This window comes from Bacillus sp. NH11B (assembly GCF_001884205.1).
Taxonomy (GTDB): Bacteria; Bacillota; Bacilli; order Bacillales; family Bacillaceae_G; genus Bacillus_A; species Bacillus_A proteolyticus.
In genome coordinates this window covers 1-57,671 of record NZ_MAOG01000020.1, presented here as the reverse complement: position 1 = coordinate 57,671, position 57,671 = coordinate 1, and the positions used below count along the sequence as shown (strand labels likewise).

Below are 57,671 nucleotides of genomic sequence, written 5' to 3'. Positions count from 1 at the left end.
GTGAAATCCAAGGGATAACTTCCTTTTTCGGAAGTAAAGAATTTGCCGAGCGAAATGGTGTAGATATAAGTGCGTATGAGCTGGAAGTGAAGAGACTTGAAAAAGAAGGTTTTCAAGTGCAGTTCGTCGCTAAAAATAAAAAATGCCTCGGTCTATTAGTTGGATCGAAGGTTACTATTATTCCTGAATTCAAAGAAGTAGTAAATGGATTACGTGAAAATAAGTGGAGTATAGGCGTTTTGCAAAATAGTTTACATGTAAATCGTAACATTCTTTCTCATTATGGCGTGGATGATAGCTGGCAGCAGGGGGATGCGGCCAAACGGGTGAAATTGCTTCGCTCAAGTGGAGAAGAGGTATTATTTGCATCGGATCATAATAATGATTTTCCGTCTATACCGTTTGAAGAAATAAAAAATATCCCACAATCTACAGCGTATGCAAACCGAATCAATAAGTTGGTGAATGAGCATTTCCGCGCAGCGAAAGTGTGGAATGTGGTGGGAGAGATGTTAGCAGTTTGGTCTATATTCACAGCACCTGTAATCGCCTTATTTGCAAATGCTTTATCGTTAACGTTCTTATCTAGGGCGAAAAGAATGAGTGAGAAGATATTTTCCTATGGAGAATTGTCGAAAATGGATTCTTCTCAGCCAAAAGTGATGCCTGCTAAACAAGATCAAATTCCGTGGTATACATTTAATCAGGAAAAAGTGATGAATAGATTACAAGTCGAGAAGCAATATGGATTAAGTGATGCACAAGTGAATATGCGAAAAGAAGAATATGGGATGAACCAAATTGAACCGAAACCGTCAGTTCCTTGGATTGTATCGTTTATGGGTCAATTTAAAGAATTTACATCGCTTATTTTACTCGGAGCAGCCGGATTATCTGTTATATCTGGTGGTTGGTTCGATGGATTAGCGATGGGGACAATTCTCGTTGTAAATGCAATAATTGGGACGCTTCAAGGGCGGAAGGCGGAAAAGGTAGTTGAGGCTTTAAATCAATTCCGAGCTCCTGTTTGTAAAGTAATACGAGAAGAAGCAGAAATAGAAATATCAAGTAGTGAACTCGTTCCTGGAGATATTGTCTGCCTGGAAGCGGGAGACCGCGTACCTGCTGATCTTCGCGTTGTTAACTCTTGGAACTTAGAAATTAACGAAGCGATGTTAACGGGAGAGTCACTTCCAGTTGAAAAGAAAGCGGACGCTATGCTAGAAGAATGTTCGTTAGCAGAACGAAACAATATGCTCTTTATGGGGACGTCTGTAACGCGCGGTAAAGCGGTAGCGATTGTAGTAGAAACAGGTATGCGTACAGAGATGGGCTATATGATTTCCTTAATGAAAGGGGAGGAAACAGAGCCCACGCCATTGCAGCAAAAGGTGACATCTATTAGTAAAACATTTATTAAAGGAGCATTTGTAGCTGGTGGTCTTGTACTTATGGCGGGGCTACTAAGGGGACTGCCAATTACGCAAATGATCACGACGTCGGTTGCTCTTACTGCCTCTGCTGTTCCAGAAGGGTTGCCAATTATGATCACAATTGCTTTAAGTGCGGGTATATTCCGTATGCAAAAGCAAAATGCACTCGTTCGAAAGCTTTCGAGTTTAGAAACGCTCGGTAGAACGACGGTAATTTGTTCTGATAAAACGGGAACTCTTACGAAAAATGAAATGACGGTTAAAGTAATTGCTACGCCGAATCGTTTATGGAGTGTAACGGGTGATGGGTATGAACCAGTAGGGGCGATTGCTGATGTAACTTCATCTAAAGTTGCTGCTGCTGTAGATGCGGATATAGAAGAGGATACTTATTATGAAACGGAAAGTATGCCACTAGAAAATCCGGATTTATCTCGTATTCTTCAAATTGGTGTCCTTTGTAACAATAGTAAATTAGAGCAGGAAGATGACCTATGGATTGTGAAAGGTGATCCGACTGAGGGAGCTTTATTAAGTTTAGCTTTTAAAGCGGGTGCATTACATGAAGATATGGCGTCATTTGAACGCCATCATGAAGAACCCTTTGATTCAGAGACAAAAATTATGAGTGTTGTTTGTAAAGAGAGTAACGCTGAAGGGTTATATAAGTTCTCGAAAGGTTCTGTAGAGGCAATTCTTACTCGTTGTAAATGGTATCAAGATAACGGTCAAATATATCCGTTATGTGATAAGCAAAAAGAAGTTATTTTACAACAAAATGAAGAGTTTGCGAAACAGGCATTACGAGTATTAGGTTTCGCATACAGCAATGGCGAAAGTGATGATCTTACTTTTGTTGGATTAGTCGGTATGATTGATCCGCCAAAACCTGAAGTGGAAGAGAGTATTCGTGAAGCGATTGAGTTAGGTGTGAAGCCAGTAATGATTACGGGAGATCATCCGACTACGGCGATTTCGATTGCGAAACAAACTGGAATTTGGAACCGTGAAGATCGTGTTTTAACGGGATTAGAAATTGATAACATGGCAGATGAGGAATTAAAAGAAGTTGTGAAAAGTACATCTGTTTTTGCTCGTGTGACTCCGGCTCATAAATTACGAATTGTAACTGCCTTCCAAGCTGATGGTCAAATTGTCGCGATGACTGGAGATGGTGTAAATGATACACCGGCTATAAAAAAGGCGAATATCGGTATTGCGATGGGGCAAACCGGAACAGAAGTTACGAAAGAAGCTGCTGATTTGATTTTGAAGAAGGATCACTTCGGTTCAATTGTTGAAGGGGTAAAAGAAGGTAGAACGATCATCGGAAATATTCGTAAAGCAGTTGGTTGTTTGTTAACGGGGAATTTAGCGGAAGTGTTAGTGACTAGTGCTGCTGTTATTGCAGGAATGCCGATTCCGTTAGTGCCAATTCAAATTTTATTAATGAATCTTATTACCGATGCTTTACCAGCAATGATTTTAGCTGTAAACCCTGGAAACAAAACGAAGCAAACGAAACGCCAGGATATTGTTGATAAAGATTTGTACAAAAAAGTTGTGACAAGAGGAGTATTGCTTGGGGTAGGCTCGCTCGCTGTATTTGGTATTAGTTTAGCGGCTGGAGTGCCACTTCCAGTAGCACAAACATCAGCATTTGCGGCTTTAGTTGCCGGACAGCTCATTCAAACTTTCTCTTGGAGACAAGAGGGATCAGAAGAAACAATGCGTGATTGGTCAAAAGATCGTTTCTTTATTACAGCGTTAGGAACGTCTTGGCTCGTATTACTATCAGCTATATATGTACCGCCGTTAGCTCGTATATTCCATACCGTTCCGTTAACACTCACGCAATGGATACCTGTTCTTCTTGTGGCGGGCACAGTGTCTCAAATCTCGAAACCTATTATTAATTTAGTTTCATATAAGAATACTGATTTAGTAAAACCGGTAGTTTCTGAATCTGCATTATTAAAAACAGTGTAAAGGAGCAATGAAAATGATACGAAAAGTTGTTATTGGATCTACTTTAGCATTAGCGAGTGCCGCTTTATTACCTGTCGTAAGAAATACACTTCGTCCGCTTGTTGAATCAGGTGCAAGAGGTGTGAAGTCTACTTTTGAAACAATTAAAGAAGAAGTGGAAGATATTATTGTGGAAGCGAAAATGGATAGAATGCAGAAGCAGTTTGAGAAAGAGCTTTCTTATATGGAAGATGACATTACAGATGAGCAAGAAGTGATAGAAGCAGCAGCTGAACAAGCGCAAGATGAAGTGGAGGAGATTAAATATGATGCATAAAGCTGTAGAAAAAGATGTAGATTATCATTTGGAAAAAGCGTTAGAGCACTTTGAACAGGCATTAGATTTAAGTGTAAAAGCAGCATCGGAAAATAAAGCGATGCAAAAAGAAGTTGCTACGAAAATGGGTTCATTCACTTGTGAAATTTTCCACTCGGTTCGTGAAAAAGGAAAAGAAAACCGTATGAATATTATGAAATGGTTCACGCTTCCTCGCTTTTAAGAGAGGGGCGCGAAATGGAAGGGATATAGGGAGTTTTATCTCCCTTATTCATATTCCTATGTGTGTCAGAATAGTTTTCGGAATGTTCAGTAATATAAAAGTTCATGAAGGAGTGAAAGAATTAAATGGCGGCATGGATGATGATATTAGCACTAACGTTTTCATCAAGTATCGATAACTTAGGGGTAGGAATTTCTTATGGAATTCGCAACATACGAATTAGCCATTTTTCTAATCTTATCATTTCGGTTATTTGCTTTTTGTTTAGTGTAGCCGGGATTTATTTTGGATTATGGCTTTCAAAAATTTTGCCTGGGATTATGCCAGTAGTCATTGGTTCTTTCTTATTAGTTGTCATTGGTCTTCGGATTGTATTATTAGCAATTCCTCGTAAGGTGGAAGCTGAAGGAGTGGAAGGGAAAATAGCATCCACGGAAATAAATGGTTTAACGAAAAATATAGGTGAATCTGGAGGGATTGGATTTGTAGAATCTATCTTTCTTGGTATTGGCCTGTCTGCTAATGCATTAACGAACGGATTAGGTGCTGGTTTATTCGGTTTGAATCCGATAGCAATGTGTGTTGCTGCGGCGATTGGTAGTTTCATAACAGTTTGGGGCGGAGTTGCATTAGGGAGAAAGATAGCTCACGTTCGCATTGGAAAATTTACTTTAGGGCAATTTGGAACATTGATCAGTGGAACATTACTATTAATTATTGCATTTGCTGCATTTCTTGATTGATTTATCCCGCTATTTGCGGGCTGATAATCAGCGGGGATGAACAAAACCCAACTGATTAAAGCTGCACTTTATAGAAAGAGAAAGGGATGATAGTTTTAACATCAGATGAATAGAAGGTGAGAGAAAGTGAGATTGCTTTATAAAAGATTGAAGTACTCTGAGCTTGAGGCTGAATTACAATTAGTAGAAAGTGTTTTAAGTTCAGGATATTTTATTTTATTAGATATATTCTTTTTGTCTTCGTTATTAACAGTACTAACTTTTTCCTTGCACCATTCATTTCTAGTTGCGTTTTTCATTTTTATTAGTTCTTATATTGTTTGTAGTTGCATATTTTTTTTATTGAGAAAATTGTTGCAATAAGTTGTGCTATTAAAATTTGCAGAAGAAGCTGTCTTGAAAAATTTCGATTTTTTGAGATGGCTTTATTGTATGAGTTCGTAATATGTGTTTGCAAAATGTAAACATATATTACGAACTCATACCTTGTAACTCGGCAAAAAAATTTGTTAATATGATTGTATAGAAGTTGTAGTTATCTTGCATGTGTCAACTATGATTATTCTCATGAATAGAGGGGAATGGAATATGTCTGAAGGAACTGAAAGAAGTAAACTTGGGTTGTTATTAAAAGAATTACTGAAGGAAAAGTCTTTGTCAATGCGAAAACTGAGTGCGCTTACTGGAATTGATACTGCTACTATTTCAATGATTATAAATGGGAAGCGAAAAGCAAATCCGAAGCATTTGCAAAAGTTTGCAGATTGCCTTGGTATTCCGATTGCAGATTTATTTGTGGCGGCAGGTTATTCTATTGAAACAAAGCAGGAAGAACAATCCGATATTCAAGTATCCATTAATAACATTGAACATTTACTTGAATCTTCACAGTTATATGATCAAAAGTTTAGTATCGCGAATGTAGAGCAACAATTGGCTAATTACGAACAATATTCGCAAACAGAAGAAGGAAAAGAAACGATTGAAAAGGGATTTACTGAGAAGATTCAAAAGGTAAGCAGTATTGGCCCGTTTATTAATGATTTGAAGGAATTGTACGAGAGATTTACGAAGAAGAAGGGAACGACTGCAGAACTTGCTTTAATGGGAAGTGCGCTGATTTACTTTATATTATCGGTCGATGTAATTCCAGATTATATATTTCCAATCGGCTATTTAGATGATGCGGTTGCGGTACAACTCGTTTTAAATGCACTAATGAAAAGGTAAGATGTTTATATGAATAGATAGATAAATATATTTATATACCAATAGTTTGGGATAATTGTATCGTTATGAATATACGAAAAAGGTGTACCCCGTGTTAGAACGGAGTACACCTTTTTCGTTTTAATTTGCGGATTTTTCTACATACTCATAAGCTTTCTCCCCATGCATCGAAATATCAAGCCCCATTTGTTCTTCGTGCTCATCGACGCGAACAGGAAGGAAGAAGTTAATAGCCTTAATAATGGCGTACGTCATTATGATCGTGAATGCATATGTTGCTCCGATTGCTATAAGTTGTTTGAAAAGGAGAGCTGCGTTTCCGTAAAATAATCCGTTAGCGCCATCGCTATTTATAGAAGTTGTTGCGAAAAGTCCGGTTGCAATACCGCCCCAAGTTCCTCCGATGCCGTGGCATCCAAATGCATCAAGTGTATCGTCGTACCCGAATTTGTTTTTTAAGAAGAAGACAGCACCGAAACATAATATGCCGCCAATTGCTCCGATAAGAAGAGCGGAGGAAGGTGTAACAAATCCGCAAGCTGGCGTAATTGCGACTAAACCAGAAACAACCCCGCAAGCAGCTCCCATCGCAGTCGGTTTTGATTGGAAGAACCATTCAGAAAGCATCCAAGTTAGAGCTGAAGCAGCAGCGGCTATATTTGTATTAATAAATGCAGTTAAAGCTACGTCATTTAAAGATAATGCACTACCGACGTTAAAACCGAACCAGCCGAACCAGAGTAAGCCTGCGCCTAGCATTGTAAATGGTAAATGATGGGGAGAGGTACCGCTTATGTTTTTTCGTTTTCCTAGGAAAATAGCTAATACAAGACCGGCAACACCAGATGTGATATGAACGACATTACCACCAGCGAAGTCTAACGCACCAAGTTCTCTTAGCCACCCACCAACGCCCCACACCCAATGAGCGACAGGATTGTAAACGATTGTTGTCCAAAGAAGGATAAAAATAAGAAAGGCGGAAAATCGCATTCTTTCGGCGAATGCACCTGAAATTAAAGCGGGAGTTAAAATAGCGAACATAAGTTGGAACATCATAAATAAATTGTGAGGAATAGTAGATGAGTAGTCTGGATTTGGTGCGTAGGTAACTCCATTTAGACCGAACCAATCGAGATTGCCAATAAGCCCGTGCCAATCTGGTCCGAATGATAAAGAATAACCGATAACAATCCATTGAATCGAAACGATAGCCATTGCGCTATAACTGTGCATTGTCGTACTGAGTACGTTTTTACTGCGAACCATGCCCCCGTAAAAAAGTGCTAATCCTGGTGTCATCAACATGACCATTACTGTCGTTACAAAAATAAAAACTGTATCTCCCGTATTCATTCTCTCTCCTCCTATGATGTTAGAAAAAATAACATCGACTTGTTATGTTTCATATCATATTCGAAATAAAAAGAAAAATCAACTAAAAATTCAGAAAACTTTTTGGTTGATGTTAGAAAATCTAACATTAGGTATTTTGGAGGGATAAAATCAACGTATGCGATTTGTTCTAATAATTGGTATAATATTCTTACAATTAGAAGTTTGGGGGATGCGTGTGAAAAAAATATGGACTAAGGAACTATTCATTTGTTTTTGTTTAGCTGTCGTTTTGTTTGTACCAATACATACTTTTGCAGACGAAAAAAGAGAGTGGCGAGATGAAGTCATATATTCCATTATGATTGATCGCTTCAATAATGGAGAACCGAAAAATGACAAACAGTTAGACGTTGGAAATTTAGAGGGGTATCAGGGTGGAGATATACGAGGGATTATAAAAAGACTGGATTACATAAAAGAAATGGGTTTTACTACTATTATGCTTTCGCCGCTTTTTGAAAGTGAAAAGTATGATGGATTAGGTGTTCAAAACTTTCAAAAAGTAAATGAACATTTCGGAACAGAAAATGATGTGAAAGAACTTGTAAATGAGGCTCACCAAAAAGGAATGAAAGTTGTATTTCAATTTCCGCTTGGAGAAAACGAACAACAAGTCATCGACTCGATGAAATGGTGGATCAAAGAAGTTGATTTAGATGGAAGTTATGTAATACATAGTGAAAAAAAGTCGCGTTCTTTCTGGGATGACGTGCAAAAAGATATGCAAGCGATAAAGAAAGATTTTCATATTATGAAAAAAGAAGATAGTGAATACAACGAAAAAATAGTAGAATCGTTTTCCAAAGCTGATGTATCGGTGAAAGCTTTATATGATGTGAGTAAAAAAGACGGGGAATCCGTTACATTTTTAGATAATCAAGATACAAAAAGATTTGCCCGGATTGCAAAAGAGAATATGAATTATCCACCATCTCGTTTGAAACTAGCTCTTACATATTTATTAACATCACCAGGTATACCGAATTTTTATTACGGAACTGAAATCGCATTAGATGGAGGGGGTGCTCCAGATAATAGACGATTAATGGATTTTAAATCGGATGAAAAGTTTATGCAGCACATAACGAAGTTAGGTGAACTTAGACAAACGAGACCATCTTTACGACGTGGTACGTTTGAACTTCTATATGATAAAGATGGAATGAGTATATTAAAACGAAAGTATAAAGGCGAAGTAACACTAGTAGCGATTAATAATACGAAAGAAACACAAAAAGTTTCCTTGCCTGTAAGTACAATTGGTGAAAAACAAGAGCTAAGAGGATTGTTAGAAGACGAAATTATAAGAGAAGAAAACGGGAATTTTTATCTCGTTTTAAAGCGAGAAGAATCCAATGTATATAAAGTTAGCGAAGAAACAGGTGTGAATTGGTTATTTATCTCCTTAATAGTTGGTGTGAATGTATTATTTATTGCTTTTTTAATCGCGGTTAAAAAGAAACGGAAATGAGTAACTCTTCTTTTTAGTAGTCCGTTTGCAGTTTAAGATGAGGTGAGATATTTGGGGAGAAAGAAGTTGTTCGCTCTATGTTCTTGTCTTCTTATCGTATTCGTAAGTTTGTATTTTTGGGCCAACGGTGACGATGGGGAATTTGTTCAGTGGGGCGATAGTGTTCATTCTGTTGATACAGCGGTTCTTAAGAGAAATAATATTAAATACAAAATTGAAAATGATAAAGTGTATATTCCAGAAAAATCATTTGATAAAGCAATATATTGTTGCTCGTAATAAGTATAAAACCTCCTCTGAATAGAGGAGGTTTCTTTTTAGCGGTAGTTAATGAACTGTACGTCGATTGGTAAGTCAACGCTGCGAACGGCTGCGATTACTGCTTGTAAGTCATCACGGCTTTTCGCTGTTACGCGTACTTGGTCATCTTGAACTTGTGTTTTCACTTTTAATTTCATTTCTTTAATGATGTTGTTGATTTTTTTCGCGTTATCTTTATCGATACCTTGTTGCAGAGTTGCACGTTGGCGAACAGTGTTACCAGATGCAGCTTCAACTTTTCCGTAGTCCAAGTTTTTGATTGGAACGTTACGTTTTACAAGTTTAGCAATTAGAACGTCTTTTACTTGGTCTAATTTGAACTCGTCATCAGAAGTTAAAACAAGTACTTCTTTTTCTAATTTAATATCACTTTTACTACCTTTAAAGTCATATCGGTTTTGGATTTCCTTTAATGCGATGTTAATTGCGTTTGTTACTTCAGGTAATTCTACTTTCGAAACGATGTCAAAAGAACTCTCTTTTGCCATAGTTAGCACCTCCAAATAAATTTCTATCTTTTCATGCACCTAAATAGGCTATGTAATATACATATTAAAGTATAGCGGAAAATACATCGATTAGATAGAGTGTTGCAAATTAAGTGTTTTGACGGATCATCCGTAGGGTAATATAGTCCTATAGATAAAGTCTTTATTTAATTATAGTGAATTTTGGGCAGTTGGACAAATAAAGGAAAAATCGTGTTATAATTAACTTTTGTTTGGAATGATAAAAAAGATAACTTTATATATAGAGAAGGGAATTAAAAAATATGTATTTGCAATTAGGATCGATTGAACAGGTAACTGTTTTACGCGAAACGGAAATCGGATATATGGTTGGAAACGAAGAGGAAGAAATCTTCCTGCATAAAAACGAATTAGCTGGAGAAATTGCAGAAGGCGATACAATTGATGTATTCTTATACCTTGATCACCAAAATCGTATTTCAGCAACAATGAAGGAACCAATTATTACAACGCATGATTGGAATTGGGTAAAGGTTGTAGAAGTTATTCCTAGTTTAGGTGTGTTTGTTGATATTGGTGTATCAAAAGATATACTAATTCCACTTGATGAGTTTCCGATTTATATGCCAGTATGGCCTCAAGAAGGCGACGAATTATATTGCACATTAAAATTAACGAATCGTGATCGTTTAATTGCTCTTCCGGCAAGAGACAGTGATATGCAAGAAATTATCGTAGATGCAACGCCATCTATGCGTAATAAAAACGTAAATGGACGTGTGTATCGCTCACTTCAAGTTGGTTCATTCATACTAACTGATGAACATTTCCGTGCTTTCTTACACCATACTGAAAGAAAAGAGCAAGTGCGAATTGGTGAGCGTGTAACAGGTCGTATTATTGATGTGAAAGATGACGGTACAATCAACATTTCACTGCTTCCTCGTAAAGAAGAAGGAATGGAAGATGATGCTGCAGTAGTTTATGAATATATGGAAGAACGAGGCGGAGCAATGCCGTTTTGGGATAAGAGCCACCCAGAAGACATTAAAGAACGTTTCAACATGAGTAAAGCTGCATTTAAGCGTGCACTTGGTAAGTTGATGAAAGAAGAAAAAGTTTACCAAGAAGAAGGTTGGACTTACTTTAAGAAATAAAGTGAATAAAAAAGAACTATCTTTTCTCTAAAATTATTAGGGAAGAGATAGTTCTTTTTGCGTTTAGCAAAAATTGAGAGGGGGAGTAAGAGAATCGTTGGAAGAGGGATATTTTAAAGAATATAGAAAGGATAGATAGTTATATCTATATGAAAGAGAATTTGAATTTATTTTTAATGGAAAAGAAAAGAGGTGTGTAAATGAAATATTATAACGCTGGATACCTCATAATTTCCTATGATAGGGAACTTATCTATGAAGATTGTATTATTGAGGGACTATCACAAACGATTTTAACGATATGTAATGGGATTCGGCCTACCTTTCCGGATTATTGGTTTTTCCCTTGGTGTAATTCAAATGGAAATGACCCTATTGCTCAGATGATAAATGCAAGATTGAAGATTGGTAAAGAGGAACATGAAAGTGGACAATCTTTTTTAGATACATTAATACGAGAAAAAAAGTTTGCATGGCCGAATACTTTTAAATCTTTAAAGGATGCCCGATTTTTTAAGCGAAATTATTTAAAGGGGATAGAAAATCTGGAGATTATTAGTTTGTATCTTTCAGAAGAGTATCGGACGGATTTCTTAATGAATGAGCGAGACGAAAATGATTTTGAAGCTTCGATATATGATTTTCTCGAAAGTGCATTACCTGCGGATGTTGAAAACGATGAAATATTAGGATTTGATATATGTGGCTTTAGTAACAATGATTTTTATTCTTTTATTCATAACAATCTACAAGTGGATTTTGGTAAGAAATTAAATGATTTATCACTTGTTGATAAGTATGAAGATGCGAAGCAGATTATCCATTTAATTGATGATGGGGAAATTGAGGCAGAAGAGGTGTTGTGGTATCCGTGGTTAGTTTTGAAATGTTGAAGAAATCTGCATAAGTATCGGCTGAAAAGGGAGGTATGATAGTGCAAGAGAATGTACTAGAACAATTAATAAAACGTCTTTCCGTATTATCTCCTGAAAAAGAAAGTGAAATAGCAGCGGTAGATCTATATGATATATATGAGAGTAGTGAAAGCTTTCAAAAAATGCTTGAAAATATGATACACTCTCAGCAATCTAAAGAAGACTTAATAGATGCGTTAATTGAAGTAGAGATAGAGTTAGACCATATCAATTGGCATTATAAAAGCTTGAAGAAAAAATTGAAAAAATTGAAAAAATTGATGGAAGATTAAAAAGCACAATCTTATTTTTTTAATAAGATTGTGCTTTATTTTAGTTCTCTTTCCCAAAAAGATGAGAAAATGTATCTTTCAAATCACTATCGTTTATTTTAATATCCGCCTTTTTTAACTCATCTTGTAATAACTTTTGACCGAAGGAAGGATCAGCAATACGCTCTTCCTCTAAGTCTTTACGTATAGAGTCTTTCACTTCATCGTAAGGTTGTAAATCTTTTTTATCAGTTAGTTTAATAATGTGATAGCCGTTTGGTGATTTAACGGGATTGCTAATTTGGCCGGGTTTTAACTTATAGGCAGCTTTTTCGAATTCAGGTGTCATTTTGCCTGGTCCGAAGTATCCGAGGTCTCCACCATTATCTTTTGATAATGAATCTTGAGATTCTTGTTTTGCTAACTCTTCAAATGAAGCGCCGGTATCTAATTTTTTCTTTATTTCTTTTGCTTCATTTTCGTCACTTACTAAAATGTGACTAGCTTTAATTTCTGGTTTATAGCGGTCTTTTACATCTTTTTCTGTAACGCTTTGTTTAATCGCTTCATTCAATGCGAGTTTGAATCTAATTTGATCTTGGAAATCTTTTTCATCTTTTAAACGATTATTTTCTAGTGCTGCTTTAAATTGGTCTCCATATTGATTTTTTGCTTTTTCTACTTCTTTATCTACCGCATCATCAGATACTTTATATTTTTTAGTGATAACATCTTGTGCTACCATTTCATATAGCATGTCTTTTCCGTAGCGATCTTTTAATTGCTTTTCGAAATCGCTCTTTGTAATGGTTGAGTTTGTTGTTGTGGCGATTGTGGCCGAGTCATTTTTTTGTCCGCAAGCAGATAGCATTATTATACTTATTAGTGCCGTGATAATGAATATACTTTTTCCTTTCATGCTAACACCTCATCCGAATATGTTATCGCTATTGTAGAATATAGAAGTGAACATGAAGTGAATTTTTAATGTTTTTTTCCTGTGAAATGTAAAAAAAGTACATCAACATTAATGTTGATGTACGATGTAATCAAAGGTGATCGGTTTTTTTTGAATATGCACGTTTTCCTTGCTGAATATTTTTTTGTTCTTGTTCATTTTTTTGAGTGCGCTTTGCATTATTATCGCGTGCTTTTTTGTCGTTATCGCTCGTATGTGGCATATGTATCAACTCCATTTCTAAACGTTGTACGTTTATCATTTCCTTTTTCGTAAAGACTATGTATAGCGGTGCATTCATGAATACTAAAGGTGGATTAGAAAATGGATTTGAAGCTGAATTATACCGAACTTATTAAGAAGTTAGTCGTTGTAATCATTGCGGGTTTATTAAATGCGATTGGGATGAATTTATTTTTAACACCAGCGAAAGTGTACGCGAGTGGTTTTGCTGGATTGTCTCAATTATTATCACAAATATTAGGTGACTTTTTATCTATTCATATATCTACAGGAGTATTGTTTAGTTTGTTTAATATTCCTGTCGTTATTTTAGCGTGGAAAAAGGTTGGGAAGGCGTTTACGTTTTTTAGTTTTTTATGCGTTGTATTTATGACATTGTTTTTGGAAATCATCCCAGTTCGAGCGGTTTCGAATGATATTATATTGAATGCGATTTTTGGTGGGATTATTTCTGCAATTGGAGTAGGAATTGCGTTAAAATGGGGTGCTTCTACAGGTGGTTTAGATATTATCGCTATGATTTTATCTAAGATAAAAGATAAACCTGTTGGCACATATTTTTTCTTTTTTAATGCAATTATCATTATTGCTGCGGGTTATGTATATGGGTGGGAGAAAGCGTTATATACGTTGGTGACTTTATATGTGTCAACGAGAATTATCGATGCGATTCATACTCGTCATGTGAAGATTACAGCGTTAATTGTTACGAAGAATGGGGCAGATGTAAGAAAGGCGATTCACTCGCGCTTGGTGAGAGGGATTACAACTATACCGGCAACAGGTGCTTATACAAATGAAAATAAAGAAATGTTAATGATTGTTATTACTCGTTATGAGTTGTACGAATTAGAGAGGGTTATTAAACAAGTAGACCCAGGTGCATTTACAAATATACTGCAAACGGTCGGTGTGTTTGGATTGTTTAGAAAAGATTAAAGAGGACCAAAGCTGGTCCTCCTTTTTTAATGCGAATTCGTAATGTTTTGCAATTGCTCCTGCATTTCACGTAGCTGAACTTTTTCAGCAGTTGAAGAGTTTGCATAAGCAGAGTGCAAAGAGTTTTTTGCTCTATAAACGAGTTCCTGTTGTTCAGCGCCACTTGAACAAGAAACGGCACTTGCAACAGCGTCTCTAGCTTGTTGGAATAGTAAGTTCCCCATTTAAACCCCTCCAAATGAAGAGTTACTTCTTGCTTTTTCTGCCTCAGCTAATGTACCTCTGTACGGGAATCTTGCATCATGCTTCATAATAGAATCGGCTCCTTGCTGGATAAAACGTTTTGATTTGTTCTTTTTACCCATTCGAAAAACCCCCTTTATTTAGCTGAAAACAATTGACGCGCTGACTTTTGCGTCTAATTATAGTATGAGCGTTTGGCGAGAAACTATAAGCAGGGAATTTTTAGATTACAACCCAAGAACCTCTTCTAAATATAGAGCGATCCCATCTTCTTCATTCGTTAATGTCGTATGATTTGCGAGTGATTTTAATTCAGGAATTGCATTCCCCATTGCGATGCCATGACCAGCAAATTCGATCATTTCAAAGTCGTTATCTTCATCACCAAAAGCGATAATTCGCTCTTTAGGAATATTGTAATGACCTGAAATTTTTTGTAATCCGACAGCTTTATTTAATCCGCTTTTTACAATTTCAATAATTGGCCAAGGCGCACCCCATTTTCTATGATCGATGACTTCAGCGTGCATATCTGTTAAATGCTGACGAATTGCAGCGGAATGCTCGTCATGTGCGTCGATTAATAAGCAAGTTGGATGGTCGTTTAAAATATTTAATAAATCTCCTGTGAAAATCTTTGGAGAACCGAATTCAAAAATATGTTTTTTATCTTCATCAATTTCACGGACATACACATCATCCATGACTTCGGCATATACATTTTTTACGCCGAAATCAAAGCAAGCTCGGACGATTTCTTGCGCCGTTGAAAGTTCAAGAGGAGAGTGATGTGTTCCCCAACTTGAATCAAGTGGGTGATGCACGTAAGCGCCATTAAAGTTTACGATTGGTGTGTTAAGGCTAAGTTCTTTATAATAATCGTAACTAGCGCGGAATGGACGCCCTGTTGAAATAACAACAATATGTCCTTGTTCTTTTGCTTTTGCAATTGTGTTTTTAGTTCTTGGAGAAATTATTTTGTTGTCTGTTAATAAAGTTCCGTCTAGGTCTAGTGCGATTAAATGTTGTTTATTCATAATTTCACCTCTTATAATAATTTTTTTGTTTCTATCTGTATTTCCGTTTTTAATATGCAGAAATAAGAGGTTAGACTGGGTGAAACTACTGTAAATGAAAGTTTCACTATATATCCATCTTACGTCGTGAAGCGCTGTGGTGTCTACTATTTCTCATTGGAAATTAGGGAAAGTCAACAACTTTTTAGAAAGTTCAAACAATGTTTCTTTCATTATGTACAATTTGTGAAAAGGGTTACATTGTTTGACCGATGCGACTTATAATGAACATGTAATCTTCTCGTATATGTTTGACTCTCCTTTGAAACTGGCCTAAAGTAGGTTGGTTTCTTTTTTTCAACAAATATGCCAATAATTCCTGCTTAATCTTGTGTAATTATATATATGTGCATGAGTAAACGGTAGTACTTGTTTCCTAAACATGACAGAAAAGCTTTCTTTTAAAATGGATATACTAATGAGGCAAGACGTCATGGAAGGAGAATGGAAATGGGACAAAATCGCAGGTTTCGTTCAGGGCAAAAAGCGCCAAATGATGGAATTTATGTAGAAATTGGTGAAACGGGAAGTATGGTGAAAGATCCACAAATGGTGAAATTAACTGCCGGGGATCGGTTTCCAGAGAACACAAATCATAACCGTCAGTGGACATATAAAAGAAAACCGTAACAGAAGCCGCAATCGTTATTGCGGCTTTTTTGATTAGGAAAATGAATGTTACTTTTTGCATTTTCCAATAATAAGTTTGAAATACATAAGCAAAATTATTGTATAAAAAAGTCAGTTGGCGTATAATCAAATCAAAGGTCAAAGAAAGTCAAACACTTGGAGGACGGTAAAGATGGACTTAAATCAAATGACAACGAAAACACAGGAAGCGATTATGAGTGCTCAGTCTTTAGCGGTATCTCATCATCATCAAGAAGTAGATACTGTTCATCTATTGCTTACGTTATTAGAGCAGCAAGACGGATTAGCAGTACGTATTTTTCAAAAAATGAATGTCGATATAGAAGCGTTAAAGCAAGGCGCTGAAAGTTTAATTAAGAAAAAGCCTTCTATAACTGGAAGCGGAGCAGAGGCTGGGAAATTATATGTAACCGGTGCTTTGCAACAACTGCTTGTAAGAGCAGGGAAAGAAGCAGAGAAATTGCAGGATGACTACATTTCAATCGAACATGTATTACTTGCTTTTTCTGAAGAAAAAGGCGATATAAATCAATTATTTACGAGATTTCATATTACGAAAGATAACTTATTACAGTCTTTAATGACAGTTCGGGGGAATCAAAGAGTGACTAGTCAAAATCCAGAAGCAACTTATGAAGCATTAGAAAAATATGGCCGTGATTTAGTGGCGGAAGTGAGAGCGGGGAAAATTGATCCTGTTATCGGCCGAGATAGTGAAATTCGCCGCGTGATCCGTATTCTTTCACGTAAAACGAAAAATAACCCAGTTTTAATTGGTGAACCAGGTGTTGGTAAAACAGCAATCGTTGAAGGATTAGCGCAGCGTATTGTGAAAAAAGATGTACCAGAAGGGTTAAAAGATAGAACAATCTTCGCTCTAGATATGAGTGCACTTGTGGCCGGAGCAAAATTCCGCGGTGAGTTTGAAGAGCGTTTGCAAGCTGTATTAAATGAAATTAAAAAGAGTGAAGGGCGTATTTTATTATTCATTGATGAACTTCATACAATCGTCGGCGCTGGTAAAACAGAAGGAGCGATGGATGCAGGGAATATGTTAAAACCGATGCTAGCTCGTGGTGAACTACATTGTATCGGGGCGACGACGCTCGATGAATATCGTAAATATATCGAGAAAGATCCAGCATTAGAAAGACGTTTTCAACAAGTATTAGCAGAAGAGCCAACTGTTGAAGATACAATTTCAATTTTACGTGGTTTAAAAGAGCGTTTTGAAATTTATCATGGTGTAAATATTCATGACCGCGCGATTGTAGCAGCATCTGTTTTATCAGATCGATATATTTCGGATCGCTTTTTACCTGATAAAGCAATCGATCTAGTTGATGAAGCTTGTGCAACAATCCGAACAGAAATTGATTCTATGCCAACAGAATTAGATGAAGTAACGCGCCGCATGATGCAATTAGAAATTGAAGAAGCTGCTCTTGGGAAAGAAAAGGACTTAGGTAGTCAAGAACGTCTAAAAGTACTGCAACGTGAATTATCGGATTTAAAAGAAGTTGCAAGTAGTATGAGAGCGAAATGGGAAAAAGAAAAAGAAGACATTCATAAAGTTCGTGACTTACGTGAACATTTAGAGCGTCTGCGTCGTGAATTAGAAGAAGCGGAAGGGAATTACGACTTAAATAAAGCAGCTGAACTTCGTCACGGGAAAATTCCTGCGATTGAAAAAGAATTAAAAGAAGCGGAAGAAATGGGCGCGCATAATAAGCAAGAAAATCGTTTATTACGTGAGGAAGTAAGTGAAGAAGAAATTGCAGACATTGTTTCACGCTGGACTGGTATTCCTGTAGCAAAACTCGTTGAAGGCGAACGCGAGAAGTTATTACGCTTAGAGCAAATTTTATCAGAGCGTGTGATTGGTCAAGAAGAAGCGGTAAGCCTTGTATCAGACGCAGTTCTTCGTGCGCGCGCTGGTATTAAAGATCCGAATCGTCCAATTGGTTCATTTATTTTCTTAGGACCTACAGGTGTTGGTAAAACTGAGCTTGCAAAAACGTTAGCACAAACGTTATTTGACAGTGAAGAGCAAATGATTCGTATCGATATGTCTGAGTATATGGAGAAACACGCCGTGTCACGTTTGATTGGTGCGCCTCCTGGATATGTTGGATACGAAGAGGGTGGTCAATTAACAGAAGCAGTAAGACGTAAACCATATTCTGTTATTTTGTTAGACGAAATTGAAAAAGCACATCCAGAAGTGTTTAATATTTTATTACAAATGTTAGATGATGGACGCATTACAGATTCACAAGGCCGTACAGTAGACTTTAAAAACACGGTTATTATTATGACTTCAAATATTGGATCTGCTCACTTATTAGAAGGATTAGAAGAAGATGGCTCTATTAAAGAAGAGTCAAGAGAACTTGTAATGGGGCAATTAAGAGGACATTTCCGACCAGAATTTTTAAACCGTGTCGATGAAATTATTTTATTCAAACCTCTTACAACGAATGAAATCAAAGGTATTGTTGATAAAATTGTAAAAGAATTACAAGGTCGTTTAGCTGACCGTCACATTACAGTAGAATTAACAAATGCAGCAAAAGAATTCGTTGTAGAAGCTGGATTCGATCCAATGTACGGGGCTCGTCCGTTAAAACGATATGTGCAGCGTCAAGTTGAGACGAAATTAGCGAGAGAATTAATTGCAGGAACGATTACTGATAATAGTCACGTAGTGGTTGATGTAGAAAATAACCAATTGGTTGTTCATATAAAGTAAAAAAAGAGTTCGGATAAAATCCGGACTCTTTTTAGTGTTGTTCTACTGGCTCGTTTGGAATCGCAGCTGCAATCGCTAATACTAATACTGCAAGAACAACTGAGAAAATAGACGCTTGGTTAAAATCGTATGTACCGCCAGTCATAGAGCCGATTACATAGCTCATCATATGTACAAGTGCGAACGACCAAATTAATGCCCAAATGAAACGCATATTTTACACCTCTATTCGTTCAATCTGTCCTTATTGTAACACAATTGAAAAAAGAATATAGAAAAATATTTGTAGATTTTTCAACGCAAATTTGTATTCTGTTCATACATTATAAAAGAGTACTTTTATACGTTTAGAAAATAAGGCGGGGGAAAAATGAGTATTACGGAACGTTTTTTTTACTTAGAAAAAGAACCATGTGTAATTTATTTACCGGAAAAGCCAAATGGATTTTCTGTTATGCTCCTAGGAGATTATAACTATTTTATTGAGAATGGTACAAGTTTATGGACACAGCATGCAGGAAGAGCTTATTTTTTACAGGGCCTTATTGAAAAAGGCTATACAGTCTTTTCGTCTAACTTATACGGAAGACATTGGGGAAACGATCGAGCTGTTCGTCTTGCAAAACGTTTGTATGATGTCGTACTAAGAAAAGAGACATTAAATACGAAAATGCACATTATGGCAGATGGTATGGGTGCGCTTGTAGCACTTGAAATGATGAACAAATACCCTGAATGTATACGTTCTGTCGTTATGTTAAATCCGTGTTTAGATTTACCAGAATATGTGGAGTTTGAGAAAGAGCATAAGTTTTTTTACAAAAGATTAGTGAAGGAATTAAGTTTGGCGTATGATTCCAAAGAAGAAGAATTAGAATCAAAAATAAATAAGAAATCATTTGCGCTTCTTCCGTCTTGTGTACCTGTTAAAATTTTCGTATCAACACAAGAAAAAAGAGGAAGAAAACAATTGTTACGTAAATACGAGAAAATGAGGCAATTAAATCAATGCGATACTTCTGTCTTATTCCATCTCCAAGATGTGAAATATAAAATGGTTAGGCAAACGACTGATTTCTTTAAAAAATATGAAGAAGAATTGTGAAGCTCCCATATACATAAATGAGGAGCTATTTGTTTCAAGGGGAAAGGGTTGGTGGTATGGAACGCGTGCTGATTATAGGTGCACTTACGTTTGTAGGTTATCACCTTGTGAATAAAATGATTGCAGAAGAAGTAGAAGTATATGGTCTTGATTTTGATGAATTTGATAGTATGACAAAAATTAATGAAGAGAAATTATTGTTGATTGGGCGAAATGCGTTATTTACGTACTATTCTATAAGGGATGAAGACGGATGGCGATCGGTAGAGGAAGAGAGTTTCGATACAGTTTATTTTTGTTTGTATGAGCCGAATCAGCAAAGTGGCTTTCGGAATGAAAGAGTCATATTACAATATTTAAAACGAATCGTAAGAATGTGTGAAAAAAATAAAGTAAAGTTAAATCTAATTTCTTCTATTGAAATAGGAAGCACTGAAGAATCCGAAAACAAACGTCTGTTTTCGAAAGTGGAAGAAGGGGTGAAAAAAGGAGAATTACAATATAGTGCATATCGAGTTCCTACATTATATGGGCCATGGCAACCGTCGTTTATGATGTATCATCAGCTCATTTTATCAGAACTTGATGAAAAAGAGTGCTGTTGTATAAGTGAAGAAAAAGGAAGTGATTTACTTTACGTTGAAGATGTATGTGAATACTTATGGGAAAATGGAATGAATGTAAAGCACCTCGGTATATATAATTTACTTAGTGGAAAAGAAGCATTATGGGAAAAAGGTATGAGCCTTTTACATGCAGATGGTAAGGTAAACAAAAAAGATGAGCATATAAGAAATGAAGCGGTAGAGGTTGTTTCTCTTAAAAGAAATACGCCGTTAGAATTTGGTTTAAATAAACAATTGGCACATATGAAAAAATATAAAGAGTTATACGAAGGGTAGTGTACGTGTTACACTATTGTATGGACTATAAATTTAAAGTTTTATTGGAGAGGAAGAGCATATATGAACGAAAAAAGCATGCAATTTTTACAAATCGCAATGAAGCATTTACCAGAAGCTAAGGCAATTTTAGATGATAATGGAATTGCACTTGATATGGAGAAAGCACAGCCGGTGTTAGAGCTATTGATGAAAGTAATGGGCGAAGCATATGAGCTTGGGAAAGCTGATAAAGAATAAAAAAACCTTCTTTTTTGAGAGGGAAAGAGGCTCAAGCCGTATGTAGAAGCGGTAAGGGCCTTTTTTGTTTCGAGCGAGGTAAGGCCAGAGCGGTGATGAGGCGAAGGTCTTAGTTTTGAAGGGAAGCTGATAAAGAATTAACCCGTCTTTTGGAGGGGAGGAGGCTCAAGCCGTGAGTAGAAGCGGTAAGGGCCTTTTTGTTTTGAGTGAAGTAAGGATAAGATGATGGAGTAATTTGTATTTCAAAATGGTAGGGATTTTTCTGTTTCTTTTAATGAAAAATAAAGTTGGTAATACGCCGTCTTTATTTTTTAGCTGAAATATATTCTAGACAAAAGTACATTTATGTTTTAAAATTAGTACCAAGTCATAATAATTGATATAAAACGGAGGGCTGCGATGTGAACGTGGGCATTTTAGGGATCGGAAGATATGTGCCAGAAAAAGTAGTCACAAATCACGATTTAGAGAAAATCGTAGATACATCTGATGAATGGATTCGTACGAGAACGGGAATTGCAGAAAGACGCATTGCCGATGATACAATAGATACTTCATATATGGCGGTAGAGGCTTCTAAAAAAGCACTTGAAGATGCAGGAATTAGCGGAGAGGATATCGATCTTATTTTAGTCGCAACAGTAACGCCGGATCGCGCATTCCCAGCAGTAGCTTGTGTAATCCAGGAAGCAATTGGCGCAAAACATGCAGCTGCAATGGATTTAAGTGCAGCGTGTGCTGGCTTTATGTACGGAATGATTACAGCGCAGCAATTTATTCAAACGGGGACTTATAAAAATGTATTAGTAGTTGGTAGTGACAAACTATCCAAAATTGTAGATTGGAACGACCGAAATACAGCAGTACTATTTGGGGACGGAGCAGGTGCTATCGTAATGGGAGCTGTTTCGGAAGGGAAAGGTGTACTTTCATTCGAATTAGGAGCGGACGGAAGTGGTGGTAAGCATCTTTATCAAGACGAGTATGTTATGATGAATGGCAGAGAAGTCTTTAAATTTGCCGTTCGTCAACTTGGTGATTCTTGTCTTCGTGTGTTAGAAAAAGCAGGACTTACGAAAGAGGATGTGGACTTCTTAGTACCACATCAAGCGAATATTCGTATTATGGAATCTGCAAGAGAGAGATTAAATTTACCGAAAGAAAAAATGAGTATGACAATTGAAAAGTTCGGTAATACATCAGCCTCTTCAATTCCAATTGCGATGGTAGAGGAATTGCAAAATGGACGTATTCAAGACGGTGATTTAATTATACTTGTTGGTTTTGGCGGCGGATTAACATGGGGAGCAGTCGCTCTTCGTTGGGGTAAATAAGGACTGAGAGAAAAAAAGGAGTGTATTTTGTATGGAAAAAAAGAGGGTCGTAATTACAGGATTAGGAGCTGTTACACCGATCGGAACAGATGTTGAAACAGCGTGGGAAAACATTAAAAAGGGTGTATCTGGAATCGGACGACTTACAAGAATTGATCCAGAAATGTTTCCAGCAAAAGTAGCAGCAGAAATTAACGACTTTGAAGTCGAGAAATATATTGATAAAAAAGAAGCGCGCCGTATGGATCGCTTTACACAATATGCAGTAGCAGCAGCGAAAATGGCAGTTGCGGATGCGAACCTTGAAATTACAGAAGAAAACGGACCTCGAATTGGTGTATGGATTGGTTCTGGTATTGGCGGTATGGAAACATACGAAGAACAATTTAAGATTTTTACTGAAAAAGGTCCACGCCGTGTGAGTCCATTCTTCGTACCAATGATGATTCCAGATATGGCAGCAGGTCAAGTATCAATCGCTACAGGAGCAAAAGGAATTAACACTTGTTCTGTAACGGCTTGTGCATCTGGTGCAAACTCAATTGGAGATGCATTTAAAGCAATTCAGCGTGGTGATGCTGACGCGATGATAACGGGCGGAGCAGAAGCGCCGTTAACAAGTATGGCATTTGCTGGATTTAGTTCAGCGAAAGCATTAACATTTAATGAAGATCCAGCGACGGCTTGCCGTCCGTTCGATAAAAACCGTAGCGGTTTTGTAATGGGTGAAGGATCAGGAATTCTTATTCTTGAAGAATTAGAGCACGCGTTAGCACGTGGTGCCCATATTTATGCGGAAATTGCTGGTTATGGTGCAACGGGTGATGCGTTCCATATTACAATGCCTGCTCCTGGCGGTGAAGGCGGAGTGCGTGCAATGCGTCAAGCTTTAGCTGATGCAGGTCTAGAGCCAGAAGATATTGATTACATTAATGCGCATGGTACAAGTACAGATGCGAATGAAAAGTATGAAACGATGGCAATTAAAGAAACTTTCGGCGAGCATGCATATAAAGTAGCGATTAGCTCAACGAAATCAATGACAGGTCACTTATTAGGAGCAGCGGGTGCTGTTGAGGCGATCTTCTCTATTAAAACAATTACAGACGGAGTGATTCCTCCGACAATTAACTATGAAACGCCAGATCCAGATTGTGATTTAGATTACGTACCAAATAAAGCGAGACATCAAGAAGTAAACGCGGTATTGAGTAATTCATTAGGATTCGGTGGTCATAACGCAGTATTAGTATTTAAATCGTATAAATAATAGATAAAATAAGGTGTTTTTTCGTAACAAACTACGAAAAAACACCTTATTTATTTTTACGCTCTTTCCTTTTTTCGCATATACATAAAAAAAAGGAGGGATGAAGATGGGGGTTGTTGATACGGCAAAATGGTTACACCTGTATTATGGACGCCCAGAAAAACTTTGTGAGAAATTTACAAAGTATATTCCATTGCCAAAAGAGAGGTTGTATCGCTTTTTAATCTCTAGAGGTATGTATCGCCCGGTAATGCGGGGTGAGCAGGAAATTAAAGAATTAGAGAAAAAAGAAATTTGGAAAGAACTTAGCATGGAGTATGAAAAATTAAAAAGTTGGCTAAAAGGTCCAGATGTTCCTATCTTTATTTTATTATCAGATTCATATAATCGAACGGTACAAGAAGAGTATAACGGGAAGGCTGGTTTATCTATGCGTCACGTTATTTTCTTATTCGTATGTGGACGTAATTCAGTAGAGGAACTAAAAGCTTTATTAACGCATGAATATCACCATATATGTAGATTGCATCAAATTGAGACGAAAGAAACAGAGTATACATTACTTGATACGATGATTATGGAAGGCTTAGCTGAGCAAGCTGTATATGAAAGGTATACAGAAAAAAGATGCGCACCGTGGACTACTTACATTTCAAAAGAAGATGCTATTTATTATTGGAGAAATTCAATACAAGAACGAATAGATGTAAAGAGAGGTACGAGGGAGCATGATGTTTTATTAAATGGACTGCACCCGTATCCCAAAATGCTTGGCTATGCACTTGGATTCCATATTGTAAAAGATTGCGTAGCTTTTGAAGGAGAAGATACACTTTCTTTATTATCTATAGATGCGAAAGAAATATTGAATAAAGCAAATACATTTCATGTTTCGTAAAAAAACAGGAGAGCTATCTCTTGTTTTTTTATATATTATAGAAGAAAAAATAATAATTAGAATATATTTCCTCAAGTGGAATAAAGTTAAGCAAAAATGAACATAATGATTGGTACAAACAGTAGTGAAGTGAGGGGTAGAGAATGTTATATCTACATGATGTATGGGTAAATTGGTTTGAAGGTGAAGAGAATGGGTATAACGTTTGTCATTTTTACGAGTGGCGGAAAGATGATACGATTGAGCTATTAGATCAAGTGCCATTATTAAAAGTAGATTCCACATTATATCATTACATCGAGAACGAATTGTTAGAGCTTCCGCAAAAGTTATTGGAAGACGTACATCATAAGGCTTATATTCGTAAAAATCACGAACGTTTGCAACAAGAATATTGTTTTGTAGTTACAGATGGAAAAGGAATTATCGCGATTGATTCAATCGGCTATAATGTGCCAATTAGAAAAAGTAGGCTTATACCTCGTCAAGAGCAGATGGTATATGAGATGGTAGAAAATGTGCAAGCAGAAAAGTATGAGTTCCAGGTAGAAGAAATTGAAAAAGAGCATCATATTTTATCACCATCGCCTTTCATTATGAATGGCTTGACTCGTAAAGAAAGACAGCTAAAACAATTATTATTTATGGCGTTAGATCAATTACATACAACGAAAAATCCAGCTGAAATTCGCTATTGGTTCACAGAGTGGGATCCATCAGCATATGGAATGGTTCAACATATGGAATTTGAAGATATTTGGGCTAAACTTTATGATGAAGCGAAAACTGGATGGTCTGAGAAGCACGAACAATTATGCGAGCGCCTTGTAAAAGGACAGCCGTTTTTTGAAAAGCTATGGGAAATGGAAAATGAGCAGAAGGTAAATTAAAAAAACCGCCAATTGGCGGTTTTTTTTATGGAGTTGGCAAGAATGTTCGGTGGCTTCGCGCCTTCCTGCGAGGCCAAAAGCGCCTCTACGTCAGGAGCTCCATCCTCCTCACATTCTAAGCGAGCCGCTTCCGCTTTATATAGAAATTCAGCTCCAGCGGCAAGCTCTTCGTGTCTAAGGTTCTTCCGCATAAGAAGGCAAAAAGCGCCTTTTATGCGAAAGAACCTTAGCCAGTCAGGGCTGAACGAGCCGCTTCCGCTTTATATAGAAATCCAGCTCCGACTCCTAGCCCTTCGCGTCTAAGAACCTTCCCCACGAGAAGGTAAAAAGCACCTTCTGTGGGAAAGAACCTTCCCCACGAGAAGGTAAAAAGCACCTTCTGTGGGAAAGAACCTTATCCGTCAGGGCTAAGCAGTCGCCTCCGCTTTATATGTTACCTACGCTTTCTACTTAGTCCCATTGCGTTTTCTACTTTGCGTAGTTGTTTGAATGCAACGCGGTTTGCTTTTTCTGCACCTTTGTCTAGAATTTCGTCTAGTTCTGGGGAGCTGATTAGTTCGTTATATTTGTCTTGGATTGGGCGAATTGCTTCTACGACTACTTGTGCTAGGTCGCCTTTGAAGTCGCCGTATCCTTTTCCTTCGTACATTGCTTCTATTTCTTCAACTGTTTTTCCAGAGAATGAAGAATAGATTGTTAATAAGTTAGAGATACCAGGTTTGTTTTCTTTATCGAATTTTACGATACCTTCAGAGTCAGTTACAGCACTTTTAATTTTCTTTTCAATTGTTTTTGGTTCATCAAGCATACTGATCATTGATTTTGGATTTGGATCAGATTTACTCATTTTTTTCGTAGGTTCTGTTAATGACATAACGCGAGCTCCTACTTTTGGAATGCGAATTTCAGGAACTGTGAACACTTCACGGAAGCGTTTGTTGAAACGCTCTGCTAGATCACGTGTTAATTCCATATGTTGTTTTTGATCATCACCAACAGGCACGATTTCAGTGTTGTAAAGTAAAATATCAGCAGCCATTAATGGTGGATACGTAAGTAATCCAGCCGGAACTGAATCTCTACCAGAAGCTTTATCTTTATATTGTGTCATACGCTCCAATTCTCCAACGTAAGCAACTGATTGCATGATCCATCCTAGTTGAGCATGTGCTGGTACTTCTGACTGTACAAATAAAGTAGCTTTTTCAGGATCGATGCCGCATGCAACATATAGTGCAGCAAGACTGCGGATGTTTTTACGAAGCCCGACTGGATCTTGAGGTACTGTAATTGCATGTTGGTTTACAATGCAGAAATAACAGTCGTGTTCGTTTTGAAGCTCTGTAAATTGCTTCATAGCTCCTAAATAGTTGCCAAGTGTAATTGTTCCACTTGGCTGAATACCAGAAAAGATAACTGACATAAGTAATTCCTCCTAAATTTGAATGTGTGATAGGGAAGAGAAGGCATACAAAAAAAGCCCATTCATCCCAAATTACATAGGGACGAATGGACCGCGGTACCACCCTAATTATTTCACCGTTGTGAAATCTCTCAGATCCATAATAACGTCTGGATATAACGCCAAAGCCTACTACTCACGGTTCGGTTTGGTGCTCAAAAGCCCATTCCATATTGCACAATTACTTGTTCACACCAACCACAAGCTCTCTGAAATTGCCTCAATATGTACTCTTCTTTATCATCGCATACATATAAATTTATTTATTGTTAACTGAGCCCTTTTAATATGAAAGAACTAAAGTTTTATAACAAAATGTTTTGCTGATTATTATATCATATGGAATAGCGTTTGCAAACTACATCAAAATAGTAAAGCTAATGAGAGTCGAGAACAGACCGAGTACGATGCCGGTAATACAAATCGGATACGTCCATTTGAATGAATATGTTTTGTAAATACGTTCTTTCTTATCGGTAGGTTCCTCTGCTTCTTCAATTAAGGAGTCAATTTTTTTGTTCGTACCAAATACTCTTTGGAATGCGTAAATTGTTACGTTAAAAAATCCATTTTGAAATATGTATAAAAAACCACCTATAAGAATAAATAACAATGAGATATAGAATGAAATGTTGACAAAATTCAACAAAAACTGAGATGAAACGAGGAATGCGCCAACACTAGAAGCGATTATCGCTACAAAAAATAGTATACAAGAATGAAAAAAAACTTTATTCAAAATATTCCCCTCCGTCAAAATATTACTAGAATTATTATACTATAAAAGTTATAATAAGTAATATAAATAATTTTTTGAAAATTATACGCAATTGAAGCCCTAATTTCAAGATGATGGTAGCAATGTTAAGGTATTCCTTTACAAAAAAAAAATAAAATAAATAATTTATTAAAAATTTTAACAAAAAAACAAAAAACTATATTCACAATCGTCATATTATATGTATAATGAAAATTGTAGAAACTTGGAGATTATTCTTTCAATTCTGTTTTTTACAAGTGAGGGTACAGGAAGTGCAATTAGGGGAGGCAATACAACATGAAGAAAAAGATACCGTTATTAATTGCATCAACGTTGACAGTGAGTATGTTAGGAGCTTGTAGTTATCAAAAAGAAGATAACAAAGCAGGCGCAAAAGAAAAAGCCTCAAATAAGCAAGTGTTAAACCTAACTGAAACAGCTGAGATTCCAACAATGGATACGACGTTATCAACGGATGCAGCATCTTCTAACATCATGAATAATACAATGGAAGGATTATATCGTCTGGGGAAAGATGATAAACTCGTTCCAGGTGTCGCTAAATCCTATGAGAAATCAGAGGATGGTAAAAAGTATGTATTTAAATTACGTGAAGATGCGAAATGGTCCAATGGTGAGCCTGTAACAGCTAAAGACTTCGTTTATTCTTGGAGAAGAGCTGTAGATTCAAATACGGGTGCCAAGTTTGCTTACATACTATTTGATGTTAAAAATGCGGAGAAAGTTAACAAAAAAGAGTTACCAGTTGAAGAACTTGGTGTAAAGGCAATTGATGATCACACACTTGAAGTGGAATTAGACAACCCTGTTCCTTATTTTGTAAGTTTGACAGTCTATCCAACATTTTATCCTTTGAATGAGAAATTTGTAACAGAACAAGGAACAAAATTTGGATTAGAATCCAATACAACACTTTATAATGGCCCATTCGTTTTAAATGAATGGAAGCATGAACAAAGTTTCCAACTTAAGAAAAATCCAACGTATTGGGAAAATAAAGAAGTAAAACTTGAGGAAATAAACTTCAATATTGTTAAGGATCGTTCAACTGCTATAAATTTATATGAAACAAAAGCGATTGATCGAGTAGTATTAACATCAGAATTTGTAGATAAATACAAATCAGATACTGATTTCAAAACGATTAAGAGACCGTCTACACAATTTATTCGCTTAAATGAAAAGAATAAGTTTTTAGCAAATAAAAATATCCGAAAAGCAATTGCAATGTCCTTTGAACGTGAAAATATCGGGAAAGTGATCTTGAACGATGGTTCAGAAGGAATATATGGTTTTGTTCCGAAAGGCTTAGCAAAAGGTCCGAATGGAAAAGACTTCCGTGAAGAAAACGGAAAGCTTATAAAAGAGGATGTTAAAGAAGCTCAAAAATATTGGGAAGCTGGTAAAAAAGAACTTGGTGTAGACAAAGTAGAGTTAGAGTTATTAAACTTTGATACCGATGATGCAAAAAAAATCGGAGAGTATTTAAAAGGACAATTCGAAAAGAACTTACCAGGTTTAACAGTTTCAACAAAAATGCAGCCATTTGCACAAAAATTAAAGCTTGAAGCAAGTGGAGATTATGCGATGTCGTATGCGGGATGGAGTCCAGATTATATGGATCCAATGTCATTCCTTGAAATGTATACAACAGGTAATTCACAAAATAAAGTGAATTACGCAAATCCAGCTTATGATGCGCTAATTAAGAAAGCCAAAACAGAAGTAGATGTACAAGCTCGCTGGGATGCTCTATTAAAAGCAGAACAACAACTGCTTGAGGATGCAGCGATTGCTCCAGTATATCAACCTGGAAAGGCATATTTACAACGTAGTTCAATTACAGGCCTATTAGAACATAAATATGGCGGAGAATTTAGCTATAAGTGGGTTGAACTCAAAAACTAAAAATGGTTTCCATCATGAATAAGGGTATATGCCTATGATGGGCATGTGCTCTTATTTTAAAAAAATAAAAGTAAGAATATTTCAAACTATCTTATTGCTTTTGAGAAAAACGGGGAGGTGCTTGACTATGGGACGTTATGTATTAAAACGTTTCGTGTACATGGCTTTGACATTATTTTTAATTACTACACTGACTTTCTTTTTGATGAAATTACTACCGGGTTCTCCACTTAAAAACCAGGAGAAGCTATCACCGGCACAAAAAGAAATCATTCTTGAAAAATATGGATTAAATGATCCAGTACCAGTTCAATATGCACGTTACTTAGGTAACTTAGCAAAAGGTGATTTAGGGGTATCATTCCAATATGATAACCGCCCAGTAACAGATATGATTGTGGATCGTATTGGACCATCAGCACAACTTGGTTTACAAGCGATTATATTAGGAACATTTATCGGATTAATTTTAGGAATCGTTGCGGCACTTCGTAACAATACGTGGGTCGATTATGGGGCGACAATAATTTCCGTACTCGGGATGTCGGTACCATCATTCGTATTCGCCGCATTACTACAATATTTCGTAGGGGTAAAACTTGGTTGGTTCCCAGTAGCATTCTGGAAAGGACCTGAGTTTACAGTAATGCCTACAATTGCCTTATCGATGGCAGTTATCGCAACAATCGCACGTTTCGCTCGTGCAGAGTTAATTGAGGTTATGCAAGCTGACTACATTTTAACAGCGAAAGCGAAAGGAATTAGCCAAGGCGTTATCATTATCAAGCACGCACTTCGTAACGCATTAATTCCAGTTGTAACAATTTTAGGACCAATGGTTGCTGGATTAATTACAGGGACACTAGTTATTGAGCAAATTTACGCTGTACCTGGACTTGGGGAACAATTCGTTAAATCGATTACAGTGAATGACTATACAGTTATTATGGGAACGACAATTTTCTATAGTGCGATCTTCATCTTAGTTATTTTCATAGTCGATATTTTATACGGAATTATTGATCCTCGTATTCGTTTAGCGGGAGGGAAAAAATGATGAAAGATGTACAAAAATTATCTCCAGATTTATTTCAACCAGCCAATCAAAGTAATGTTGATAATGAAGTCATTGCCCGTCCAAGCTTAACGTTTTGGCAAGATGTAAGAAGACGTTTGTTCCAACATAAAGGTGCAATGTTTGGTTTCGTATTATTAATGCTTATTGTACTACTAGCAATTATAGGACCGATGGTAAGTAAGCATTCTTATAAAGAGCAGGATTTAGGTCGTGCGAAAATGCCGCCGAAAATTCCAGTGATTGAAAATATTCATTGGCTACCATTTGACGGTACAGATCAATATGGTGTTGACCAATATGAAAAACGTGATATTAAAGAGTATTTCTGGTTTGGTACAGATGATCTTGGCCGTGATTTATGGACAAGAACATGGGAAGGTACACGAGTATCATTATATATCGCTCTTTTAGCAGCAGCGATTGACTTAGTAATTGGGGTTGCATACGGAGGTATTTCAGCCTTCTATGGCGGCAGAGTAGATAATATTATGCAACGTATTATGGAGATTATTAACGGTATTCCATACTTAATCATCGTTATTTTAATGGTAATCATTATGGGATCAGGTATCTGGTCGATTACACTCGCGATGGCAATTACAGGTTGGATAGGAATGTCGCGTATCGTTCGTGGACAAATCCTAAAATTAAAGAATCAAGAATATGTATTAGCATCTCGTACATTAGGTGCAACAAATACACAATTAATTGTAAAACACTTAATCCCGAACGTAATGGGACCAATTATCGTAATGACAATGTTTACAATTCCAACTGCAGTGTTTGGTGAGGCATTCTTAAGCTTCATCGGTTTAGGTATTCAGCCACCATTCGCATCACTTGGTTCTCTTGTAAACGATGGTTATAAATCAATTCAAACGTATCCACATATGATGTTCATCCCAGCGGTTGTCATCAGTATGTTAATCTTAGCATTCAACTTAATGGCAGACGGATTACGCGACGCGTTAGATCCAAAAATGCGTAAGTAAAAGAGGGGAGAAGTAAAAATGAAAACATTGCTAGAGGTAAAAGATTTGCAAGTCTCCTTTGATACACATGCAGGTGAAGTACAAGCTGTACGCGGTGTTACTTTTGATTTGAAAAAAGGAGAGACATTAGCAATTGTAGGAGAATCTGGTTCTGGTAAATCAGTTACTTCTAAAGCGTTAATGGGATTAATTCCGAATCCTCCAGGACGTATTAAAAACGGTGAAATCGTATTTGAAGGTCGTGACTTAACGAAACTAACAGAAAAAGAAATGCAGCAAGTACGCGGTAAAGATATTGCGATGATTTTCCAAGATCCAATGACATCATTAAATCCAACGATGACAATTGGTAATCAGATTATGGAAGGTCTTATTAAACACCAAGGGATGAGTAAAGCAGATGCACGTAAAGTTGCTTTAGAATTAATCGACCTTGTAGGTATTCCAAATCCGGAAGCACGCTTAAAACAATATCCTCACCAATTCTCAGGTGGTATGAGACAACGTGTAGTTATTGCGATGGCGTTAGCTTGTAATCCGAAATTATTAATTGCCGATGAGCCGACAACAGCGCTAGACGTTACAATTCAGGCGCAAATTTTAGAACTTATGAAGGACATTCAGCAAAAAACAGAAGCAGCAATCATTTTCATTACGCATGATTTAGGTGTAGTGGCAAACGTTGCTGATCGCGTGGCAGTTATGTACGCTGGTAAAGTTGTTGAAATTGGAACTGTTGATGAAATTTTCTACAATCCAAAACATCCATACACATGGGGCTTAATCGCATCTATGCCAAGCTTAGATGGTTCAGAGGACGAACTATATGCGATTCCAGGAACGCCTCCTGACTTATTAAAACCGCCAAAGGGTGATGCTTTTGCACCACGTAACCCGCAGGCGCTGAAAATTGATTTTGAAATGGAACCACCTTTATTTAAAGTAAGTGATACACATTATGCGGCAACTTGGTTACTTCATGAGCAAGCGCCAGAAGTAAAACCACCCGCAGTTGTTGAAAAACGTATTCTTCAAATGAAAGCAGGTGAACAACATGACTAAACAACGTGAGAAATTAATTGAAGTAAAAAATGTGAAACAACACTTTGATGTGAGTGGTGGTGTTGTTAAAGCAGTTAATGATATTTCATTTGATATTTACCGCGGTGAAACATTTGGACTTGTAGGAGAATCTGGTTGTGGTAAGTCAACAACTGGAAGAACGATCATTCGTTTATACGATGCAACTGCCGGTGAAGTGTTGTTCGATGGTGAAAATGTACATGGTAAAAAATCACGCGCAGAACTTAAGAAGTTCAACCGTAAAATGCAAATGATTTTCCAAGATCCATATGCATCATTAAATCCTCGTATGACAGTAGGGGATATTATCGCAGAAGGTATTGATATTCACGGACTAGCAAAAGGCAAAAAAGAGCGTATGGATCGTGTTCACGAGCTGTTAAATACAGTTGGTTTAAATAAAGAGCACGCGAACCGTTTCCCGCATGAATTCTCAGGCGGACAACGTCAACGTATCGGTATCGCTCGTGCGCTAGCTGTAGAACCTGAATTTATCATTGCTGATGAACCAATCTCAGCACTTGACGTATCGATTCAGGCGCAAGTTGTAAACTTACTAAAACAGTTACAAAGAGAAAAAGGTTTAACGTACCTATTCATCGCCCATGATTTATCGATGGTAAAATACATTAGTGATCGCATCGGTGTAATGTACCGTGGTCAAATCGTTGAGCTGACAACAAGTGAAGAGTTATATGAGAATCCAATGCATCCATATACAAAATCACTACTATCAGCAATTCCACTTCCAGATCCAGATTATGAGCGCAATCGTAAACGTATCGTATACGATCCAACGCAGCATGATTATGGTAGCGAAGTACCAACAATGCGTGAAATTCGCCCAGGACATTTCGTATTATGTTCTGAAGCGGAGTATAAGAAATATAAAGAAATCTATCAATAATAAAAAAAGCCATTCTTCCATTTAAGGAAGGGTGGCTTTTTTCTACTATATAAATGTGTTGTCAACATTGTCGGTAAGTCGATATATTGAAAGAATCGCCGATATAAATTTCATTCACTAATAACTACATCTTGATCAAACAAGCGTTACTGTACCTGAACAGAAACACTTTCTTCTTGTTCATTTGGTTTAACAAGTGCATAACTTTCCCAGGCTCTACTTCTCCATCGGAAGAACATAATAATTGCCCGAGTCCATTCGTCGATAGCAATTGCTAACCAAATACCAACGAGACCCATATCTAAGTGGAAGACGAAAAAGTAGCCGAGCGGTAAGCTCATTAATACCATAGAGAATGCACCGATTAACACAGGGTATTTTGCATCGCCTGCTGCGCGGAGTGAGTTAATGATGACGATGTTCATCGTCCGTCCTGTTTCCAGTAGTACACTTAGTAAAAGAACGGTTGCCCCTAGAGAGATAATATGTGGATTATCCGTAAATAGTCCCATTAATTGTGTGCGGAATGTAACAACGAGAATGACCATAAATAGAGTTACACCAATCGCCCATTGTACACTTTTCCATACGCGTGTGTACGCTTCATCTTTTTCATTTCCACCAACTAGGCGTCCAACGATAATCGCTGTTCCCATACCAATAGCAATAGCGAATAAATAAGTGAACATAGAAATGTTAGTAGCGTATTGTCTTGCTGCTAATGATTCCGTACCTAAGTATGTTGCGTAATATAAGAAGACAATTTGACAAGCTTGATACATGACTTGTTCGAATGCAGATGGAACGCCGATCTTTAATATTTTACCAACGTATTCTTTTGATAAAGTGAAGTAATATTGTAATTTCACACGGTATTCCATAACGCGGTATAGTAACCAGAAGAACACAATAAGTGCCAGTAGTCGACTGACAGCGGAAGAAATAGCGGCCCCCTGTACACCAAGTTCAGGGAAACCGAATTTCCCGAAAATAAGTACGTAGTTTCCGGCGATATGAATAATATTCATTCCAAGCGAAACGAACATTGCTTGCTTTGTAAAGCCGTGAACACGGATAATAGCGGCTAATGAGTTAATAATAGCTTGAAGGAAAATAGCTCCTCCGACAATGGATAAATAACCTTGTGCATACGTTAGTACATCGCCTTGTAAATTCATTGCCATCATCATATGTTTTGAAAATAAAAGAAAAGCAGCGCTTATAACGAGTCCGACCACTAAATTTAATGTGACGGCTAATGCTGATATTTTAGATGCTTCCATAAAACGTTTGGAACCGAGGTATTGAGATACGACGATTGCAGCGCCGTTCCCGATTACTTCTAGTACCAAAATAGCGATATGGAGATATTGATTCGCTGCACCAACCCCAGATACAGCATCGTCTGATAATGCACTTAACATAAAAGTATCAGCGATCCCCATCAACATAAAAAGAAAAACTTCTAGAAAAATAGGCCATGTTAATAGGAATAAACTTAGTTTCTCAGTTGGCCCACTTTTTGAGTGAATTGCTGTCATATCTGTCCCCTCTTTACCGATATCTATTTTTAGCAAAGTGTATCGTAACATACTTTCATAGCCATTGCACTCATTTTAACCTACATATTTTTAATATGAAGAGACCTTCATTTTATGTTAATAAGAGAAGGATAATCATACATAAAATATTATAGGATATAAAATTTATTTTTCTCTGATAATTTAGAAAAATATAAAAATAATATTTTTTTACGTTTCAGTCAGGAAAATAGCAATGTGAAACGTTTTCAAAGGTTTATTTTTTAACAGAAAATTTTAATAAAATAGAAATATAAATATACAAAGAATATATTTGTGTGTATAATATGAATTATTAGAACATATATATATTTCTTTCTGTTTGAAAATGAAAGGGCTAACATTTTTTGGAGGGGTGGAAGTATGAAAAAAAAGATACCAGTTTTTGTAGCATCAACAGTAGCGATGAGCATGATTTTAGGGGCATGTGGCTATCAAAAAGATGAACCGCAAGCGAACGCAAAAGGGGATAGCGGGAAAAGCGGTGCGAAGCAAGTTATTAATTTAATTGAAACACAAGAAATTCCAACGATGGACCCAGCGTTATCAGCTGATGCAGTTTCTTCAAAAGTAATGAATAATACGATGGAAGGTCTATACCGCCTTGGGAAAGATGATAAATTAGTGCCAGGTGTAGCGAAAGAATTCCAAAAGTCAGAAGACGGTAAAAAGTATACATTTAAATTACGTGAAGATGCAAAATGGTCAAATGGTGAACCTGTAACAGCGAAAGATTTCGTATATGGATGGCAAAGAGCGATTAATCCAGATACAGCTGCAAAATCAGCGTACATTATGTATGATATAAAAAATGCAGAGAAAATTAATAAAAAAGAGATGAGTCCAGATCAATTAGGCGTAAAAGCAATTGATGAACACACATTAGAAGTGGAATTAGACAACTCGATTCCGTATCTTGTTGATTTAATGGTATATCCAATCTTCTATCCTGTGAATGAAAAGTATGTAAAAGAGCAAGGTACGAAGTTTGGTTTAGAGGCAAACACAACACTTTATAATGGTCCATTTACATTAAGTGATTGGCAGCATGAACGTAGCTTCAAGATGACAAAGAGCTCATCATATTGGGACAATAAAGAAGTTAAGCTTGAGGAAGTAAACTTTAATATTGTAAAGGATACGTCTACGCCAATTAATTTATATGAAACAAACGCAGTCGATCGAGCGACGTTATTAGCTGAGTTCATCGATAAATATAAAGGGAAACCAGATTTCAAAACGGTAGAAGATACTTCTGTATTCTTCCTTCGCTTAAATCAAAAAGACCCAGCTTTAGCAAATAAAAATATTCGTAAAGCAATTTCTCTTGGTTTTGACCGTAAACCATTCGTTGATACATTATTAAATAACGGTTCTAAGCCAGCGACGGGATTAATTCCTGACAATTTCATTAAAGGACCGGATAAAAAAGATTTCCGTGCTGAAAATGGAGATATTATAAAACCAAATGTAAAAGAAGCGAAAAAGTATTGGGAAGCTGGTAAAAAAGAACTTGGTAAAAATGAAATCGAATTAGAGATGTTAAATGAAGATGTTGAATTATCGAAGAAAACTGGTGAATATTTAAAAGGTGAGTTGGAAAAGAATTTACCAGGTTTAACAGTGAAAATTAAACAGCAGCCATTCGCGCAAAAACTAAAATTAGAAGATGCGGGTGACTATGTAATGTCATTCTCTGGATGGAGTGCAGACTTCCCAGATCCAGTTACATATCTTGATATGTTCGTAACTGACGGAGCACAGAATAAAATGAATTATTCAAATCCGAAGTACGATGAGATTATTATGAAAGCGAAGAAAGATGGAAGCGACGTAAATGCTCGCTGGAAAAACTTATTAGAAGCGGAAAAAATGTTACTTGATGACGCTGCGATTGTTCCAGTATATCAACGTGGTAGAGCATATTTACAAAGAGAAACAATTAAAGATATGTACAACCATAAATATGGTGGCGAAGTAAGCTTCAAATGGGCATCAGTAGAGAAATAACAAAAAAAGCAGGTGATTACCTGCTTTTTTTAGTACGTACGTTTTTTATAAATGCCTTTTCCGCCAACTTGATTCCAGCCAGATTGCACATCTGAACTTTTGTTAACAAACTTCATTTTTTCTTTCCCACCAAAGAGTTTTTCACCGATGCTATTTGTAATGACACCAATCAATGCTGTTATTCCGATGATGAGGGTAGCAACAATGATAAAATCAGTAAAAAAAGCAATCATATGCAAATTCCCCCTTTGCCTGTCTGTATTTTTATTGTATGAGATAAAAGGTAAAAAAGAAAGAAATGTCAGAAAAATATTTGATTAATTTTAGAAATCGTATAGACATGAGTGATGAGATTTGTTAATATAAGAACAGGTGTTCTTGTTTTATTTTAGCTTTTGGTCTTACATTTCTCAATTGAATTATTGGGAAAAGGTAAGAAAACGTTCTCTTTTAGGCGATTCATGTTATGAAAAACCAATCGTATATAACATGAAGTATATTGTGAAAAGCAGGCGTCAAAAGGGTTGAAGATTGTTGTTAGATGACAGTTAAAGTGAGTGTAATCATGTTACATAGCAGTGGAATACACGGAGAAGTTTTCTCAACTAGCAGTAAATTTACTGTATATTTCTTGCAAAAACTATTGTATAATGATTATAGAAGTTACTTATTAAAAGTAATTATTGTTGCTTACATGAATTGCGATTTTTTACTTTGCTATAAGACAAGTTATCGCGAAAAATCGCGGAAGTTAGAAATTTAAACTGTAATTAGTACAGAATTTGTACTCTTTAAGGAGAGTGAGCTTTGTATGGTAACATTATATAGTTCTCCAAGCTGTACGTCTTGTAGAAAGGCGAAATTATGGCTAGAGGAAAATCATATTCCTTATACAGAACGTAATATTTTCTCAGATCCATTAACGATTGAGGAAATTAAAGAGATTTTACGTATGACAGAAAGCGGAACGGATGAGATTATTTCTACTCGTTCAAAAGTTTTCCAAGAATTAAATGTAAACTTAGAGTCTTTACCACTTCAAGATTTATATAAGATGATTCGTGACTATCCAGGGATTTTACGTCGTCCAATTATGATTGACGAGAAGCGCCTTCAAGTAGGTTACAACGAAGACGAAATCCGCCGTTTCTTACCACGTACAGTAAGAACGTTCCAATTGCGTGAAGCACAGCGTCTTGTAAATTAATTATAATAATATGAAAACCTTCTACCTATTATATAGTAGAAGGTTTTCTTTTAATGTTTCACATTTCGTAATCGAACTCGTTGAACGATAATACCGATGCATAAAACGGTGAAAATGAATAAGTAAGGAATACTTGTCGTGAAACTTGGGTTGTTATGAAAAAAAGTTGCAAGTCTGTCTTCATGTGTAATCATTTTTCCTGCTGTATAGGCGAGAACTGCTGCCCCGCAAAAAATGAGGAACGGAAAACGTTCCATGAGTATTAAAATAAGTTTGCTGCCCCAAATGATAATCGGGATAGAAATGAGTAGACCGATTATTACGAGTAATAATCTTCCGTGAGCTGCGCCCGCAATGGCAATAACATTATCAAACCCCATAACGAGATCTGCGAATACAATCGTACGCACCGCTTGGAATAAAGTCGTTTTTCCTTGAATCGAAGAAAGGTCGTTGTTGTTATCAGTTAGTAAATTTACTGCAATTAATGTGAGTAAAACTCCGCCGATGAGTTGTAAAAATGGGATGTCGAGTAAATAGACAGCTAGTATTGTGAGGAGAATTCGCAGCACAATTGCTAAAATAGTGCCAATCAAAATTGCTTTATTTCGCTTTGATTCAGGTAAATTTCGGCTAGCTAATGCGATAACAATTGCGTTATCACCACCTAGTACAACATCGATACCGACGATCATTAGTACAGATGTTAAAAACTCTAAGTCCATTCGTCTGCCTCCGTTTATGATGTTTTAATGAGCGATATGTATGTGATGAAGAAAGTTTGTTTAGCTTTAATCCCGCGCCTTTGGGATTAAATAATCTTCTCTTATAGAAGTTTCACTTTATTACAGTGTACGGGGCAACACGCAAATGTATGTCCAAATTTTTTGTGAACAGAGAATTGGAATAATGATTTTTAGCCGACTATCTGCGGGTAGTAAGATTCCGTCACAAAATCCGGCTATAAAGAAAAGGAGTTCGTTTTGAGCTTCCCTGTCTGTAAATGCCCGATTAGTGTGGCTAATAATCAACGTGGATGAGCAAAGGCCCCAACAATTAAAGTTTCAGTTTATGTAAGTAGCCGAATGCAGATAGGTATATAACTATTTTTGTAAAATAAATCGATTTTATTTCCATTCTGGAGAATCTTATCATAAAATGAGAGTACAAGAATCTATTGATTTGTCATATGAGTGGGGGATCCCTTCATAACAATTCTAAACAGGAAGGGAGAGTTGTATTTTGGAAATTGAAAGAATTAACGATCATACGATGAAATTTTTTATTACGTACGTTGATATAGAGGACAGAGGGTTTAACCGTGAAGAAATTTGGTATGACCGCGAACGGAGTGAAGAACTTTTTTGGGAAATGATGGATGAAGCTCGCGATCATGATGACTTCTTTATTGATGGACCGTTATGGATTCAAGTGCAAGCAGTTGACAAAGGGATTGAAGTACTTGTAACGAAAGCAGAACTTTCAAAGGATGGACAAAAATTAGAACTACCGATAGGTGTAGACAAAATTATAGATATTCCTTTAGATGAAGGAATCGAATCATTATTCCAGCAAGAATTAGAGGAAGAGGAAATAGAACCGACAGGTACAAACTTTAATGAAGATGGTACGTTTGGCTTTTTAATTAAGTTTAATGATTTTGAGGATGTAATTTCATTAAGTCATCGTCTAATTTTTGAAGATGTAAAAGATGAACTGTATTCATTTGAGGACCGCTATTATGTATATGTGGAATTCGATGAAGTGCTACATGATGAGGAAGAGATTGATCGTATTTTAAGTATTGTTTTAGAATATGGGGAAGAATCTACTTTAACAATTCATCGTGTAAGTGAGTATGGAAAACAAGTTGTGAAAGAGCATGCGCTTGAGACAATTCGTAACCATTTTCCTTCTAAAACGTAGGCCGATTTCTATAGTATGAAATCGGCTTTTTTTATGAAGAATAGGAAGGCTTTCTTAGTAAGGAGGTAAGAGATGAAAAACACGTTAAAACTACTTTTCTTTTTTCTACTATTGTTCGCATTATTTGTTTCGTTACGTATGTTTATTGATGTAGCATTTTATTCGGATGTCATTGGTATAAAAGACGTTTCGATTTTAGGTATTATTAGTATTTTATTTACGGTTTCCGCATTTTTAATTGGATGTGTTATTTTCTTAGAAAACAGACATCCATCCAAAACGCTTACATGGTTAATCGTACTAGGAATTTTTCCAGTGTTCGGTTTCTTTGCTTATTTATTATTTGGACAAAACTTTCGCAGAAAAAGAATGTTCCAAAAGAAGGCGTTACTCGATGAACAGGCGTTTTTACAATATAAGGGGCACGAAGATTACGAAGAACGAATTTTACGAGACCATAAGCATCAAGAATTGTTATTTCGTTTAGCTGATCGATTGGGTGCTTTAAATATTTCATTTCAAACTGAAACGAGGACATTAACAAATGGAGATGAAACGTTTCAGGCAATTTTAGATGGATTAAATCGAGCGAAACACCACATTCATATGGAGTATTACATTGTGCGTGATGACAAGCTCGGTACAGAAATTAAAGATATTTTAATGAAAAAAGCAAAAGAAGGCGTTGTCGTCCGTTTTTTATATGATGCGGTTGGAAGTTTTAAATTATCAAATTCATATATTGAAGAATTGAATGATGCAGGAGTAGAAATGGTTCCATTTTTCCCTGTGCGCTTTCCGATTTTAAACGATAAAATTAATTATCGAAACCATCGGAAAATCGTTATTATAGATGGAAATGAAGGTTTTGTAGGCGGATTAAATATTGGGGATGAATATTTAGGAAAAGATAAATACTTCGGTTTTTGGCGAGATACGCATTTATATTTGCGCGGTGAAGCAGTTCAAAGTTTACAGCTAATTTTCCTTCAAGATTGGTTTTATATGACTGGTGAGGCAGTATTAGCACCTGAATATTTACAAGCGAAAGCAGTTGAGGGTGATCATTGGGGCGGAGTACAACTCGTTGGAGGTGGACCAGATAATAAATGGGAAACAATTAAACATTTATATTTTGCAATGATTGCTTCAGCTAGGAAATCGATTTGGATTGCAACACCATACTTTATTCCAGACGATGATATTTTATCTGCATTAAAAGTAGCTGCACTTGCTGGTATTGATGTTCGTTTGTTAATGCCAAGTAAGCCAGATAAGCGCACTGTCTTTTATGCATCAAGATCGTATTTTCCAGAGTTATTAGATGCAGGAGTAAAAATATATGAATATGAAAAAGGTTTTCTTCATAGTAAAGTTGTTATCGTTGATTCGGATCTCGCTTCAATTGGGACAGCTAATATGGATATGAGAAGTTTTCATTTAAACTTTGAAGTAAATGCCTTTTTATATGATACAGATAGTATTCGAAAGCTCGTTCAAGATTTTAAAGACGATTTAGAAGAATCCAGTGAAATTCATGTTGATCGATTTCATAAGAGACGTCTTCACAGGCGGATTGTTGAATCGACGTATCGGTTATTATCACCTTTATTATAAAAAGAGATGTCCTAATTTAGGACATCTCTTTTTTTGAGAGGAATTTGTAGTAAATTGTAGAATACAAGGAGTTGAAAGGGTGTGATTGTGATGTTTATTGCAAGGAGAGAAAACGGAGAGAAAATTCATCTGTTATATAACCGGGATGAAGAGTGTTTACGCGATATGCGTAAACGAGAAAAATTTTTTTGCACAGCTTGCGGAAAGGAAGTGCAAATGAAGTTAGGGACACAAAAGAGTTGGCATTTTGCTCATAAGAAAGTAGATTCTTGTCTTGCGTTTTACGAGGCAGAATCTGTGTACCATATGCACGGTAAAGAATTGTTATATAGATGGTTAAAACGTCAAGATTTCCATGTAGATATAGAGCGTTATCTGCCGGTAATCCAGCAACGACCAGATATTTACGTAGAGAGAGCGGATAGAAAAATTGCGATTGAATATCAATGTGCAAATCTCTCCATAGAGCAGCTTTATAAGCGAACATATTCGTATTGGCAAGCTAGTATACAAGTCATCTGGATAATCGGTGGAAATCAGTTAAAAAAGCAATCAGCCCATTGGATGACATTTTCCTCTTTTATGGCATTCGCCTTACAACCTTATCCTCAGCCATTTCTTATTTTCTTTTGCCCGAAACAAAAATCGTTTATGAAATGTGCGTTTATCACTCCGTTTTCTACAACTATCTCTTTTTCACATACTATTTATTTACCAACCGATACGACTACTGTTGAAATGCTCTTTTCTCCCGTTTCTTTCCGGAAAGAGGTATTAGGACAAGAATGGAAGAGAAAAAAGAACTATTTTCGGCAAAACGCTTTACCTATCTGGAATTATAATCATAAGTCACTACTACGCCTCTTATATCAATATAAATGTACCCCAGCGAGTTTTCCTTCTGAAATCGGTGTTCCGCTTCCATCCTCATTTGCTTTTCAAACAAATCCATTTATATGGCAAGCTTTTCTTTATATGAAGTGTATAAGTAAGCTTAAGGTAGGGGAGTATATTTCCCTTCAGTACGCATGTAATTATGTAGCGAAATATACAAAGAGGCGTCTACTTCCGTATTTTGCACAACATATATGGAAGATAGCAGTTGCAGAGTATATGACATTTTTATGTTATATAGGTGTGTTAAATAAAGTAGGCACTAATAAGTATCGAAAAATAAGAGATGTTGTTTTGTTAAAAACAGAGGAGGAAATTATGAAATATGATGACATTTGCTTAGCGCATGCACTATCTCTATTTGAGACAAAGTACAACATGAGAGAGGGAAAAGGGGATATAATAAAGACTGATCGTGAAGGAATTACATAAGAAAAATCGAATTGTACTTAAGTAGAGATATTTAAAGGAGGGCTTAAAGAATGGCTGAACAAAACACAGTAAAATCATTACCAGATCGCAATGAGATTGAAGAAGCAAACACATGGCGATTAGAAGATATTTTTCAAACAGATGCAGAATGGGAAAAAGAATTCCAAGCTATTAAAGAGCTATTGCCAAAGTTAACTGAATTTAAAGGGAAGCTTGGTGACTCTGCAGACAATTTGCTTGAGGCATTGCAATATGAAGATGAAATTTCAATGAGATTAGGTAAGCTATATACATATGCACATATGCGTTACGATCAAGATACAACAAACTCTGTGTATCAAGCATTAAATGATCGCGCAACAAATTTATACTCACAAGTATCTAGTAGCACAGCTTATATCGTGCCTGAAATTTTATCTATTTCAGAAGATACATTGCAAACATTCTTACAACAAAATCGAGAACTAAGTGTATATGAGCATGCATTAGAAGAAATTACACGTCAACGCCCGCATGTATTATCGGAAGCTGAAGAAGCGTTATTAGCAGAAGCATCTGAAGTGATGAGTGCATCAAGTAATACATTTGGTATGTTGAATAATGCGGATTTAAAATTCCCATCTATTAAAGGTGAGGATGGAGAAGAAGTAGAAATAACACATGGTCGTTATATTCAATTTTTAGAAAGTGATGATCGTCGTGTGCGCGAAGATGCATTCAAAGCTGTATATGAAACGTACGGAAAATATAAGAACACATTTGCAAGTACGTTAAGTGGGGCTGTGAAACGTAATAATTTCAATGCACGCGTTCGTAAATACGATTCTGCACGTCAAGCTGCATTAAGTAATAATAATATTCCTGAAGCGGTGTATGATCAACTTGTTGAATCGGTAAATGATAATTTACACTTACTACATCGCTACATCGATATTCGTAAGCGTGCCCTAGGTCTTGATGAGCTTCATATGTATGATTTATATACACCACTTGTACCAGAAGTGAAAATGAATGTGAAGTATGAAGAAGCACAAGAAATGTTATTGAAATCTTTAAATGTACTTGGTGATGAATATGTTGAAATTTTAAAAGAAGCATATGAGAATCGCTGGGTAGATGTATATGAGAATAAGGGAAAAAGAAGCGGAGCATATTCATCTGGTGCATACGGAACAAATCCGTATATTTTAATGAACTGGCATGATAATGTAAATAATTTATTTACACTTGCTCATGAGTTTGGTCATTCAGTGCATAGTTACTATACAAGGAAGACACAACCGCACGTATATGGTGATTATTCAATCTTCGTTGCAGAAGTAGCATCAACTTGTAATGAAGCACTTCTAAATGACTATTTATTAAAAACGACAGAAGATAAGAAAGAGCGTCTATATTTATTAAATCACTATTTAGAAGGATTCCGTGGTACTGTATTCCGTCAAACGATGTTCGCAGAGTTTGAGCATATTATTCATAAGAAAGTACAAGAAGGACATGCTGTTACGCCAGACATGTTAACGGAAATTTACTATGATTTAAATAAGAAATATTTCGGTGACGCGTTAGTGATCGATAAAGAAATCGGTTTAGAATGGTCTCGTATTCCGCACTTCTATTACAACTATTACGTATATCAATACGCAACAGGATTTAGTGCAGCGACAGCTTTGTCAAAACAAATTTTAGAAGAGGGACAACCAGCGGTAGAACGTTACATTAATGAATTCTTAAAAGCTGGAAGCTCTGATTATCCAATTGAAGTGTTGAAAAAAGCAGGGGTAGATATGGCATCACCAGAACCTGTAAAAGAAGCATTACAAGTATTTGAAGAGAAATTAAATGAATTAGAAGCGCTATTGTTTGAAGAGAAGTAATGAGAAAAGACGAGGAATTTTATCCTCGTCTTTTTTGTTTGGAACATTTGCTCAAAAGTACATAGTGTCGATATTTGTCGAATTATTAAGTTGATTTTCTTTACTTTTTCTATATTAGCAGGAATTTTCACGACTTATTTTTGTAGTTAAAATCCTTTAAATCGTTTTCTATAGTTGAAATAAGAGACAGCGATGACGATAACTCCGAATAAAAGAGGGAAGGCAATAATTTTAGGAAAAGCTTGTAATAGAGAGAGGATATACAAGAAAAAAGAAACAATAACACATAGAAAGATAAGAAAAATATGAGACTTTTTCATAAGGAAACCTCCTAAATTGCTTTTTTTATAGCTTATTCAAGAATGAAAACGTTTAGAATGTGACAAAAGTGTGAAATTCGACAAAAGGGGTTGTCATCTGACGTCGAATCTTGTAATATAATAAGCGTGAACGAATTCACATACAAACATATACCCCTTTGTTTGAACGTGAAAATTTCTCCCATCCCCTTTAATATTTTTATAAGCCGTAAAGAAAAAGACCTGGTGTTTACACCAGGTCTTTTTCTTTTGCTATCCATTTCCAATAACGCTCGCACTTCACTTCAATCATTTGTACTTTTCGTTTTAGTTGTAATTTTTTTAGTTCGCGCTCTATTTCTTGCTGCGGGCAGTCATATATAAATGAGATTTCCTTTGAAGAAATAAATTGTGTTACTTCTAGTAATACCTCTAAAGGAGGTAATGGCTCTGGCTCAATCTCGCATTTTACAAGTTCTTTTAATAACTGTACGTATACATCATAGGAATAAATTCCTGCGATTTTAATACCTTCCTCATCTGAATTTGCATGGAAAAATAGGAGGGAAGGTATTTCTGTAATATGCATCTCATTTGTGAATTTTAGGTCGCATTGGAAAGCTTTTTTTGCGCTAACTGAGTGTAGGTCTTTTTTAAATTCCTCTACATCAATGTCGCTATCTTTTGCACATGTAAGCAATAGTTCACCATCTGGGTTTGATACATTTTTAAGAAGAATGTATTCTTGGAGTTTTCGCAAAAATTTCGAACCTGCTTTTCGGCCTTGCAACTCCGCCGCTTTAATTGCCATCGAAACTAGATACGGCGTTGACGATGCCTCTTGCATATGTACTTTTCCATCACATGAAAAACCTTGTAAACTTGTTGTCTTTTCCCACACAAATCGAATATTAGCAGGTTTATTCCATTTGTGTGAGGAAGCGTTTGCCCCGTCCACTTTTCCAGTTACTATATGACGAATAGAGAAATATTTCCCATATTCGAGCCATAGTTTAATAATAAATGGCTCGATATCCCAGCAATCTTTACAAAGTGGATCAATAAATAAATATGCTTCTACAGACTTATGCTCGCATGTGAAAGGAGAAGGCATATTCATATGCTTTGCTTCCTGCTTATCCATTACACTTCACCTGTTTCATTTGGAGTATTGACCATATGTTGAGCAGTTAATGCTAAACGTTCAAAAACAAACTCTCTTATATGACCGTGCACTCCTGTATCATCCATCGCTTGTTCCATACATGATAGCCAAGCTTCTGCGCGTTTTGGAGTAATCTCAAACGGAAGATGGCGTGCTCTTAGCATGGGATGCCCATGTTCTTCAGTGTATAAATTAGGACCACCTAAATATTGTGTTAAAAATTGTTTCTGCTTCCTAGCGGTTTCTGTTAAATCATCCGGGAAGATCGGAGATAAGTCAGGGTGTTCACTGACATAGGAATAAAATGTATCCACTAATGTTGCAATGCATTGTTCACCGCCAATTGCTTCAAATGGTGTCATCGGTTGCTTGCTCATCCTTTATAAACTCCTTTTTCCATGAAATGTATATCTATTGTAGCAATGGAATGTTATGAAGAGCAACTAAACAGCCTTCATAACATTCGTTGCTTATTTTATGTGTTGCTAATAAATCTTTACTTTCCAAAAAGGCGAAACATAACCACCAGTAAATCACTTCTTCACTGATGGAAATTTTACTTTAGCGCTCTTTGTTTTGTTTAGCAAGGAAAAAGCGTTTTACTTTGTTATTTGTATGACGAACTGGTACGTTATGTTGCTTCAATAACCTCATAAATGCTGCTTTACCAGTCTGTTCATCTTGCACTTCGTATTCAATTTCATAATCATCGTGATTGTAATAGAAACTATGATCAAAGACAAGTGTTCCGCCTTCAAATAATGTTTCAGCTCTTTCTGTTGTTAAACTTCCCATATAAGTTAAAGAGGAAACTGGAATTTGTAGTTTCTGAAGTTGATCCATTACAGTGCCTTGAATGATTACGTTTGTTTCCATCATAAGTTTTGCTTCTTTTTCAGTTATAGATTGATGAGTTTCTAATAAACCAATTTCAGCAGGTTGTTTTAATGTGAATGTATAAGTTCCATCTTTATGACGAATACGAAGTGCAGAGCCCGCATCTTTTAAAGAGAAGTGAGGCGTTTCAAAGTAGTGATTCACTTGTTTTGTAAATGCTTCAATAGAAAAAGATTTGCATAATGTTTGGAATTCTTCCTCTGTAACCATATTTTTAAATTCAATTTCAATTTCTTGTGTCATTGTATGCGCTCCTTTTGAAAAATAATTCTTTCCACATTATCGCTTTTTCGCAAATTTGGTTCAATGTTTTATTTGTTTGCGTCCATGTTATGATACAATAATACTGTTAAGTAAGACAGGAAGTTGAGATGGAGGAGTTTGAGCATGCAAAATAAAATTCAAGTTAAGAGCGTAGAAAAGAGAGAGAATGCGCTTATTTTTTGTGCGGAAAATACTGAAATAGAGGTAAAGGAGCTAAGTGCGCGTAATCACGTACTTGTAGACTCAGACAATTTATCATTTTTATATATCTTAGAAAACGAATCATCTTTCATTTATGTAAGTATGCCGCATACATGCTGGGAAGCAATGCATGAAGCGATGAATAAAGATACAGCGATGTTTATTCACGTGAATGATGTTGAAATAGAATTAGAAGGATTAAAAGAAGAAGTAGAATATTTAGTTGAAAATATTGAAGGTAATGCAAATTACGGAGAAGAACTAGTAACTGCTGTAGAAAAAGTGTTTCTATAAGTAAATGGATTGATTTTGGTGGTGGTTGAAATGAATCGTAATTGGGAAGAATTTTTAGCACCTTATCACCAAGCGGTGGCGGAGCTGAAAGTGAAACTAAAAGGAATGCGTACTCAATTTGCAATGTTAACGGAGCATTCTCCAATTGAGTTTGTAACAGGAAGGGTAAAATCGGTTGCAAGTATTATTGATAAAGCGGAGAAGAGAAATGTACCGCTAGACCGGCTCAGAGAAGATATGCAGGACATCGCGGGCCTTCGAATGATGTGTCAATTTGTTGATGAGATTAAGCCTGTTGTAGAATATCTTCGAAAACGAAATGATTTTGAAATTGTGGAAGAACGTGATTATGTAACGCAAAAGAAAGATAGCGGCTATCGCTCTTACCACGTTGTCATTAGTTATCCTGTTCAAACGATACAGGGAGAAAAAAAAGTGTTAGTGGAAATTCAAATTCGCACGTTAGCGATGAATTTTTGGGCAACGATTGAGCATTCTTTAAATTACAAATATAGTGGACGTTTTCCTGAAGATATTAAAATACGCTTACAACGTGCAGCGGAAGCGGCATTTTTATTAGATGAAGAAATGTCTTCCATTCGTCTTGAAATTCAAGAAGCGCAAAAGATCTTTTCACGAAAGCAGGAAACGAAAGATTCTGAATCATAAACTAAAGGGTGTTGGGCGATGAAATTTACAATTATGTCAAAGGGCGATCAATCATCAGATACATTAGCAAGTACGATGAAAGAATACTTGTTAGATTTTGGTTTTACGATGGATGAAAAAGAACCTGATATTGTAATTTCTGTTGGGGGAGATGGAACGCTTTTATATGCGTTTCATCGTTACTATAATCGATTAGATGAAACCGCATTTGTTGGTGTACATACAGGGCATTTAGGTTTCTATGCAGATTGGTTACCGACGGAAGTAGAGAAGTTAGTGATTGCGATTGCTAAAACACCGTTCCAAGTAGTTGAATACCCACTTTTAGAGGTGATTATTCGCTATGTGAATGGTAGTAAAGAGTCGCAGTATTTGGCGATGAATGAAGCGACTGTAAAAAGTGCAGAAGGAACATTAGTAACAGAAGTGGAAATACGCGGAGAGTATTTTGAAACGTTCCGCGGAGATGGTCTTTGTATTTCTACTCCTTCAGGAAGTACTGCGTATAATAAGGCACTTGGCGGAGCGATTATTCACCCTTCTATTGAAGCGATTCAAATTGCAGAAATGGCATCAATTAACAATCGTGTATTTCGTACGGTAGGTTCACCGCTCGTACTGCCGAAACATCATACATGCGTTTTAAAGCCGGCTGCAGGAATGAACTTGCAAATTACGGTGGATCATTTGACGATGGTTCATCAAGATGTGAAATCAATTCAGTATCGCGTTGCAAACGAGAAAGTACGATTTGTTCGTTTCCGTCCGTTCCCGTTCTGGAAACGTGTCCGTGACTCGTTTGTTGCAGATAAATAGAGAGGGTTTATATATTTGAACAGATTTACATTGAAATGGGATATACAGCTTGCAGATGAGGGGACTTTAGTTAGAGAGTTTTTGAAAACGAAAGGGATTTCGAAAGCTGCTTTAACCGATATAAAGTTTCACGGCGGAGCTATTGAAGTAAACGGTCAACATGCGAGTGTTCGCCACAAGTTACAAGCCGGTGAAGGGTTACAAGTCTTCTTTCCATTCGAGGAAAGAAGTGAAGGGATGGAAGTAGAAGATATTCCTTTAAATATTGTATATGAAGATGACGCAGTGCTTGTTGTAAATAAAGAAGCATATATGTCGACAATTCCATCTAGAGAGCATCCATCAGGAAGTGTTGCAAATGCTCTGTTATATCATTATGATAAACAGAACCTTGCAAGTACAGTGCACATTGTAACGAGACTCGATCGTGATACTTCAGGACTTATGTTAATTGCAAAAAATAGATTCGTTCATCACCTTTTATCAAAGCAGCATCAACAAAAAGGAGTGAAACGAACGTATGAAGCGCTCGTTCATGGGATAATCCTAGAAGAGATAGGGACGATTGACGCACCGATCGGACGAAAAGCGGATAGTATTATCGAGCGAACTGTCTGTGAAGATGGTCAAAGAGCTGTTACTCATTTTAGAGTGATGGGAAGCTCTTCTAATAAGACGTATGTAGCACTTGAACTTGAAACAGGAAGAACGCATCAAATTCGTGTACATATGGCGCATATAGGACATCCGTTACTCGGGGATGATTTATACGGCGGTCGAAGAGATGTGATGAAGCGCCAAGCGCTTCATAGTACGTCTTTGACGTTTTATCACCCTATTTTAGAAAAGGAAATGACTTTTACAGTAGGTATCCCAGATGACATGCAATCCGCTTTACATAACAATTAAAGGGAACAAAATTCTTACTGAACGAAGAATTTTGTTCCCTTTTTTTTAGCGGAATAATATTAAAATTTGATTTTCACCAGTACGTTTAATAACGAAAAAGCCACTTTCAGCTTTTGTAGCAATGCCGTCATCATTTGGAAGACAGTATCCGTGTGTTTCACAAGTACCGTCATCACGTACTAACATTTGTCCAATTAATCCGACAGGAAGCCACTCAGTGCGGTCTCTTCTTGATATATATTTACAAGCTGGATCCCATTCTGTATTCAAAAGAGGTTGTGTGTCTTGCGTGTCCGTACGCGCATATTGACGTTTTCCAAAGCTATCTGTTTTATAGCGTTTTTGCCAACTTAAAGCGCCGCTATTTCCTATGAGAGCAGGAGTAGCACTAGATATTCCTAATATGAATAAATCATTTGAAGTAGCTTTTCGAATTTTTTCTTCGCTACTAAATGTAACGAAATGACCGACATCAATAGAACTATGATCTGCTGTCTCAAACATTTGTGCAAAATCCGTTCCACTTGCATTGTAAGAAGCACCATCGATATACATTTCTCCGTTGTGAGCAAGCCATTTTGCACCGATATTATGGTCGGTGTCATTTGTACCATTTGCAATAAACCAAGAATAAGATTCTTCTGCTATGCCGAAGCGCCCCATAATATGGCTGCCTGCAAAATGATCTGTTGATGTATGCATACCTTCCGCATGAGAAGAGAATCCGTTAGCGATAGTTGCGGTTCCTTCTGCATGTGCTGCTTCGCCTAAAGCAATTGTATGTTTTCCTTCCGCATGAGAATAAGAGCCGCCTGATGTCGTTTCACTTCCTTCACTATGCGAACTATGTCCAGTTGCTTTTGTTTTTGATCCTTCTGCATGAGAGAAAGAACCTTTTGCATGTGTAAGAAGCCCTTCTGCATGTGAAGCTGTACCTTCTGCATTAGAGTGAAGCCCCTCTGCATGTGCATACCGGTTCCCTTTTTTAACTTTTGTATTTTCGGGTGTAGGGGTCTGAATTATAATAGTTTTCTCCGTTTGTATATCATTTGATGGGGCTAATGCTTCTTTTATTTTTTTTACTTGATTTATAATAGTAGCTGGAATTTCTGGTTCCGCTTTTTTATTTATTGCTACAGGTATGTTTTCTTCCGTATTTTGCTCTGTTTGCTCAGATTGTACTATCTGTTCATTATTATTAGAGAGAGGTTTATGTTTTTGCTGCATCTTTGTTTTTCTATTATCGATTATGCGGCTCATTACAGCATTTTCTAAAGAGACATATTTTGTTCTTGTTTTACTTTTTTTTGATGATTCTTGTTCGTCCAGTTCTTCTAAAGCTGCAGCTCGAATGCTACACCAATTGTTAATTCCGTACATGGGCAGATAGAAAGGCGGGAATTTTCTTTTTTGTTTAGAAGATTTTTTCTTCATACTGTCACCTCCTGCGACAGTATATGCCGTGTACTTAAAAAAAGATGCACTTTATTGCATCTTTTTTTAAGTACATTACCTAGTTTTTATATGAGATATGTCTAAATAATACGGTAATCCCTCGCAATTCATGAATTGCACTAAGTAAGGGGAGTCATGAAATTGGGCGGAATTTCTCAGCAACAAAAGGCAGGGAGGAAGGGACGGAAACGGTCTCCATTTCAGGAAAACGTAGTCCGGTTAGCTTTCCACCAAATACAGCACCAGTATCGATATTGACTGTGTGATTTACAAATCGAGGTTCTTTTACTGGAGTATGTCCATATATAATCCAAGTTTTCTCGTTATATTCTTGCGCCCAGTCGCGACGGACAGGTGAGCCGTCAGGATGCTTTTCTCCTGTAATATCGCCATATAATACAAAGGTTTGTACTTTTTTATCTTGTCTTCCTATGTAATCTTGCCGAATCCCAGCGTGACATACGATTACTCTTTTTTCATCTAGTATGTGATATAAAGGGGATTGCTCATAAAGGGTGATGAACTTTTCTTTTATAATGTTTTGCTTATGAGAAGATAGTGCTTCATATTCAGCGACAGTTGTTTCGAGTCCGTGAGCGATTGTTACATTACGCCCAAGGAAAAATCGGTATAGTTTATTGCAGTGATTTCCAGGAGCGTAATAAGCTTCTTTTTTATTTATGACAAGTTCCCATACAATTTCAATCATACGTAATGAGTGAGGACCGCGATCTGTAATATCACCAACGAATGCAAGCTGACGTTGGTCAGGGTGAATCGGTAGGCCACTACTCCAGTTGTATCCAAGTTTCGTCGTTAAATTTTGAAACTCTTGGAAGCACCCATGAATATCCCCTATAATGTCATATTTCATATTTAAACCTCCATCATATTTTTCATTAGTATATCTAAAAAAGGATAGAGATAAAAATGTACTGCTTTTTGTGTGGCTTATTTAAACATAAAGATTTTTGTTCTTGAGCGAACATTTAAAATAAATCCAATCGCAATCATGTATGTAAGCAGCGAACTTCCTCCATAGCTCATAAGGGGTAATGTTATCCCTGTAATAGGAAGTAATCCGATTGTCATCCCGATATTTTGGAATACTTGAAAAGTAAACATTCCAATTGTACCAGCGCAAATATAACTACCGAAAGGATCATTACTTTCTAAAGCGATATGAATCATTCGGAAAATGAGTAAGAAAAAAAGTGAAATAATGACACTTGCACCTAAAAAACCAAATTGTTCAGCGACATTAGTGAAAATAAAATCTGTATGTGGTTCTGGAAAATATACTTGTCCATTTTCCCAACCCTTTCCTTGCATTTCCCCTGATCCAGCAGCTAAGAATGCTTGTCTTAGTTGATAGCCTTGCGTATCATATTTGTATGGTGCTAACCAGCCGTAGAAGCGATTTAATTGATATTCTTTTAAAATGTTGGCTTTAAAGAACTCTGTATGAGAAAAAAATATATATATTAATGTAGAACCTGCTGTGACAATGCCGGAGACTAATCCGAAAATAAAACGCCATCGTATACCTGAAACTAGTATCATTGCTGCGAGCATAGCTGAAATTACCATCGTATTCCCTAAATCCGGTTCCTTTGCAATAAGGAGTAGTGGTGGCAAACTTGTTGCGAATATCTTTCCGAGTAATAAAAAATCTCCCTGTATTGTTCTGAAAAAATATTTCTCATTGTGATTTGCTATAATTCGTCCAATGACGATAATTAAAAATAATTTCATAATTTCAGAAGGCTGGAAATTTCCGATGCCTGGAAGCCTGTACCAAGCGGTAGCGCCTTTAATTGTAAGGGCACCTGGTACTTGAAGTTCTAGCCCAATAAGTAATACCATTGCAAAGCTATATAAATACCAAGCAATTTTTTGATAACGATCGAAATCGATAATCATAATAACGCCAATAGCAATAAATCCAATGAAATACCATTGAATTTGCTTTAGTACAAAATTCACGTTTTGCAAAAATTGTGGTAAAGAGGCTTGCGCACTTGCAATAGCAAAGCAACTAACAGTCCCAATGGCAAATAAGATGAATAGCAATACGTAGTCTATTTGATATTGAGAATTTGATTTCAATGTATGTAGTCCTTTCTATCACCTAGTAAGTATATGGATGACGTCATGATAAAAATAATATGCAAGCAGACTGTTCATACATTTATTCCACTATTTGTGGGAAGTCATACATCACAAGGGATAGCTCCTCCCTTGTGATGTGCTATGCTATATTGAACGGAGTTCTTTTGTAATTATATTTAAACAATAGGAAAGACGTGCATGTGTATTTATATCTGGAATGAGGTTTGGAAATAGATTGTAAAATTTGACCGCATTTTTATACCATCCATAAGCCCTTACCAGACCCTTTCTATAATATTTGGTGTCTTGTAAGAAACCATACTTTTTCGAGGATACAACGAGCTGTGAAAAATCTTCACAGCCTTCAAGGAATTTGTGATGTACTTGCTGTCCAGTATGAAGGCGGAATGAACTTAAAGGTTCAGTGATATACATTGCATCACCTTTTGAAAGTAAACTTATCCAAGAGGCCATATCAACACTACAACCATATTTTCTACCATTTAAAGTGCCGAAAGGTTCTGTTAATAGGTGTTTTCGAAAGAGTACAATTGTAGGTTCACCGATAATATTTTGTCCCTTTATAAGCATACGGTTTCCAAAATCTGTCCCATTTAGTAGAGTATCTTCATCATATAATCTTTTCATGGAGGGGTGTTGTTCAATTATCTCTCCATTATCATTAATCCAAGTACGATAAGATGTAATAAGTGCGAGGTTTCGATCCAAGTCTTGTTGGAAATAGAACATCATTTTTTCGATTTTATTACTATAAAATATATCATCGTCCATTAAGAAATTGATGTACTCTCCATTGGACTGTTCTAAGAGCATAAGTGAGTTATTAAATTGTCCTAGAGTAGCGGAATTTCGAATGTACGTTATGTTTTTATAATTAGGTAAATAATGTCTCTTCATTAAAATTTCTGTTGCATCATTTGTACTATCATCTCCTACAATGATTTCAATATTCGAATAAGTTTGCGCTAATGCACTTTCTAGAGCAATTTTAAAATAATGTGGTCGATTAAAGGTGGGAATAAGGATGGAAACGAGAGGCAGATTTTTTTTGTTATTCATATACAACTACCTTTCAGAAATTTTTTGTGTAAGAATAATATCTTGATAACTTGTGTACTCAGTTCTGTTACACCATGAACCATAATGGGGGGGATTCATTAATTCTAGCCCATACTTATTTAATAGAACGCGAATATCGTCCTCAGGATAGGCAACTGCGAAATTAGGAATATCTTTATTCAGAACATAACAATTGTCAATTTGATGATAGAAGCCTAATGTACTTACTCCTGCATTTAAGTAATAGGATGATTCAGGATTAATTAAAAAGAAAGTAATAAAACATCTCCCGTCTTTTTTCAGAACTCGTGTAATCTCAGATACATAGTGTTCTAATTCTTTCGGCAGGAGGTGTGTGAATACGGACGTTAAAAAAATAAAATCGAATGACTCGTCTTCATATGGAAACTTGTATTGGGAAGCATCTTCTTTTCCTTCTGGATTGTAGAACTGATTATGTATATCGACATGTTCAAAATGGAAATTGCTACGGAGCGTTGAAATGTTATTTCTGCACCATGTAATTCCCTCATTAAATAAGTCAAATCCATAATAAGTGCCATCATCACTTAAATAATTCATTAATGGAACCGCCATTCGGCCAATACCAGAGCCTATATCTAACACTGTTTCATTTGATTTTAAATTGCCAATTTCAATAAAATACTGCATAAATTCTTTTCCAACCGCTTCAAAGTCACCCCCTACATATTGAACGAGTTCTGGAGGTGGGATCAATGTGATTTTCTTCTCATTTTCGTTCATACATTCACTCCTTCCTTGTATTAAAGTAGGTAATTTCTATTTTGTATATAAATTAATATTCCATAGTGAGGGGAGCTTTACACTATTGGTTCTTATGGATCATTAGTACAATAGAACCCCTCAACTCAATAAAATTTATTCTATTCTTTTCGCCAATAAATACCGAAATCATCAATTTTAGTAATAGGTGCTTTTAAGTTTCTTTCATTTCTGAAATCTGTCACAGCCTCTGCACATGTTACTAACCCGTAATCATCAATGATAATATAGCCACCTGTTGAAACTTTGTCATATAAGTTTACAAGACTATCCATCGTTGATTCATACATATCACCATCAAGGCGAGCAATTGCAATTTTTTCTACTGGTGCTGAAGGTAATGTATCCTTAAACCACCCCTTTAAAAATTTCACCTGATCATTTAATAAATCATATTTTCTAAAGTTCTCTTGCACTTGTTCTAAAGAAACACGTAAGTAATCGAATGTGTGTAAATAATCACCGTAATCTTTCGGATACTGTTCTAAATTGGGTGCTGGTAGACCTGCAAATGAATCAGCAACCCACACAGTACGATTTTTGATGTTGTTTGCTTGTAAAAAACCATTCATAAAGATGCATGATCCCCCGCGCCATACACCAGTTTCAATAAAGTCACCTTCTATATTTTCACGGACAACAGTTTCCATAGCCTCATGTAATTGATTCATACGTTTTCGCCCGATCATACTGTGTGCTGCTCTTGGCCAATCGTTGCCACCTTGACGCTCACTTTTCGAAACGTTAGGGTCAACGATTTTTAAATTATGATTTTCTGCGTACTGCTTAATAAATAAAGGGAGTGGAACTGTAACTGGTTCATATAATAATTCTTTAGATATATGTAACGTAGCAGGTAAATATGGTTCATACTCTAACCATATTTCAAACAAAATTGTTTTCTTTAATAACTCAAGATAAAGCTGAATAGCAGATCTATTTTCCATATTTGTGCCTCCTGAGGAAATGTCATACAACAATATGATTATGTAGATAACGAAGGTTTCATGATTGAAATTGAAAAGCAGTAAAACTGATATCAGTTTTACTGCTAAGTAAAAATTAAGCGATTTTTTCAATAATAATGGATGCACTCGTACCAAGAGCTAACGATAATCCAAGCCCTGTAACAATCGCTTCAACCATTGATGGAGTTACTGTAATTTGTGTAATTGCTTGGATAACGATAGGTGCTCCAAGTGAGATTAAACTTGTTCCAGTGCCAGGGATATCAACACCATTCACTTGAATTGCAAGACCACCTAATACACTTGCTAATGCAGTATATGCGATAACAGTAATTTTATAAAATCCAGTTTCAGTTATGAGGAAAGTATCAGCATCTAATTGAGAAATTGCTGTACCAAACTGAGATCCAACAGTGTTAAATGGTACTGGGTCATTAAATCCAAGAGATATGCTAATTGCAGCAGAGTTAAATGCGTACAATCCTGCCGGAAGTCCTAATCCAGATGGTCCAGTCGGTCCGGTTGGTCCAGTGGCACCAGTCGGCC

The 57,671-nt window shown here is 36.4% G+C and carries 59 protein-coding genes, 1 pseudogene and 1 other annotated feature (1 of these 61 running past the window's edge); of the genes and pseudogenes, 36 read left to right on the top strand and 24 right to left on the bottom strand.

What is annotated here, in order from left to right:
* The 6 genes from BAU27_RS05590 to BAU27_RS05565 all read left to right on the top strand — a co-directional run.
* Positions 1-3,422 carry the 3' portion of a cation-translocating P-type ATPase gene (locus tag BAU27_RS05590; RefSeq protein WP_071770325.1) on the top strand. 1,168 nt of this gene lie to the left of the window's left edge, so 3,422 of the gene's 4,590 nt are visible here — the last part of the coding sequence; the start codon falls outside the window, past its left edge; it ends in the stop codon at positions 3,420-3,422.
* A gap of 13 nt (positions 3,423-3,435) precedes the next feature.
* On the top strand, positions 3,436-3,738 hold the full coding sequence (locus tag BAU27_RS05585; RefSeq protein WP_071770324.1) for a hypothetical protein: 303 nt from the start codon (positions 3,436-3,438) through the stop codon (positions 3,736-3,738).
* A complete protein-coding gene (locus BAU27_RS05580) occupies positions 3,728-3,961 on the top strand; it encodes a hypothetical protein (protein ID WP_071770323.1) in 234 nt (77 codons plus the stop codon). Before BAU27_RS05585 ends, BAU27_RS05580 begins: the two co-directional genes overlap by 11 nt.
* Before the next feature lie 125 nt (positions 3,962-4,086).
* Complete coding sequence (ytaF, locus tag BAU27_RS05575) at positions 4,087-4,704, top strand: sporulation membrane protein YtaF (RefSeq protein ID WP_071770322.1); 618 nt, start codon at positions 4,087-4,089, stop codon at positions 4,702-4,704.
* A 126-nt stretch (positions 4,705-4,830) separates the two neighbouring features.
* Positions 4,831-5,067: a hypothetical protein gene (locus BAU27_RS33315; RefSeq protein ID WP_071770321.1), complete on the top strand. Its 237-nt coding sequence runs from the start codon at positions 4,831-4,833 to the stop codon at positions 5,065-5,067.
* 225 nt (positions 5,068-5,292) lie between these two features.
* On the top strand, positions 5,293-5,934 hold the full coding sequence (locus tag BAU27_RS05565; protein WP_071770320.1) for a helix-turn-helix domain-containing protein: 642 nt from the start codon (positions 5,293-5,295) through the stop codon (positions 5,932-5,934).
* A gap of 120 nt (positions 5,935-6,054) precedes the next feature.
* Here BAU27_RS05565 and BAU27_RS05560 read toward each other — a convergent pair whose 3' ends face one another.
* On the bottom strand, positions 6,055-7,290 hold the full coding sequence (locus tag BAU27_RS05560; protein ID WP_071770319.1) for an ammonium transporter: 1,236 nt from the start codon (positions 7,288-7,290) through the stop codon (positions 6,055-6,057).
* Positions 7,291-7,447: 157 nt separating this feature from the next.
* On the opposite strand from BAU27_RS05560, the gene BAU27_RS05550 reads away from it, so the two are divergent.
* Positions 7,448-8,803, top strand: a complete 1,356-nt coding sequence (locus BAU27_RS05550) for an alpha-amylase family glycosyl hydrolase (RefSeq protein ID WP_071770317.1) — start codon at positions 7,448-7,450, stop codon at positions 8,801-8,803.
* Positions 8,804-8,854: 51 nt separating this feature from the next.
* A complete protein-coding gene (locus tag BAU27_RS05545; protein ID WP_071770316.1) occupies positions 8,855-9,082 on the top strand; it encodes a hypothetical protein in 228 nt (75 codons plus the stop codon).
* A gap of 38 nt (positions 9,083-9,120) precedes the next feature.
* Here BAU27_RS05545 and BAU27_RS05540 read toward each other — a convergent pair whose 3' ends face one another.
* Positions 9,121-9,612, bottom strand: coding sequence for a YajQ family cyclic di-GMP-binding protein (locus BAU27_RS05540; RefSeq protein ID WP_001051113.1), 492 nt, complete (start codon positions 9,610-9,612; stop codon positions 9,121-9,123).
* Between the two features lie 284 nt (positions 9,613-9,896).
* Here BAU27_RS05540 and BAU27_RS05535 point away from each other — a divergent pair, with 284 nt between their 5' ends.
* The 3 genes from BAU27_RS05535 to BAU27_RS05525 all read left to right on the top strand — a co-directional run bounded on the left by BAU27_RS05535 (position 9,897) and on the right by BAU27_RS05525 (position 11,958).
* Positions 9,897-10,751 carry a CvfB family protein gene (locus BAU27_RS05535; RefSeq protein WP_071744621.1) on the top strand — a complete coding sequence of 285 codons (855 nt, stop codon included), beginning with the start codon at positions 9,897-9,899 and terminating at the stop codon, positions 10,749-10,751.
* 200 nt (positions 10,752-10,951) lie between these two features.
* The gene (locus BAU27_RS05530) at positions 10,952-11,644 is read left to right on the top strand and encodes a hypothetical protein (protein ID WP_071770315.1); all 693 of its coding nucleotides are present in this window, start codon (positions 10,952-10,954) and stop codon (positions 11,642-11,644) included.
* A 41-nt stretch (positions 11,645-11,685) separates the two neighbouring features.
* Complete coding sequence (locus BAU27_RS05525; protein WP_071770314.1) at positions 11,686-11,958, top strand: hypothetical protein; 273 nt, start codon at positions 11,686-11,688, stop codon at positions 11,956-11,958.
* Positions 11,959-11,998: 40 nt separating this feature from the next.
* On the opposite strand, the gene prsA is transcribed toward BAU27_RS05525, so the two are convergent.
* Both prsA and BAU27_RS05515 read right to left on the bottom strand, forming a co-directional pair.
* Positions 11,999-12,856, bottom strand: coding sequence for a peptidylprolyl isomerase PrsA (prsA, locus tag BAU27_RS05520; RefSeq protein ID WP_071770313.1), 858 nt, complete (start codon positions 12,854-12,856; stop codon positions 11,999-12,001).
* Between the two features lie 130 nt (positions 12,857-12,986).
* On the bottom strand, positions 12,987-13,118 hold the full coding sequence (locus tag BAU27_RS05515) for a DUF3941 domain-containing protein (protein ID WP_001120851.1): 132 nt from the start codon (positions 13,116-13,118) through the stop codon (positions 12,987-12,989).
* A gap of 101 nt (positions 13,119-13,219) precedes the next feature.
* Here BAU27_RS05515 and BAU27_RS05510 point away from each other — a divergent pair, with 101 nt between their 5' ends.
* Positions 13,220-14,077, top strand: a complete 858-nt coding sequence (locus BAU27_RS05510) for a YitT family protein (RefSeq protein WP_071744625.1) — start codon at positions 13,220-13,222, stop codon at positions 14,075-14,077.
* A gap of 26 nt (positions 14,078-14,103) precedes the next feature.
* Here BAU27_RS05510 and BAU27_RS05505 read toward each other — a convergent pair whose 3' ends face one another.
* The 3 genes from BAU27_RS05505 to BAU27_RS05495 all read right to left on the bottom strand — a co-directional run bounded on the left by BAU27_RS05505 (position 14,104) and on the right by BAU27_RS05495 (position 15,357).
* Complete coding sequence (locus BAU27_RS05505) at positions 14,104-14,301, bottom strand: DUF3813 domain-containing protein (RefSeq protein WP_000527405.1); 198 nt, start codon at positions 14,299-14,301, stop codon at positions 14,104-14,106.
* Positions 14,302-14,442: a hypothetical protein gene (locus tag BAU27_RS05500; RefSeq protein ID WP_000516818.1), complete on the bottom strand. Its 141-nt coding sequence runs from the start codon at positions 14,440-14,442 to the stop codon at positions 14,302-14,304.
* Between the two features lie 105 nt (positions 14,443-14,547).
* Positions 14,548-15,357, bottom strand: a complete 810-nt coding sequence (locus BAU27_RS05495) for a Cof-type HAD-IIB family hydrolase (protein ID WP_001041222.1) — start codon at positions 15,355-15,357, stop codon at positions 14,548-14,550.
* Positions 15,358-15,846: 489 nt separating this feature from the next.
* On the opposite strand from BAU27_RS05495, the gene BAU27_RS05490 reads away from it, so the two are divergent.
* A complete protein-coding gene (locus BAU27_RS05490) occupies positions 15,847-16,026 on the top strand; it encodes a YjzC family protein (protein ID WP_071744626.1) in 180 nt (59 codons plus the stop codon).
* 172 nt (positions 16,027-16,198) lie between these two features.
* A complete protein-coding gene (gene clpB, locus BAU27_RS05485; protein WP_071770312.1) occupies positions 16,199-18,799 on the top strand; it encodes an ATP-dependent chaperone ClpB in 2,601 nt (866 codons plus the stop codon).
* A gap of 31 nt (positions 18,800-18,830) precedes the next feature.
* On the opposite strand, the gene BAU27_RS05480 is transcribed toward clpB, so the two are convergent.
* Positions 18,831-19,013: a YjzD family protein gene (locus BAU27_RS05480; RefSeq protein WP_001211111.1), complete on the bottom strand. Its 183-nt coding sequence runs from the start codon at positions 19,011-19,013 to the stop codon at positions 18,831-18,833.
* A gap of 156 nt (positions 19,014-19,169) precedes the next feature.
* Between BAU27_RS05480 and BAU27_RS05475 the strand changes: the two genes are divergently transcribed.
* From BAU27_RS05475 to BAU27_RS05445, 7 genes are all read left to right on the top strand, one after another.
* Positions 19,170-19,904 (top strand): lipase family protein, encoded by a 735-nt coding sequence (locus BAU27_RS05475; RefSeq protein ID WP_002149846.1) that lies wholly within the window; start codon positions 19,170-19,172, stop codon positions 19,902-19,904.
* Between the two features lie 29 nt (positions 19,905-19,933).
* Positions 19,934-20,806: an NAD-dependent epimerase/dehydratase family protein gene (locus BAU27_RS05470; protein ID WP_071770311.1), complete on the top strand. Its 873-nt coding sequence runs from the start codon at positions 19,934-19,936 to the stop codon at positions 20,804-20,806.
* Between the two features lie 63 nt (positions 20,807-20,869).
* Complete coding sequence (locus BAU27_RS05465; protein WP_001003333.1) at positions 20,870-21,046, top strand: ComZ family protein; 177 nt, start codon at positions 20,870-20,872, stop codon at positions 21,044-21,046.
* Between the two features lie 401 nt (positions 21,047-21,447).
* The gene (gene fabH / locus BAU27_RS05460) at positions 21,448-22,380 is read left to right on the top strand and encodes a beta-ketoacyl-ACP synthase III (RefSeq protein ID WP_001100550.1); all 933 of its coding nucleotides are present in this window, start codon (positions 21,448-21,450) and stop codon (positions 22,378-22,380) included.
* Positions 22,381-22,411: 31 nt separating this feature from the next.
* Complete coding sequence (gene fabF, locus BAU27_RS05455) at positions 22,412-23,650, top strand: beta-ketoacyl-ACP synthase II (RefSeq protein WP_071744630.1); 1,239 nt, start codon at positions 22,412-22,414, stop codon at positions 23,648-23,650.
* A gap of 106 nt (positions 23,651-23,756) precedes the next feature.
* Positions 23,757-24,548: a DUF2268 domain-containing putative Zn-dependent protease gene (locus tag BAU27_RS05450; protein WP_071744631.1), complete on the top strand. Its 792-nt coding sequence runs from the start codon at positions 23,757-23,759 to the stop codon at positions 24,546-24,548.
* Positions 24,549-24,691: 143 nt separating this feature from the next.
* Positions 24,692-25,438 (top strand): YjbA family protein, encoded by a 747-nt coding sequence (locus BAU27_RS05445; protein WP_000966130.1) that lies wholly within the window; start codon positions 24,692-24,694, stop codon positions 25,436-25,438.
* 433 nt (positions 25,439-25,871) lie between these two features.
* Here BAU27_RS05445 and trpS read toward each other — a convergent pair whose 3' ends face one another.
* Entirely contained in the window at positions 25,872-26,861 is a 990-nt protein-coding gene (gene trpS / locus BAU27_RS05435) for a tryptophan--tRNA ligase (RefSeq protein WP_048526695.1), read from the bottom strand.
* A gap of 75 nt (positions 26,862-26,936) precedes the next feature.
* Positions 26,937-27,153: a binding site (T-box leader), on the bottom strand.
* 105 nt (positions 27,154-27,258) lie between these two features.
* A complete protein-coding gene (locus BAU27_RS05430; RefSeq protein ID WP_071744636.1) occupies positions 27,259-27,639 on the bottom strand; it encodes a DUF3899 domain-containing protein in 381 nt (126 codons plus the stop codon).
* 318 nt (positions 27,640-27,957) lie between these two features.
* Here BAU27_RS05430 and BAU27_RS05420 point away from each other — a divergent pair, with 318 nt between their 5' ends.
* From BAU27_RS05420 to BAU27_RS05400, 5 genes are all read left to right on the top strand, one after another.
* On the top strand, positions 27,958-29,589 hold the full coding sequence (locus tag BAU27_RS05420; RefSeq protein ID WP_071770309.1) for a peptide ABC transporter substrate-binding protein: 1,632 nt from the start codon (positions 27,958-27,960) through the stop codon (positions 29,587-29,589).
* Positions 29,590-29,716: 127 nt separating this feature from the next.
* Positions 29,717-30,646 carry an oligopeptide ABC transporter permease gene (gene opp3b, locus BAU27_RS05415; RefSeq protein WP_000534165.1) on the top strand — a complete coding sequence of 310 codons (930 nt, stop codon included), beginning with the start codon at positions 29,717-29,719 and terminating at the stop codon, positions 30,644-30,646.
* Entirely contained in the window at positions 30,643-31,659 is a 1,017-nt protein-coding gene (opp3C, locus tag BAU27_RS05410; protein ID WP_000974094.1) for an oligopeptide ABC transporter permease, read from the top strand. Before opp3b ends, opp3C begins: the two co-directional genes overlap by 4 nt.
* An 18-nt stretch (positions 31,660-31,677) precedes the next feature.
* Positions 31,678-32,721 (top strand): ABC transporter ATP-binding protein, encoded by a 1,044-nt coding sequence (locus tag BAU27_RS05405; RefSeq protein ID WP_000854345.1) that lies wholly within the window; start codon positions 31,678-31,680, stop codon positions 32,719-32,721.
* Entirely contained in the window at positions 32,714-33,649 is a 936-nt protein-coding gene (locus BAU27_RS05400; protein ID WP_000166341.1) for an ABC transporter ATP-binding protein, read from the top strand. Before BAU27_RS05405 ends, BAU27_RS05400 begins: the two co-directional genes overlap by 8 nt.
* Positions 33,650-33,795: 146 nt before the next feature.
* On the opposite strand, the gene BAU27_RS05395 is transcribed toward BAU27_RS05400, so the two are convergent.
* The gene (locus BAU27_RS05395) at positions 33,796-35,241 is read right to left on the bottom strand and encodes an MATE family efflux transporter (protein WP_071770308.1); all 1,446 of its coding nucleotides are present in this window, start codon (positions 35,239-35,241) and stop codon (positions 33,796-33,798) included.
* Between the two features lie 351 nt (positions 35,242-35,592).
* Between BAU27_RS05395 and BAU27_RS05390 the strand changes: the two genes are divergently transcribed.
* Positions 35,593-37,239, top strand: coding sequence for a peptide ABC transporter substrate-binding protein (locus BAU27_RS05390; protein ID WP_071770307.1), 1,647 nt, complete (start codon positions 35,593-35,595; stop codon positions 37,237-37,239).
* 29 nt (positions 37,240-37,268) lie between these two features.
* Here the strand turns inward: BAU27_RS05390 and BAU27_RS05385 are convergent, their stop codons facing one another.
* A complete protein-coding gene (locus tag BAU27_RS05385) occupies positions 37,269-37,472 on the bottom strand; it encodes a hypothetical protein (RefSeq protein WP_071744641.1) in 204 nt (67 codons plus the stop codon).
* A gap of 578 nt (positions 37,473-38,050) precedes the next feature.
* On the opposite strand from BAU27_RS05385, the gene spx reads away from it, so the two are divergent.
* On the top strand, positions 38,051-38,446 hold the full coding sequence (spx, locus tag BAU27_RS05375; RefSeq protein ID WP_000258267.1) for a transcriptional regulator Spx: 396 nt from the start codon (positions 38,051-38,053) through the stop codon (positions 38,444-38,446).
* A 50-nt stretch (positions 38,447-38,496) separates the two neighbouring features.
* Here the strand turns inward: spx and BAU27_RS05370 are convergent, their stop codons facing one another.
* Positions 38,497-39,171: a TerC family protein gene (locus tag BAU27_RS05370; RefSeq protein ID WP_071744644.1), complete on the bottom strand. Its 675-nt coding sequence runs from the start codon at positions 39,169-39,171 to the stop codon at positions 38,497-38,499.
* 517 nt (positions 39,172-39,688) lie between these two features.
* Here BAU27_RS05370 and mecA point away from each other — a divergent pair.
* The 4 genes from mecA to pepF all read left to right on the top strand — a co-directional run bounded on the left by mecA (position 39,689) and on the right by pepF (position 45,192).
* Positions 39,689-40,372 (top strand): adaptor protein MecA, encoded by a 684-nt coding sequence (gene mecA, locus BAU27_RS05365; protein ID WP_071744645.1) that lies wholly within the window; start codon positions 39,689-39,691, stop codon positions 40,370-40,372.
* A 72-nt stretch (positions 40,373-40,444) separates the two neighbouring features.
* Complete coding sequence (locus BAU27_RS05360) at positions 40,445-41,989, top strand: cardiolipin synthase (RefSeq protein ID WP_071744646.1); 1,545 nt, start codon at positions 40,445-40,447, stop codon at positions 41,987-41,989.
* Between the two features lie 90 nt (positions 41,990-42,079).
* A complete protein-coding gene (locus BAU27_RS05355) occupies positions 42,080-43,315 on the top strand; it encodes a competence protein CoiA (protein WP_071770372.1) in 1,236 nt (411 codons plus the stop codon).
* 50 nt (positions 43,316-43,365) lie between these two features.
* Positions 43,366-45,192, top strand: a complete 1,827-nt coding sequence (gene pepF, locus BAU27_RS05350; RefSeq protein WP_071770305.1) for an oligoendopeptidase F — start codon at positions 43,366-43,368, stop codon at positions 45,190-45,192.
* Between the two features lie 146 nt (positions 45,193-45,338).
* On the opposite strand, the gene BAU27_RS32235 is transcribed toward pepF, so the two are convergent.
* From BAU27_RS32235 to BAU27_RS05335, 4 genes are all read right to left on the bottom strand, one after another.
* The gene (locus tag BAU27_RS32235) at positions 45,339-45,512 is read right to left on the bottom strand and encodes a hypothetical protein (RefSeq protein WP_000748141.1); all 174 of its coding nucleotides are present in this window, start codon (positions 45,510-45,512) and stop codon (positions 45,339-45,341) included.
* 229 nt (positions 45,513-45,741) lie between these two features.
* Entirely contained in the window at positions 45,742-46,635 is an 894-nt protein-coding gene (locus tag BAU27_RS05345; RefSeq protein WP_071770304.1) for a ClpXP adapter SpxH family protein, read from the bottom strand.
* Positions 46,635-47,033 (bottom strand): globin domain-containing protein, encoded by a 399-nt coding sequence (locus tag BAU27_RS05340; RefSeq protein WP_000043388.1) that lies wholly within the window; start codon positions 47,031-47,033, stop codon positions 46,635-46,637. The genes BAU27_RS05345 and BAU27_RS05340 overlap by 1 nt, the downstream gene beginning before the upstream one ends.
* 184 nt (positions 47,034-47,217) lie before the next feature.
* Complete coding sequence (locus BAU27_RS05335; protein WP_071744649.1) at positions 47,218-47,796, bottom strand: CYTH domain-containing protein; 579 nt, start codon at positions 47,794-47,796, stop codon at positions 47,218-47,220.
* A 144-nt stretch (positions 47,797-47,940) separates the two neighbouring features.
* On the opposite strand from BAU27_RS05335, the gene BAU27_RS05330 reads away from it, so the two are divergent.
* Genes BAU27_RS05330 through BAU27_RS05315 form a run of 4 tightly spaced genes read left to right on the top strand, consistent with a single transcriptional unit; the run spans position 47,941 to position 50,706 of the window.
* A complete protein-coding gene (locus BAU27_RS05330; RefSeq protein WP_071744650.1) occupies positions 47,941-48,312 on the top strand; it encodes a UPF0738 family protein in 372 nt (123 codons plus the stop codon).
* A gap of 30 nt (positions 48,313-48,342) precedes the next feature.
* Positions 48,343-48,981, top strand: a complete 639-nt coding sequence (gene yjbM / locus BAU27_RS05325) for a GTP diphosphokinase (protein WP_002170849.1) — start codon at positions 48,343-48,345, stop codon at positions 48,979-48,981.
* Between the two features lie 18 nt (positions 48,982-48,999).
* Positions 49,000-49,797 (top strand): NAD kinase, encoded by a 798-nt coding sequence (locus tag BAU27_RS05320; RefSeq protein WP_000673196.1) that lies wholly within the window; start codon positions 49,000-49,002, stop codon positions 49,795-49,797.
* Positions 49,798-49,812: 15 nt separating this feature from the next.
* A complete protein-coding gene (locus BAU27_RS05315; RefSeq protein ID WP_071744651.1) occupies positions 49,813-50,706 on the top strand; it encodes an RluA family pseudouridine synthase in 894 nt (297 codons plus the stop codon).
* 45 nt (positions 50,707-50,751) lie between these two features.
* Here the strand turns inward: BAU27_RS05315 and BAU27_RS05310 are convergent, their stop codons facing one another.
* The 7 genes and pseudogenes from BAU27_RS05310 to bclA form a co-directional block, all read right to left on the bottom strand.
* The gene (locus tag BAU27_RS05310) at positions 50,752-52,140 is read right to left on the bottom strand and encodes a peptidase G2 autoproteolytic cleavage domain-containing protein (protein WP_071770303.1); all 1,389 of its coding nucleotides are present in this window, start codon (positions 52,138-52,140) and stop codon (positions 50,752-50,754) included.
* Positions 52,141-52,294: 154 nt separating this feature from the next.
* Positions 52,295-53,035, bottom strand: coding sequence for a bis(5'-nucleosyl)-tetraphosphatase PrpE (gene prpE / locus BAU27_RS05305; protein WP_071770302.1), 741 nt, complete (start codon positions 53,033-53,035; stop codon positions 52,295-52,297).
* Between the two features lie 77 nt (positions 53,036-53,112).
* Positions 53,113-54,270, bottom strand: a complete 1,158-nt coding sequence (locus BAU27_RS05300; RefSeq protein WP_071770301.1) for an FtsW/RodA/SpoVE family cell cycle protein — start codon at positions 54,268-54,270, stop codon at positions 53,113-53,115.
* A 147-nt stretch (positions 54,271-54,417) separates the two neighbouring features.
* A complete protein-coding gene (locus BAU27_RS05295) occupies positions 54,418-55,353 on the bottom strand; it encodes a glycosyltransferase family 2 protein (protein ID WP_071770300.1) in 936 nt (311 codons plus the stop codon).
* Between the two features lie 6 nt (positions 55,354-55,359).
* A complete protein-coding gene (locus BAU27_RS05290) occupies positions 55,360-56,118 on the bottom strand; it encodes a class I SAM-dependent methyltransferase (protein ID WP_071744656.1) in 759 nt (252 codons plus the stop codon).
* Between the two features lie 140 nt (positions 56,119-56,258).
* Positions 56,259-57,104 (bottom strand): TylF/MycF family methyltransferase, encoded by an 846-nt coding sequence (locus BAU27_RS05285; protein WP_071770299.1) that lies wholly within the window; start codon positions 57,102-57,104, stop codon positions 56,259-56,261.
* A 115-nt stretch (positions 57,105-57,219) separates the two neighbouring features.
* Positions 57,220-57,671: pseudogene (bclA, locus tag BAU27_RS05280) on the bottom strand (collagen-like exosporium glycoprotein BclA); the annotation flags it as partial.

What these genes read in the sequence shown, in the direction of transcription:
- BAU27_RS05585 (WP_071770324.1), top strand. Translation starts at nt 3,436, where the DNA reads ATGATACGAAAAGTTGTTATTGGATCTACTTTAGCATTAGCGAGTGCC.
- BAU27_RS05580 (WP_071770323.1), top strand. Translation starts at nt 3,728, where the DNA reads ATGATGCATAAAGCTGTAGAAAAAGATGTAGATTATCATTTGGAAAAA.
- ytaF (WP_071770322.1), top strand. Translation starts at nt 4,087, where the DNA reads ATGGCGGCATGGATGATGATATTAGCACTAACGTTTTCATCAAGTATC.
- BAU27_RS05565 (WP_071770320.1), top strand. Translation starts at nt 5,293, where the DNA reads ATGTCTGAAGGAACTGAAAGAAGTAAACTTGGGTTGTTATTAAAAGAA.
- BAU27_RS05560 (WP_071770319.1), bottom strand. Translation starts at nt 7,290, where the DNA reads ATGAATACGGGAGATACAGTTTTTATTTTTGTAACGACAGTAATGGTC.
- BAU27_RS05550 (WP_071770317.1), top strand. Translation starts at nt 7,448, where the DNA reads ATGCGATTTGTTCTAATAATTGGTATAATATTCTTACAATTAGAAGTT.
- BAU27_RS05540 (WP_001051113.1), bottom strand. Translation starts at nt 9,612, where the DNA reads ATGGCAAAAGAGAGTTCTTTTGACATCGTTTCGAAAGTAGAATTACCT.
- BAU27_RS05535 (WP_071744621.1), top strand. Translation starts at nt 9,897, where the DNA reads ATGTATTTGCAATTAGGATCGATTGAACAGGTAACTGTTTTACGCGAA.
- BAU27_RS05530 (WP_071770315.1), top strand. Translation starts at nt 10,952, where the DNA reads ATGAAATATTATAACGCTGGATACCTCATAATTTCCTATGATAGGGAA.
- prsA (WP_071770313.1), bottom strand. Translation starts at nt 12,856, where the DNA reads ATGAAAGGAAAAAGTATATTCATTATCACGGCACTAATAAGTATAATA.
- BAU27_RS05515 (WP_001120851.1), bottom strand. Translation starts at nt 13,118, where the DNA reads ATGCCACATACGAGCGATAACGACAAAAAAGCACGCGATAATAATGCA.
- BAU27_RS05510 (WP_071744625.1), top strand. Translation starts at nt 13,220, where the DNA reads ATGGATTTGAAGCTGAATTATACCGAACTTATTAAGAAGTTAGTCGTT.
- BAU27_RS05505 (WP_000527405.1), bottom strand. Translation starts at nt 14,301, where the DNA reads ATGGGGAACTTACTATTCCAACAAGCTAGAGACGCTGTTGCAAGTGCC.
- BAU27_RS05500 (WP_000516818.1), bottom strand. Translation starts at nt 14,442, where the DNA reads ATGGGTAAAAAGAACAAATCAAAACGTTTTATCCAGCAAGGAGCCGAT.
- BAU27_RS05495 (WP_001041222.1), bottom strand. Translation starts at nt 15,357, where the DNA reads ATGAATAAACAACATTTAATCGCACTAGACCTAGACGGAACTTTATTA.
- BAU27_RS05490 (WP_071744626.1), top strand. Translation starts at nt 15,847, where the DNA reads ATGGGACAAAATCGCAGGTTTCGTTCAGGGCAAAAAGCGCCAAATGAT.
- clpB (WP_071770312.1), top strand. Translation starts at nt 16,199, where the DNA reads ATGGACTTAAATCAAATGACAACGAAAACACAGGAAGCGATTATGAGT.
- BAU27_RS05480 (WP_001211111.1), bottom strand. Translation starts at nt 19,013, where the DNA reads ATGCGTTTCATTTGGGCATTAATTTGGTCGTTCGCACTTGTACATATG.
- BAU27_RS05475 (WP_002149846.1), top strand. Translation starts at nt 19,170, where the DNA reads ATGAGTATTACGGAACGTTTTTTTTACTTAGAAAAAGAACCATGTGTA.
- BAU27_RS05465 (WP_001003333.1), top strand. Translation starts at nt 20,870, where the DNA reads ATGAACGAAAAAAGCATGCAATTTTTACAAATCGCAATGAAGCATTTA.
- fabF (WP_071744630.1), top strand. Translation starts at nt 22,412, where the DNA reads ATGGAAAAAAAGAGGGTCGTAATTACAGGATTAGGAGCTGTTACACCG.
- BAU27_RS05450 (WP_071744631.1), top strand. Translation starts at nt 23,757, where the DNA reads ATGGGGGTTGTTGATACGGCAAAATGGTTACACCTGTATTATGGACGC.
- BAU27_RS05445 (WP_000966130.1), top strand. Translation starts at nt 24,692, where the DNA reads ATGTTATATCTACATGATGTATGGGTAAATTGGTTTGAAGGTGAAGAG.
- trpS (WP_048526695.1), bottom strand. Translation starts at nt 26,861, where the DNA reads ATGTCAGTTATCTTTTCTGGTATTCAGCCAAGTGGAACAATTACACTT.
- BAU27_RS05420 (WP_071770309.1), top strand. Translation starts at nt 27,958, where the DNA reads ATGAAGAAAAAGATACCGTTATTAATTGCATCAACGTTGACAGTGAGT.
- opp3b (WP_000534165.1), top strand. Translation starts at nt 29,717, where the DNA reads ATGGGACGTTATGTATTAAAACGTTTCGTGTACATGGCTTTGACATTA.
- opp3C (WP_000974094.1), top strand. Translation starts at nt 30,643, where the DNA reads ATGATGAAAGATGTACAAAAATTATCTCCAGATTTATTTCAACCAGCC.
- BAU27_RS05405 (WP_000854345.1), top strand. Translation starts at nt 31,678, where the DNA reads ATGAAAACATTGCTAGAGGTAAAAGATTTGCAAGTCTCCTTTGATACA.
- BAU27_RS05400 (WP_000166341.1), top strand. Translation starts at nt 32,714, where the DNA reads ATGACTAAACAACGTGAGAAATTAATTGAAGTAAAAAATGTGAAACAA.
- BAU27_RS05395 (WP_071770308.1), bottom strand. Translation starts at nt 35,241, where the DNA reads ATGTTACGATACACTTTGCTAAAAATAGATATCGGTAAAGAGGGGACA.
- BAU27_RS05390 (WP_071770307.1), top strand. Translation starts at nt 35,593, where the DNA reads ATGAAAAAAAAGATACCAGTTTTTGTAGCATCAACAGTAGCGATGAGC.
- BAU27_RS05385 (WP_071744641.1), bottom strand. Translation starts at nt 37,472, where the DNA reads ATGATTGCTTTTTTTACTGATTTTATCATTGTTGCTACCCTCATCATC.
- spx (WP_000258267.1), top strand. Translation starts at nt 38,051, where the DNA reads ATGGTAACATTATATAGTTCTCCAAGCTGTACGTCTTGTAGAAAGGCG.
- BAU27_RS05370 (WP_071744644.1), bottom strand. Translation starts at nt 39,171, where the DNA reads ATGGACTTAGAGTTTTTAACATCTGTACTAATGATCGTCGGTATCGAT.
- BAU27_RS05360 (WP_071744646.1), top strand. Translation starts at nt 40,445, where the DNA reads ATGAAAAACACGTTAAAACTACTTTTCTTTTTTCTACTATTGTTCGCA.
- BAU27_RS05355 (WP_071770372.1), top strand. Translation starts at nt 42,080, where the DNA reads ATGTTTATTGCAAGGAGAGAAAACGGAGAGAAAATTCATCTGTTATAT.
- pepF (WP_071770305.1), top strand. Translation starts at nt 43,366, where the DNA reads ATGGCTGAACAAAACACAGTAAAATCATTACCAGATCGCAATGAGATT.
- BAU27_RS32235 (WP_000748141.1), bottom strand. Translation starts at nt 45,512, where the DNA reads ATGAAAAAGTCTCATATTTTTCTTATCTTTCTATGTGTTATTGTTTCT.
- BAU27_RS05345 (WP_071770304.1), bottom strand. Translation starts at nt 46,635, where the DNA reads ATGGATAAGCAGGAAGCAAAGCATATGAATATGCCTTCTCCTTTCACA.
- BAU27_RS05340 (WP_000043388.1), bottom strand. Translation starts at nt 47,033, where the DNA reads ATGAGCAAGCAACCGATGACACCATTTGAAGCAATTGGCGGTGAACAA.
- BAU27_RS05335 (WP_071744649.1), bottom strand. Translation starts at nt 47,796, where the DNA reads ATGACACAAGAAATTGAAATTGAATTTAAAAATATGGTTACAGAGGAA.
- BAU27_RS05330 (WP_071744650.1), top strand. Translation starts at nt 47,941, where the DNA reads ATGCAAAATAAAATTCAAGTTAAGAGCGTAGAAAAGAGAGAGAATGCG.
- yjbM (WP_002170849.1), top strand. Translation starts at nt 48,343, where the DNA reads ATGAATCGTAATTGGGAAGAATTTTTAGCACCTTATCACCAAGCGGTG.
- BAU27_RS05320 (WP_000673196.1), top strand. Translation starts at nt 49,000, where the DNA reads ATGAAATTTACAATTATGTCAAAGGGCGATCAATCATCAGATACATTA.
- BAU27_RS05310 (WP_071770303.1), bottom strand. Translation starts at nt 52,140, where the DNA reads ATGAAGAAAAAATCTTCTAAACAAAAAAGAAAATTCCCGCCTTTCTAT.
- prpE (WP_071770302.1), bottom strand. Translation starts at nt 53,035, where the DNA reads ATGAAATATGACATTATAGGGGATATTCATGGGTGCTTCCAAGAGTTT.
- BAU27_RS05295 (WP_071770300.1), bottom strand. Translation starts at nt 55,353, where the DNA reads ATGAATAACAAAAAAAATCTGCCTCTCGTTTCCATCCTTATTCCCACC.
- BAU27_RS05290 (WP_071744656.1), bottom strand. Translation starts at nt 56,118, where the DNA reads ATGAACGAAAATGAGAAGAAAATCACATTGATCCCACCTCCAGAACTC.
- BAU27_RS05285 (WP_071770299.1), bottom strand. Translation starts at nt 57,104, where the DNA reads ATGGAAAATAGATCTGCTATTCAGCTTTATCTTGAGTTATTAAAGAAA.